We start from the raw sequence: 55,045 nt of genomic DNA, 5'->3' as shown, positions 1-55,045 counted from the left end.
AATTGGAGTTTCGGAGTATTTCTCACCGCGGGCGCGATGAATATTCTCGCTGTCACCATGAGGGCCGTTCGGATTATCGAGCGCCGTCCAGACCATCGTGTCGCGGATATACTTGCCCATGCCTGAACAGCCGCTCAGAGCGAGAGGTAGTGCCAGCAGAGCGGTCTTCCGCATTTCTTACTCCCACGAGGTCAATCCATGACCTTTAGCGGTCCTTGTAACGGAGCGCCAGATGAAGACAGTCGAAGAACGCTACAATTCTTTCGCCTTATGACCTCAGAAGCCGATTTTGGATGATTTACGGGATTGTCCCGCCATGATGCGGGCTAACCCTGCGGTCAGATATCCCCAGCCGCTGATGACGGTCGGAATGACCGAGAACCAGAGGAGGATTCCGCCAATCAGTGTTGCCGGCAGAAAGGAAAGCCCCAGCATTCCTGCGGCTCCATCGCCACCGATCAGAAAACCGATCGCCACCATCTGGATGCCGGTTTTCCATTTTGCCAACCGCGTCGATGGCAGGGTTTCCCGCTGGGACGCCATGTATTCCCGTAGGCCACTGACCAGAATTTCCCGGATCATGATGATGATCGCCGCATAGAGCGAGTAGACAGGTAGTTGCGTCAGCCCTGCCAGCGCCAGCAAAAGCGATCCGACCAGCAGTTTGTCAGCGATTGGGTCCATCATCCGGCCGAGCTCGGACAGCTGCTGCCAGCGCCGGGCGAGTGCTCCATCCAGATAGTCTGTGATGCAGGCAGCCGTATAGACCACGCAGGCGATCACATTCGCGGTCGGTGAATGCACGGAGAGCAGCACGACCAGTACGGGAATGGACGCGATACGCAGCAGTGTCAGAATGTTTGGCAGATCTGTCAGCATCACGCTCAGTCTAGAACAGTTTCCCTCATACCGGTATGCGCCAATGTGTCCGCGAAAGATGTATTTTTCGTGTAAATCGTCGAACGGGTCTCAGGGGCTGCGATGATCGGTTGAGGCTTTCTGGACCCATTCAGGATGGAAATGCCCATATATGGCAGTTGCCGTGCTCGAACTGATGCCGGGCGCGCTTTCCAGCTCCTCAAGACTCGCCTGTCTGACCGATTTCGCCGAGCCGAAATGATTGAGAAGAGCCTTTTTCCGCGCGGCGCCGATTCCTGGCACATTATCCAGTTCGGAGCTGCGTAAGCCTTTCGAGCGTCCGGCCCGGTGGGTGGTGATCGCGAATCTATGCGCCTCGTCACGCAGTCTTTGCAGATAATAGAGAACCGGGTCTCTTGGAGGGAGCTGGAAGGGCGCTTTCGTCTCAGTGAAGAACCACTCCCGTCCGGCATCCCGATCCGGCCCTTTGGCGATGGCCACGATCGGAATTCCGGTAACGCCAATATCGGCCAATACCTTCCGCACGGCATTGAACTGTCCAAGGCCGCCGTCGATGAGAAGCAGATCCGGCCAGTCCTCCGGCCGCTCTCCGTTTTCCGGTCGTTTCCCGAACCGGCGTTCCATGACTTCACGCATCATGCCGAAATCATCTCCCGGCGCGACCGGACCCTTGATCCCGTATTTGCGGTAAGCGCGTTTGTTGAAGCCTTCAGGGCCACCGACAACCATCACGCCATAAGGCGCCTGTCCCATGATGTGGGAGTTGTCATAGGTTTCGATGCGCTGTGGCGTTTCCGGAAGACCGAAGACCTCCGCTACCCCTTCGAGAAGTTTGCGCTGTCCGGTATTCTCGGCCAGCTTGCGCTCCAGCGCCTCCCGGGCGTTCAGCGCGGCATGCTCGACGACGTCCTTTTTCTCCCCGCGTTGTGGCCTGAGAATTTCGACCTTCTGTCCGCGCCGGATGCTGAGTGCTTCTTCGACCAGATTCAATTCAGGAATCTCGCAGTTCACCAGAATTGTGGGTGGGGGCGGTTTGTTGTCGTAGAACTGGATCATGAATGCCGACAGCACGTCTGCTGCGGTCTCTTCCTCTGCATGAGCCGGATAGAAGGCCCGGTTGCCGTTATTGCGGCTGCCCCGGATGAAGAACACCTGAATGCAGCTCTGACCGGCTTCCTGCCAGATCGTCATGATATCGGCATCATTGATCGATGCCGGATTGACGGTGCTGGAGCCCTGAATGCTGGCGAAGCCTCGGATCCTGTCCCGGATTGACGCGGCCCGCTCGTAATCCATATCCTGCGAGGCCTGCTCCATCTCGGCAGCCAGGCGCTGTTGCAGGTCCGTGCTGTGTCCCGAAAGGAACTGCCGGGCCTCGTCAACCAGTTTTGCGTAGTCAGGCCCGGAAATACGATCCACACAGGGCGCCGAACAGCGTTTGATCTGGTACAGCAGGCAGGGCCGCGTCCTGCTGTTCAGCACGGCATCCGAACAGGAGCGGAGCAGAAAGCTGCGCTGCACCAGATTGAGCGTCTGGTTGACGGCCCAGGCATTGGCAAACGGCCCCCAGTAGGTCGCGCCCTTTACGGGTTTGCCGCGCTGTTTGGTGATTTGTGGAAACTCGTGGCTTTCAGTCAGCATCAGCCACGGATAGCTCTTGTCGTCACGCAGCAGGATGTTGAAGCGCGGCTTCATGCGCTTGATGTAATTCGCTTCCAGAAGCAGGGCGTCTGCTTCTGTTTTCGTGATGACAATTTCCATCGAAACCGTCATCGACACCATGCGCCTCAGCCGCTCCGGAAGCTGATTGATGCGGGTATAGGATGAGACGCGTTTTTTCAGGCTCAGCGCCTTGCCGACATACAGCACCTCCCCTTTCGCACTCAGCATGCGATACACGCCAGGGCTGTATGGTATGGTCTTCAGTGCTTCGCGGATCGCCTCCACACCTTGTCTTTTTTCCGAAGAAACAGTGGGTTCGTCATGGTCATCGGGCCGGTCGGAGTTCTGGGGAGGAAGGTCGGTCATCGGGCTTCTTCAGTCATCCACTGAACCTGTGGAAAAGTCTGTGGGCTGGTCTGTGACAGAATCATGAAAGCCACGGTTTGCCAGACCTGCCTTCAGATTGCCTAATTTTTAATCATATTTTGTAAGTTGTTGAAAACAATCGCTTCTTACTTTCCTCCTTCATTCCAATAAGTATTTTTGGAAGGGAGGAAAGGATCGAACGGAGGCTTTTAGGTGCCTCAACAAATCATGGTGGACGAAGCGGCGTCTGTTTTGTTCACCATGATCATGTTCTGTTCTTTTTCGGTCTGTCGAAGCGGGTTTTCAATGCTGGTTTCAGAGTGCTGTCGCGGCGTTTTCAGCCGTTTCCAGAAGGCGCAGCATGTTGCCACCCCAGATGGCAGAAATGTCCGCATCACTGAACCCGGCCGCCTGAAGGGCATGCGTCACATTCGCGGTTTCGGTTGCATCTTTCCATCCCGGAATGCCGCCGCCGCCATCGAAGTCCGAGGAAATGCCCACGTGCTCCACACCGATCCGGTTCGCAATATACGAGACGTGGCGCACCAGATCTTCGACTGTTCCGCCGCCACCTTTCTTCAGGAAGGACCCCATGGCCGTTACCTGAATCAGGCCGCCCGTTTCTTTCAGGCGATCAAGCTGTTCATCGTCCAGATTGCGTGGGTGATCGCACAAGGCGCGGGCACAGGAATGGCTTGCGAAAACCGGTGTGGCGGAGACTTCACTGGCCTGCATCATGGTCGATTTTGCGGCATGGGAGATGTCCACCAGAACGCCGGAGCGGTTCATATGCGCGATTGCCTCACGCCCGAGATCTGACAGCCCGCCGTGAAGTGTTTCGCTGTCCGCCAGATCCTTGCGCGGAATGGCCGCATCCGCGAGCGCATTATGCCCGTTATGAGTCAGCGTCATGTAGCGCACACCATAGCGACGAGCGAGTTCCGCGATACGCTCTGGCTGACCGCCCAGCCCATGGCCGTTTTCGATCGCCGGAATGACGGCAAGGTCGCCTGCTGTATGGGCCGCACGGACATCCGCCGCCGTCCGACAGACGCGTGCGCTGTGATCGCCCTGACGTCCTTCGATCCCGGAAATGACATCCAGCATGCCCTGAACCCGCTCCCAGGCTTCGGCATGTCCCGCCTCATCACGCGAACCCTGCGGAATATAGGCTGCAAGGCATACGGCTTTCAGGCCACCTTTGCGTGTCTTGGGGACATTTACCTGCCTCGGCGTATCTTCCGCCCAGGCATCCTGCCGGTCCGGCCAGGGAATATCGATATGGGAATCAAGCGTCAGGAGCGTGTTGTGCAGATCAGTCATGGTTCGTTCTAGATCGGACGGGAAAGCTTTGTGTGCAAGAGGGTGCTTGTCAAAACGCCTGATCCGGTCGATCCAGTCGTCATGCGTCTCATCACCTGGAACATCAATTCCCTTCGACTCAGACTGCCTCTGCTGAACCAGATCGTCGAACAGGAAGCCCCGGACATCGTCTGTCTACAGGAAACGAAAGTCCCGGATCCGCTCTTTCCCGCTCAGGCTCTGGCTGAAATGGGGCTGCCCCATCAGGTCTATAAGGGCATGAAGAGCTATAATGGTGTGGCGATCCTGTCGCGACATCCGCTGCAGAGTGTGGCGGGTACGCCCGACTGGTGTACCCGCTCCGATTGCCGACATGTGGCAGCCAGCATTGCGACCCCGGCCGGTCCGATCCTACTGCATGATTTTTACGTGCCGGCAGGAGGCGATATTCCCGACCCGGTGGAAAACGAAAAATTCGCCCACAAACTCGCTTTTGTGGATGAAGCCACGAGTTGGTTCAGCAATACGCCCCCTGCCCGCAGCATTCTGGTCGGAGACCTCAATATCGCGCCGCTGGAGCATGACGTCTGGAGCCACAAACAACTCCTGAAAATTGTTAGCCACACACCGCCCGAAATCGAACGTCTGAAGGCGTGGATGGCGACAGGATTTCAGGATGCCATGCGGAAGATCACACCGGAGCCGGAAAAGCTCTACACATGGTGGTCATACCGCAACAAGGACTGGAAAAAATCCAACCGCGGACGGCGACTGGATCATGTCTGGATGACGCCCGATCTTATGCCGGGCCTGCGGGATATCAGGGTCTTACAGGACGTACGGGACTGGGAAAGCCCCTCCGATCACGTCCCGGTTGTGCTGGACTTCGATCCAGCCTGACCCCTCACCTGCTCCTGTCAGCCTTCAGGCTGACAGGCTGTCGGAGCCAATAACGCCACGTCCTTCAGGATCAAGACGATATCCGCCGCCTTCCGTAATCAGAAGTGACGTGCGTGTCGGATCGGGCTCGATTTTCTGACGCAGGCGATAGATATGCGTCTCAAGCGTATGGGTGGTGACGGCTGCGTTATAGCCCCAGACTTCGTTCAGAAGAACCTGACGCGCCACCGGACGCTGACCTGCACGGTAGAGATATTTCAGGATCGCTGCTTCCTTCTCCGTCAGACGGATCCGGCGGTTGCGAGCTGTTTCGACCAGCAGTTTTGCGGACGGGCGGAACGCATAAGGGCCGATTTCAAATACGGCGTCTTCGCTATTCTCGAAAATCCGCAACTGGGCACGCAGACGGGCCAGAAGCTCACCAATCCGGAAAGGCTTGGCAACGTAGTCGTTGGCCCCTGCATCAAGGCCGCGTACCACGTCATGTTCGTCGTCGGAGCCGGTCAGGATGATGATCGGCATGCGGACGCCCGCGCGCCGCAGTTCGGCGCAGAAATCGCGCCCATCGCCATCGGGAAGGGTAATGTCCAGCAACATGGCGTCATATCGGGCACCAGGCTTGGCGAGGAGTTCGCGTGCTGCGGCAACGGACGTCGCCTCAACCGCTTCCAGTTCGCCGCCGTGCTGAAGCTGCTCCGCCAGAAGACGACGGAGCGTATCATCATCGTCAACAACCAGGATGGGGCGTGGACCTGCCATAATAACCTGTCTCGTTCTCTCGTGACGGAAGAAACGACACATCCGCAAAAATTCGGTGTTCGTAACTTGCACATCCGGACTTACCATTCCCGGTAAACGGGAAGAAAGCAGCATGCTTTCGCATCAGACTATGGCAAGTACAGCCGGAAAAGGAAACAGCATTATGGCTAAAGCTATTTTGAAAACCGCCGGAGACCGCGCTTTTCTTCACTTTCAGGGGAAAATCATTCCGGCTTTGATCGGACAACGCGGCCTGTCTCTTGACAAAAGAGAAGGAGACCTTCGTACTCCCGTCGGGGAACTCCCATTCCGGCGCGTCTTCTACCGTGCGGACCGCCTATCGCATCCGGTCTGCGCAGCAGGACTCCCCATCGAGCCTATCGCCCCTAATGATGGCTGGTGCGACGATCCCGCTCATTCTGATTACAATCGCGCCGTAACGCTTCCTCACCCGGCCTCATGCGAAAACCTGTGGCGTGACGATCATGTTTACGATCTTTGCATCGTTCTGGGGTGGAATGATGCGCCAGCCAAGTCGGGATGCGGATCGGCGATTTTCCTGCACCTACCGCCTGCCAGTGGATACACGGAGGGCTGTATTGCCGTTGAGGAAAAGGACCTCCGTGCGCTTCTTGAAGCCGGTTTATCGCATATTACAGTCGAAGAGCCGTCTTGAGTGCACCATTGGAACTATAGTCGTTAAACCTGTTTCGCGTCATTACGGCATTTGGCTTCGTAATCCAGAACAAGGACATGCACAGCACCATGCCCCCATTTCTGGGTCTCGCAGAAGCGTTTGTAATGCTGCTGCGCGAAATATCGTATCTTTCGAAGGAGCGAGCTTCTTTTCCAGAGTCCGGAAATTTCGGGATAAGCTGCAACGAATGCCGGGTATGGAGCATAGTCACTTGCCTGCCATGGCTGAAAGATCCCGTCCCATGGCTTTGGCTGGGACATATAGTGGACAATTTTTGGCTGAACCGTGCTCTCAAGCCGGGCATTGTACAGGAAAACGGGAAAATTCCACGATAGCGACATTGGCAGCGCACGCTCAATGCCGACAATATTAAGAATGTCCTGATCCGGGAATCTGGACATCGTGTTCTGAGACCGAATGATTGTCCGCGCCTTCTCCGCAATGACAGCCCAGGCTGAGCGATTGAAGTAGAGCACTCCTGTATTGAAATATTGCCTGGATCGCTCAGGATTGAGGCCGATTTCCTGAAAATGCTTCCGGACTGACTCTCCTTCTTTTGACTGATCTTCAAGCAGGAAAACCATAGGATCGGCTGAAGCGAAAAAGCGTCCTTCAGGCGGTACGCAGGCCAGAAATTCGTTCAGCGACGATTTGATCTGCGTGTCGCCATCGATATAAAGGATATTTCTATAATTTTCAGGTAAAATTTCATCTAGATACAGTCTTCCAAGCATAGCTGGCGCGCCATCTATGTCTTTTCCGGATCTTGAGAAAAGAGTGATATTATTTTTATTGCATATTGATTGAGCAACGGAAATTGTCTCTGCATCGACGTCAAAACAGACAATAATAATGTCTGCAATGTGTGATGCCGCATGGGCGCGCGCCTGAAGTGCACTGACGAGAGTCGGAAAAAGATATGATCGATCAGTGCAGTAACAAACGCAAGTCTGTACGTCCATGCGAGTTCTCCGTTTTCTGTATGATGGCGGTGCCATGCGGGCAAGGGAAGAAGGAAAAGAGGAAATTCTATTGTAAAAAATCAGACGTCATTTTTGAGATGTATCTTCATATTTATTCGACATCCGGCGGGACCATGGAGATCATGTAATCTCCTGGTTGGGGTACGGCTTTGTCATTGTCTTCAGCTGAACGGATCAGGATGCCTCCGTCACGGCGCACGACGAGAATATCAAGTCTATTTTCGTCATTTCCGAACATTGAGGCGCTCTCTTCGGTGGCTTCCGTGGCGCTGAAACGCCAGCCTTGATCGAATAGCGTATCGAACAGCGTATAATTCCACGCCGGCTCGCCCAGAACCTTGCCGCGCGCATCGCGTGACAGACCGTGATAGAAGTCGAGCCGCGCCACACCTGGGCTGATCTGGTAGACGCGCTGCCGTCCCATGGTCGGGGCCAGATGCCCGCAGACCATACCGTTATAAATGCCGTCAGCTGTTGTTGCGATCAGATAGTCGGCAGGTCGCTCTTCAAGAGACTCCTGTCCGTGCTGTGACAGGAGTTCTGCGCGCAGTACTGGAATGTCCTGCCGGGTGGCGGGCAGAAGTGCGCTGGAGCGGTTATCGACCAGCAAAACTGGCACCCCTGCTTTGCGCAGACAGGACGCAAAGTTGATGGACCATCCGCTTGATCCCAGAATTGCGATGGCCGGATCATTGGAGAGTGTGAGTTTGAGGCGCCGCGCAATCGGGCCAAGTGAAAAGCCATGCAGGATCATCGTAACGGCAATCACGGCGAATACAGCGGGCATGATCAGATCGGCAGAATGATAGCCCGCTTCCTTCAGGCTGACACCCGCCTCACCCGCCACAGCAGCTGCGACAATACCGCGTGGCGCAATCCAGCCGACAAACAGCTTTTCCTTCCAGGGCATGCTTGTCCCCAGAGTTGAAAGGAAAATACCCAACGGACGCACGACAAATAAAACCACTACCGTCAGTGCGAAAATCGGAATCGAGAGCTGCGCCAGAACATTTCGCTGCAGATCGGCTGTCAGCATGATGAACAGCACTGATACAACCAGAACCACCAGCGACTCCTTCATACGTCGGAGCTCTGTCACGCCCGGAATATGAAGATTGGCCAGAGCCATGCCGAAGATCGTGACCGCCATCAGCCCTGCGCCGCCCATTTCCAGATTGCACAGCGAGAAGATCACCAATGCCATCGAAATCAGCATGGGTGTCTTGAGGATTTCCGGCATCAGATCGCGCGTGAACAGATACCGGATCAGATAGGCTGGCAGGATGCCCGCAGAGAGCGCGACGGCAATCGCGCCCAGCAGATCAGGCAGTGTGTGGGTGAAAAAGACACCCGCATGAACGTCCGCCCGCAGGAGCATGAGCTGAAGCACGACTGCGGCCAGAATGGCGCCCAATGGATCGTTGACGATGGCTTCCCATCGCAGGAACGCCGCCACACGCGGTTGCAGTTTGGCACTTCGCAGGAGTGGCAGCACCACCGTTGGGCCCGTCACGACGACGATCGCTCCGAACAGCATGGACGTGCCCCATTCCAGATGCGCGACATAATGCGCGGCCAGAGACCCCAGAACCCAGTTGATGGGTAGGGCGAGCATCGTCAGGCGTGCGACACCCTCCCCGGCTTCGCGCAACTGGCGGAAATCGAGCGCCATGCCGCCTTCGAACACGACAAGCGCCACCAGTAGTGACACCAGTGGTCGGAACATCCATCCCATCGTTTCGGAAGGATGAAGAATACCCAGTCCCGGTCCGAAAATCAGACCCAGCGAGAAGAGAAGGACAATGGCCGGAAGCCGAAAGCGCCAGGCGACCCACTGGGCCAGCATTCCTGCGCCAAAAGTCGAGGCAATGCCGATAAGAATGTCATACTGCATGGATGTTCGGCACGGGCTCCGCATGATGGATACGAAGCGGTATCATACCTCAAATGCCGTCGCGCACCTAAAACATGGAAGAAAGCCCTGTTATGCCATCGTCTTCAGCTCAAACCGGAAGCGGTCTCCTGATTCGTCCCGCCCAGTCTCTGGATCGGGAAGGAATCTGGCGTCTGCTGTCTCCTGTATTGCGTAAAGGCGAAACTTACGCACTGCCCCGCCACTGGGGGCGGCAGCAGGCTCTGGCATACTGGATGGCTGTCGAGCACCGTGTTTATGTCGCCCAGACCCACGATCATGAGATCGTGGGCACATTCTATCTTCAGGCCAACCAAAAAGGCGGTGGAAGTCACATCGCCAATGCGGGATTCGTTGCACGTCCCGGTTTTGGTGCTGGGCGGGCAATGGCCGAGGAAGCACTTGCTGAAGCGACGAAACTCGGCTTTCGCGCCATGCAGTTCAATTTCGTTCTCAGCACCAATCTGCGCGCCGTAGAGCTGTGGAAATCACTGGGGTTTCGGGTGATCGGAACGCTGCCAGGCGCCTTCGATCACCCTTCGGAAGGATATGTGGACGCGCTTGTTATGTGGAAGGATCTTCTGTCACCGGGAGCGTAACTGCCACGTCTTCCTCTTGCGTTTTCGCTTCCGTTACGACGCGCTCGAGAACGCAGGCGAAGAATCCGTCCGTGCCATCCCGCAACGGCGTCAGCGAGAACTGAGCCTTGCTCCGCAGCTCGGCGGGCAGAAGTTCGGACATCTGCTCCTTCGGCAGGCGTCTGAAGTCATCGCGACGCTTGAGGAAGGCGTCGATCTGCTGGCCGTTCTCACAGGCCAGAAGCGAGCACGTCGCATAGATCATACGTCCACCTGGCTTCACCAAAGATGCCGCACGATCAAGGATCTGCGCCTGTTTGATGACGAGTTCCTGAATGTCTTCTGGTGTCAGGCGCAGTCGTGCATCCGGGTTGCGCCGCCATGTCCCGGTTCCCGAACACGGCGCATCGACAAGCACACGATCAAAGCTTCCAGCCCGACGCTTCGCCCATTTGTCTCCGGACACCAACAGATGCCGTTCCACGTTGTGAACGCCTGCACGACGCAGCCGCTTCACCGCTCCGTCAAGGCGTTTCTCATGCACGTCACAGGCAACGATATGTCCACGGTTTTCCATGGTCATCGCCAATGCCAGCGTCTTGCCGCCTGCTCCGGCGCAATAATCCAGAACCCGGTGCTCACCACGCGCATCGGCGGCCGCGACCACAAGCTGGCTGCCTTCGTCCTGAATCTCAACCAGACCGTCTTTAAAAGCCTGCGTCGCGGTGACGGGCTGGCGCCCATCGAGACGCAGACCCCACGGAGACAGCTTCGTCATTTCCGCCGGAAGCGATTCGCGACGAAGTTCCCGCGCGGCCTGCTCCCGGCTTCCCTTGAGCAGGTTGACCCGAAGATCTAGCGTCGGCGTGCCCAGCATTGCTTCCATTTCGTCTGGCAGCCGGTTGCCGAACGTTTCCCGGAGCGCGCTGTCCAGCCAGTCCGGGTATTCAAGCCGCACGGCCAGCGGCTGCTTCTGGGTGGAAAGTTCTTTTCCTTCCAAACCCTTGAGTGCCACATCTTCACGAGACGTCAGAGGGTTCTGCGCGTAACGCTCCCCGGAGAAAAGCCGACGGACATTCTCCATCGTCTCTCCGCCAAGCAGGAGCGATGCCGCACAGATTAGCCGTGGAGAAATGTCGCCGGAAATATCCCTGAGATTCCATTGCAGCCGTCTCCAGCCACGCAGGACATCCCAGACGATCGTGGAAATGGCCCGACGGTCGCCGGCACCAATATAACGGCGTTCGCGGAAAAAGGCGTTGGCTGTGGCGTCGGCGGGACGGCGGGGCGCATTCTGGATCGCACAGAGCAGATCGATGGCGCCTGAAAGACGGGCTGCGGGGGTCATAGCGCCCCCGTAGCCCGTTTAGCCTCTCAATGCGAGAGGCTTTGATGCAGGGACGGTCAGTCCCGGCGGTAGTTCGGGGCTTCGCGGGTGATCGTCACGTCATGGACATGGCTCTCACGCAGGCCTGCATTCGTGATGCGACGGAACATGGTGCGGACCTGAAGATCGGCGATGGTGGCCGATCCCGTGTAACCCATACCTGCTTTCAGGCCACCGACGAGCTGGTGAATGACTGCGGACATGCCCCCCTTGTAGGGAACCTGACCTTCAATGCCTTCCGGGACCAGCTTGAGCGTATCGCGGACTTCTGCTTGAAAATACCGATCTGCAGACCCGCGGGCCATGGCACCCAGCGATCCCATGCCGCGATACGCTTTGTAGGAACGGCCTTGATACAGGAACGTTTCGCCCGGGCTTTCATCGGTGCCCGCCAGAAGAGAGCCGACCATGACCACGTCCGCGCCTGCACCCAGAGCCTTCACGATATCGCCGGACGTTCGGACGCCGCCATCCGCGATAGCGGGGATGTCCAGTTCATGACACGCTGCGGCTGTTTCCATAACGGCCGAGAACTGCGGCACACCCACACCAGCGACGACGCGTGTGGTGCAGATGGAGCCAGGTCCAATACCGATCTTCACGCAGTCGGCGCCAGCACCGATCAAGGCGCGTGCGGCCTGCGGGGTGGCGACGTTGCCGGCGATGACCTGAAGTCCACCGTGACGGCTCTTGAGGGTTTCGACGGCACTCAGAACGCCGTGTGAATGACCATGGGCCGTATCCACGACGATGACATCCACACCGGCTTCAGCGAGTGCGGCGGCGCGGCGGAAGCCGTCTTCGCCCACACCGACAGCAGCGGCGCAGCGCAAGCGTCCCTGCGAGTCCTTGATGGCCAGTGGGTGTGCGATGGCCTTGTCCATATCCTTGACGGTGATCAGACCGATGCAGCGCTGTGCTTCGTCAACCACCAGCAGTTTTTCGATGCGGTGGCGGTGCAGAAGCGTGCGGGCTTCGTCCGGTGCTGCGCCGTTGAGGACGGTTACGAGGTTCTCGTGTGTCATCAGGTCACGGACGCGGGTGTTTGGATCGGTCGTGAAGCGCATGTCGCGGTTGGTCAGGATACCGACCAGAACGCCGCTGCCCTCTTCAATGACCGGGAGGCCGGAGACGCCATGACGTGCCATGATGGCCTGAACTTCTGCCAGCGTCTGGTTCGGACCGACCGTGACGGGATTGACGACCATACCTGATTCGAAGCGCTTGACGCGACGGACCTGCTCGGCCTGCTCTTCAATTGAGAGGTTCTTGTGAATAACGCCCATGCCGCCCTGCTGCGCCATGGCGATGGCCATGCCGTCTTCAGTCACGGTGTCCATTGCGGAAGACATCAGGGGGATGTTCAGCTCGATGGAGCGTGTCAGGCGCGTGCGCGTCGAAGTCTGGGCTGGAAGGACCGACGATTCTGCCGGTTCGACGAGAACGTCGTCGAAAGCCAGCGCTTCGCGGATGCGCTCATTCAGATTTGTTATGTTGGAAGATGAAGTCATGAGCCGCGTGCCCCCGTTACGTCATGCGTCGTGAAAGACGCGATGTGTGTGAACCGGAGGCCAGAAGGCCGACCGGCCGTTGGCGGGTCCTCATAGAGCACTTTGCCCCCCGAGGGGAAGTCTCTTTTTTGCGGTATTTTCTGAGGATTTTCTTGGCTGGGAGACCTGGATTCGAACCAGGGCTGACCGGGTCAGAGCCGGTAGTTCTACCGCTAAACTATCTCCCAAGCGGTGAGAGGGTGTTTATCAACCGGCCCCGTGGGGCGCAAGAGCGATCAGGACATTTTTTTGAAAAAACACATATTTTTCTTGCGAGCAGGGTCCCCCGCGCCCCATGCTGCATTTCCAAGGTCCCAGATCACGGGCAAGCGGGAGCCGAAACACATGATGAGGTACGGAACGGATCACAACCTGTCAGGCCCGATGCCTGTTCATGCGTCTGCAAGGCGTACGGGTCCGTTCTTTGGCGCCATTGATCTTGGCACCAACAACTGTCGCCTCATGATTGCTGCGGGAACGCCGACCGGTTTTCGCGTCGTGGACAGTTTCAACCGCTCTGTCCGGCTTGGGGAAGGCCTGCGTGCCAGCGGGCGGCTTGCCGAAGATTCCATGAAGCGCGCGCTCGATGCCCTGCGGGTCTGTGCGGAGCGCATGAGACAGTGGCCTCTGGTCCATGTTCGTGCGGTTGCGACGGAGGCCTGTCGTCAGGCTGCCAATGGCCGCGAGTTTCTGGCGCGTGTGCAGCATGAGACGGGTCTGACGATCGATATCATCACGGCCCGTGAAGAAGCGGAGCTGGCTCTTGAGAGTTGTTCTCCCCTTTTCCGTCAGCCGGAACATCGACCTGTTCGCGCCGATCGGGGCGTTCTTTTCGATATCGGTGGTGGGTCTACCGAAGTCGCATGGGTGCGGATTGACCCCGAACGGGAGACGCAGACACTCATTGGCACGACGAGCGTTCCTGTGGGCGTGATCACGCTGCAGGAAATGTTTGGTGAAGGTCATGGCCCTTCTTATGAGACGATGGTCAGCCATGTTCAGGAGTATCTGAATGGCTTTGAGAACGTACATCGCATCCGGCGTGAGGTTACACACGGAAAGACACGTCTGATCGGGACGTCTGGAACCGTAACGACGCTGGCCGGAGTGGCCCTCTCCCTGCCCCGCTATAATCGTGCGGCGATTGATGGACTGACGCTTCCGGGGTCGAGCATGGTGGATGCCATTGGAAGTCTGCGGCGTCTCAATAATCAAGAACTGGCGGATCATCCCTGCGTGGGATCTGAGCGTATGAAGTTCGTCTTGCCGGGCTGCGCAATCTTCGAAGCCATCCATCGTTTATGGCCGGTCGAAGACGTCACGATTGCAGACCGGGGGTTGCGCGATGGGATGTTGCTGCGTATGGCCCGCGATCATGGTCAGCGTTCCGGCAAGGGGCGCCACACGACCAGTCGTCATGCCACGCCCCGTTCAAGGGGCCCATTCGGGACATATGCCACACTATGAAGTCGCCAAGATCCCGTTCCGGTTCCAGTAAGGATACGGGACCGAAGCGTATTCCGGGAAAGGCTCTGAAAAGTGCTTCCAATCCCGGTGAAAACGACGCAACACGTGATTCCGCAACGTCAAAAACGGCCCGCAACAAGACCGTTTCGCTCAAAACAGCGCGTGGACGCACGACGGCCCAGCAACGCTGGCTCAACCGTCAGCTCAACGATCCGTATGTCGCGGCGGCCCGCAAGCAGGGTTGGCGGTCTCGTGCGGCTTTTAAACTGATTGAGATCGACGATCGCTTTAAGCTGATTGAAGAAGGGACCCGCATCATCGATCTGGGTGCTGCTCCGGGCGGCTGGACGCAGGTTGCGGTCAAGCGGGGGGCAAAGCATGTTGTCGGGCTTGATCTGCTTCCGGTTGATCCTGTTGCCGGAGCAGAGATTATTGAGGGAGACTTTACCGATCCCGAGATGCCTGATCGGTTGAAAGAGATGCTGGGCGGTCCTGCTGATCTGGTCATGTCCGACATGGCGCCCAACACGACAGGGCACGCCGCAACCGATCATATGCGGATCATGGGTCTTGCTGAGGGCGCGCTGGATTTTGCGTTTCAGGTTCTGGCCGAGGGTGGCAGCTTTATCGCCAAGGTTTTTCAGGGCGGTTCGGAAAAAGACATGCTGGCGACGATGAAAACCGCATTTGCCAGCGTCAGGCACGTTAAACCGCCTGCATCACGCAAGGAATCAAGTGAGCTTTACGTCGTGGCAACAGGGTTTCGGCCTGAACGCCTGACTAATCCTTCCTGACGGGCTGAATATGAGAAGAAGAAAAGGGGAGGTATTTGCCTCCCTTTTCTTACAGGAACACCATTCCGGAAAAGTAATAATTTTCAATGACTGTAAGTTTGCTCGTTATTCTCCTGTATCTCTGCCTGCTACCTGTCATTTCGATTACGCTGGCCCGTCAGCCGCGTAAGGATCTTCCTCCCTGGGCAATCTGTCTATCCCTTGTCGCGACCGAAACATCCACCCTGACTATCGTCAGTGTTCCGGGGGTTGCTTACCTTAAAGGGTATGTTTTCGTTGGTCTGGCCGCGGGTTATCTCGTTGGGCGTATCGCGGTTGCGCTCTGGTTCCTGCCGTTGCACGAACGCGGTGCAACGTCGATCTATCGCTATATCGGTCAGAGATTTGGCACGAAACTTCAGAAAATTCTTTCCGGAACATTCCTTGCAACCCGTCTCGTCGCCGAAGGTGTTCGACTTTACGCCGGGATGATTCCCGTATCGATGCTGTTTGTCAGCATGGGCTACGCCGTCCCGGATCTGCTTCTGCTGGTTTTGATCGTTTTGTTGACGCTGGCTTATACCGTGGCAGGTGGGTTGAAGGCGGTTGTCTGGTCTGACAGCCTGCAACTGGGACTTTATCTGGGCGGAAGCATCGCCTGTCTGGCTGTGATCTGGTCTCGTGCAGGCGTGGCCCATTTTCACTGGGCGCCTGTTTTCAGCCATGGGATGCCGCCTTTTACGGATCCGTTTTCCATAGCTGGCGCTGTGATCGGGGGCGCTATTCTGGCTCTGGCATCGCATGGAACGGATCAGTTGATGCTGCAACGCTGTCTTGCAGCAAAAACACTCAACGGCGCGCGGGCGGCGATGATCGGCAGTGTCTTTATCGTGGGGCTGCTGTTCGCTCTGCTGTCATGCATCGGGGTTGCGCTGCGGGATCTCATGCCGGGTCAGGGTGCGAAGCCGGATGCTCTGTTTCCGCAGTTCATCCTGACGCTGCCTCCTGTTCTGAGCGGTCTGCTGGTTGCGGGTATTCTGGCTGCGACCATGGGATCTTTGTCGAGCGCGATGAATGCCATGGCGGCGGCGACCAAGGCCGACTTTTTGTCGCGCGCGAAATTTTCCCTGCGGGGTCTGACGGTTATCTGGGCCGGCCTTCTTGTACTGACCGCGCTGCTGTTTTCACGGCCCAATGGATCGGCTGTCGTTTTTGGACTTTCCATCGCATCCTACAGTTATGGTGCGACGCTTGGGGTATTCCTGCTGGCGATGATCGGCCGTTCGCGGGATGAGAAGGCGGCAATTTTCGGCTTTGTTTCGGCTGTTGGCGCGCTGGGTCTCATGTCATTCGTCAGGGTCGAAGGACATGCCATTGCTTTTCCCTGGCTTGTTCCTGCGGGAGTGACGGCCACTTTCGCTGGAGCGAAGGTCTTCTCAGGTCTGCGGTGGATTGGCCTGAAGAAATGACGCCATCGCGCGCTGCGCGAGGGCAGCTTCTTTGCCGAGGCGGATCAAACCGCCGATCTGCAACGGGTGCCGGACAAGCGAGCCGATCAGTCCGGGGATATATACCGCACCGTCCTTCACGCTGGTCTTCACAGCATGAGGCAGGTCCTGTGTGGCATCGTCGCAAACAACCCTGAGGACAGCAAACGGGACGCCACTCTGCGCCACGACGCCACTTTCCATATCCACTGCAAGACAGTGCGTTTCGGTAAAATAGCGTGCCTTTTCAGAGGCGAATTCAACTAACGCATCGCTATGCAGAATGCCGCCCCGGCGTGCGAAGGCAGAGCCAAACCTTTGACTCAGAGCGGGATCGCAGGGAATATTCCGGTTCTCATGATGCACATGATCGGCCACGATGACCGTACCGGGAGGCGCTTCTGGCGAAAGACTTCCCGCACAGCCGAAAGACAGGAGTTCTGTAACGCCCGCGCGAAACAGGCGCTCCACGCCCTGTCGTGCGCCCTCAGGCGTCGCATGACTCAGGGCAAGGGGGGCATCCGGCAGAAAGCGCCGGATCAGACGGGCTTCCTGTTTCAGCCCTGCGAGAATGCCCAGCATCAGAACCCGTACTCCACCTTGCCACTGTTGCTTGCGCCAAGGTTGCGATAGCGGGCCAGTGCGGTCAGCGGGAAGAACTGCTTATAGCCGTGGTAGCGCAGGTAAAAGACTTTCGGGAAACCAACGGCATTATAGGCGTCTTCCTGCCACTCCCCCTTGTCGTTCTGTTGAGTGACCAGATACGCAACGCCGCGCTTGACGGCGTCGCTCTCGCGGCGCCCGACGGCCATGAGGGCCAGAACAGCCCAGGCCGTCTGGGAGGGCAGACTCTTGTTGTATTCGCCCGCCGTGCCGCCTTCATAGGTCGCACAGTCTTCACCCCAGCCGCCGTCAGGACGCTGGACGCTTTCGAGCCAGTTTACAGCGCGCAGAACCATCGGATCGTCATGCGGCACACCAGCGATGTTCAGCGCGCACAGGACAGACCAGGTGCCATAGATGTAGTTGGTGCCCCAACGACCAAACCAGCAGCCTTCCGGCTCCTGCTCGGAGCGCAGATACTCCAGTGCCTTGAGAATGACAGGACGGTCGTCTGGATCGCCAAGCTGGGCCAGAAAGGAAATGCAGCGGGCCGAAACGTCGGCCGTCGGCGGGTCCAGAAGCGCGCCATGATCAGAGAACGGGATGTGGTTGAGCAGTTCGAGATCGTTGTCGATATCGAAGGCACCCCAGCCACCATTGGTGCTCTGCATGCCGATGATCCATTCCCGAGCACGCGCGATCGCCTCACGGCTGCCTTCGGGATCAACACGATGCAGCAGCATGCCGACGACGGCGGTATCATCGACGTCCGGGTAGTAGTCGTTCTCGTACTGGAACGCCCAGCCACCGGGGCGCAGGTCCGGTGTGTTAATGGCCCAGTCGCCCTTGACGTTCAGGATCTGGCGCTCCCGAAGCCATTCGGCGCTCTTTTTCAGGGAAGCGAGCGTTTCTTCATGCTTGGTGCCAGCGGGGCCGGAAGCGGCTTCGATCATCGCAAGACCGGACAGGCCAGTATCCCAAACCGGCGAGACGCAGGGCTGGCAATAGATTTCATCGCCATGATCAACCAGCAGGTCCTGAACGGCCTCCCATGCAGTCTGGGCGCGTGGGTCGCTATCGGGGACGCCCTGCGCGCGATACATCATCACGACATTCGCCATCGCGGGATAAATGGCACCCAGCCCTCCCCGGCTCAGACGCGGCTCGATGAAATCGCTGGCGGCTTTCAGGGCTTTTTTGTGCACGCTCTGTGGAATGAGCGGCAGGACGGGGCGCAGGGCGGAATCAAGATGCTTGAAAAAGCGCCCCCAGACCGAGCGGTATGGGCCGCGGATCCAGTCCGTGACTTCGGAAGGCGGCTTGACGAACAGTTCCTGCACATGGATGCCATGCGGATTGATGGCTTTGGGGCGGAGTGCATTTAGGACCAGCAAGGGTGCGATGACAGCCCGCGACCAGTAAGACATGTTCCAGACCGAGAAGAACGCCTTGCGCGGCAGGAGCATCAGCTCAACCGGCATCACGGGCGTTGCATTCCAGGGAACTTCCCCGAACAGGGCAAGCTGGATCCGCGTGAACACGTTGGTGCGTGCGGCCCCGCCGTGATCGAGAATGGCCTCCCGGGCAATACGCATGTGGGGCGCATTGATGTCATCCCCGATCGCCTTGAGGGCGAAGTAAGCCTTTACGCTCGCCGACAGATCAAAGCCGCCATCATGATAAAGCGGCCACCCCCCATGATCGCCCTGAATCCGACGCAGATAGACGCCGATCTTGGCCTGTTTCTGCGGGTCGATCCGGTCGAGATAGTGTTCGAGCAGGACATATTCTGCTGGGATGGTCGCGTCGGCTTCGAGTTCGTAAACCCAGTGACCGTCTGATTTCTGTTTCCCGCCCAGCGCGTCCTGTGCGCCTTCGATGGCATGGTTGATCTCATCGGGTTCGACCGATTGACGGGACAAGGTTTCGCTCACGCGACCCTCCTTTTCCAGAATATCAGAATAGATCAGCATTGTTCGGCTCTTCCGACGCAGGCAGTCCTCAAAGGCGGGAGCTGTGTTACAATCATGACAGGACGACTGCTCATCACGATCCTGTGTTCTCTACGGCGGACCGGAAGCCCAGAGCAGCGACGGCCTGAAGTCCGGACTGGATGGAGCCTTCGATCGTGGAGGGCAGTCCGGTCTCCGTCCAGTCTCCGGCCAGTGCCAGATTGACGAGGTCGGTTCTGGCTCCCGGACGCAGGAGGTTCTGTTCCGGCGTTGCCGCAAACGTCGCCCGTTTTTCCCAAACCAGACGTGACGGTGGGATGGCGACTGGCAGTGGCTGCGACAGAACGGGATCGAGCGCGCGTCGAATTTCTGACCAGATCGTGGCCAGAAGTTCGCTGTTGCTGCGATCCGCGTAGCGGTTGGCTGCGCTGACGGTTACGGAAAGGATATCCCCTTTCAGGAAAATCCATTCCGAAATGCCCCCGACCAGTCCTACGAAACCGGCCTGAGCCACAACGCCCCGGGCCTGAACTTTCTCAGGAAGACGGAAATGCGCGTTGGCAATGCTTTCAAAGGCGTCAGGCGCTGTCAGTCCCGGCAGCAGGGACTGCGCCACCGGTCCCGGAACGGCCAGAATGACCTGATCTTCAGGGCCGAGTTCAATCCGCCCTTCCCCGGTTTCCAGTGCCGTGGCGCGACCGTTCTGCTGTTCGATGGCGCTCACGCGGACGCCTGTGCGCACGTCGCCATGAAAGCGTTTGAGATAGGCTATTGCTGGGTCGATCAGGGTTTCGGACAGACCGACGGCCGGAAACCACGGACAGCAGGCCATGCCTCCCTTGGCAAGAGACTTGCGGATCACGTTGCCAAGGAGTTTGGCGCTCCCTGTATGGATGTCTGTATTGAGAACCGAGATGGCGAACGGGATCAGCAGTCTGCGACTCAGTTGGCCGGAACTGAGGCAGCTCTCTACGGTCGTTCTGTCTCCTGCGCGCAGGAAACGTCCGAGAGAGGCCAGTTCGGACAGTTTCATGCCCGGAACGCGCCGTCCGCCCGGAAGCGCCCAGAAAGGGAGCTTTCCCTTCGACAGGCGCAGCGTCCAGGCGAGGCTGTCTTCCAGATCGTAATAGGGGAAGATCGGTAATCCCGGTCCGGTCAGCGTGTGACGCGCGCCGATGATGTCCAGATAGCGGAACGTCAGGTCGTTCGATGACAGGATCAGATGGTTGCCGTTATCGATCCGGGCGTCGAGGGAGCGGTCGTGAAAGGAACGCGCCCGGCCGCCGCAGGCCGGGCCTGCTTCGTAAACGGTGACGCGGGCCTGTGCCGCAAGCTCGATTGCGGCGGAGAGGCCTGCCAGACCACCGCCGATGATGTGGACGTGGCTCATGGGTTACTTCACATACGCTGCAAGGGTACGAAGCTGCCTCAAAGGTTTCGAGACTTTCGGGGCAATGTCAGGTGTTTTCCAGCCGCGCTTTTGCAGGGCCGACAGGATGGGCGCGTAGGACGCGGCCATCATGCGTGCCGGGCGCATTGCGGTGCTGTCACACAGTTGCATGGCCCTCCGCGCTTCCCGGAAATGGTCTCGTGCACGCTGGGCGAGGATGCGCCCCACCTGATCCAGACCGTGAGCGTAAAGCGCTTCGTGAGGATTTTTCGGGACATCGAACCGGGTCAGGAGTTCGGATGGAAGATACAGCCGGTCGCGGCCCGAATCTTCGGCGATATCGCGCAGAATATTCGTCAGCTGAAGCGCGCGCCCCAGATGATAGGCAACGCGCCGGGCATTGTCGGAAGAATCTCCGAACACGCAGACCGACAGGCGCCCGACAGCCGACGCCACACGATCGCAGTACAGATCCAGCGTCGCCTCATCCGGTGCGACGATTGGCGCTCCGCAATCCATGGCCATGCCGTCAATGACGTCGTGGAAGTCCTGAGGCTGAAGCTGGTAACGATGGATTGCCACGATCAGAACACGGTCGAGCGCATCCGTCGCGATCCCTTCATAGAGGCCGTCGATGCGACGATGCCAGTCCTGAAGGGCGGCCATAGGGTCTGCAACGCCTGCATCGCCATCGGCGATATCGTCCACCTGACGACAGAAAGCATAGACCGCGAACATCGCCTGACGGCGGTCCGCCGGGAGGATACGCATTCCACGGGCAAAGGACGTTCCCGAGGCGGTGACGATCCTTTCGACATGATCCAGATCGGCCTGCGCGCAGGGAAGACCTGAAGAAGCGCGCATCCTGCTGAAAACCATGTCTGTCCCCTGTCTCGTTTCAGAAGATCAGGGTTCTAGACCCAAATCCCGGCGAGACAAAGATGACCTGAACCGAAAGGGCTGCCCTGTGTTAATATGATGCCAAAAGGCAACACCTGAAAAGGAGTCTTTCGTCATGCGTGTTCTCTCTTTGAAAAACGCCACCGTTCTTGCCGCAGTGCTGGTCGCTCCCCTCGCCTCTGCCCAGACAGCGCCTCCCACGACGGCCAGCGGGCATGCGGAACATCTTCTTGCCGACGATCATTCCTGGAATGGCACGCCCTACGACCACTACCCGACCACGCGACCGATGCTCAGTATGATTAAGCTGACCATTCCTGCGCATTCCGCCCTTCCCTGGCATGTTCATCCGTATCCGAATGCGGGTTATGTCCTGGAAGGAACGCTCACGATCGAGGATCGGCAGAGCGGCAAAAAGCGGACGTTTCATCAAGGCGAAGCCTTTGCGGAATCGGTCAATGATGTTCATCGTGGCGTCACGGGCGACGGCCAGACGGTTCTTTTGTTGACTTATGCCGGTTCGCCCGGAAAGCCGACGTCCATCCCCCTGCCCGGCCAGCAGAAAGAATACTGAAAATATCTTTGGGTGTGCTTTGACAGGGAAAACGTTTCGGAACTAACATGTTCTGGCCCTAGTCTGGAGTATGGCCCACAATGACCAGTCCCCTCTCTTCCGCCGCCCGTAGCGACCTTCTTGCCCGGGGATATTCCCGGCGCAGCTTCGGGCGCATTGCTACACTTCTGGCCGCAGGTGCGACCGTAAAGGCCCTGACAAACTCAGCCCGCGCGGATATTCTTCCGTCGGGGATCAATTTCGAGGGTGTTACCCGTCTTGGTAGCAATGAATGCTGGACTGGTCCCTTCCCGGAAGCTGCACAGGCTGGCGCATCCTCGGTTTTTCAGAGTAATCGCTACGATCCGACCGGTCACATGCGTGATGACCTTATCAAGACGGTTTCCAATGTCGAAGGACTTCCCCAGACCCATGTCATGACGTGGTGTGGCTCGTCCGATCCCCTCGCCCGTGCCATCGTGACGTTCTGCTCACCCACCCGCGGCCTTGTGACGGCTGACCCCAGCTATGAGGCCGGATGGGTCGCTGCAGACTGGCTGAAAATTCCTCTGGCCCGTGTGCCGCTGACAGCGAAAAACGGCTATAAGACAGATGTCCGGGCCATGCTGGCCGCTGATCCCAATGCAGGTGTTTATTATATCTGCTCCCCCAACAATCCGACGGGAACGCTGACGCCGCTGCGCGATATCGCATGGCTGGTCGAGAACAAGCCCAAGGGTTCGGTCGTGCTGGTGGATGAGGCTTACATCCATTTCTCGAATGCGCCGAGTGCTGTGGAATTGGTGGCGAAGAACAAGGACGTCGTTGTTCTCAGGACGTTCTCGAAGATGTTTGCCATGGCTGGGATGCGTCTTGGCCTTTCATTCGCCAGACCTGACCTGCACGAGAGCATGATGCGCTATGATGGGAAAAGCGCCACTTCAATGCTTCCGGTTCCGGCCATGGCCTGTGGTACGATGAGCCTCACCATGAAGTCCGCGATCGCGGCCCGTAAGGAGGAGATGATTGCGGCCCGCAACATGACGTTCCAGCATCTTCGCAAGCGGGGCATTCATTTCATTCCGTCTGATGCAAACATGTTCATCATCGACTGGAAGAAGCCGGCAAAGCCCATTCAGGATGCCTTCCTGAAGCAGAATGTTCTGATTGGTCGCTCATGGCCTATCTGGCCAAATGCCTCGCGGATTACGGTCGGCTCCATGGATGAAATGAAGACCTTCTGTACCGCACTGGACCAGATTTATACCTGATCTGGTCCAGATACCCCTGCCGTTGCAGTTCAGCCGACGGCAGGGAAATAGCGCATGGCCCGGAGCAGAGCTTTTGCCGCATCTGCTTTTGTCAGGGCCACGCGTTCCAGAAGCGGGTCCTGACGGCGTAGGCGAGTGGTGAGGATGTGGCATAGTTCCACAATGACGGCAGCTTCCAGTCGCATCCGACGATCCCGGACGAGCAGCGGCAGGGTTCTTGCGTTCCTGTTAAGAACATCCACACCATCCAGCATCCGATCGAACACGCGACGCACGCCCGGCTTGCTTCGGACCAGACGCAGGTCATCCAGACAGACGTCTTCTTCTTCCAGCCAAGGTAGCGGGACATAGCAGCGGTCCAGATCCTTCAGATCGCCCGCGACATCCTGAAGATGATTGATGACCTGAAGTGCGGAACAGAGCGCATCGGATGGAGCGAGTGTTTCTTCGGCCTCGCCGTGTAGCAGGAGCAGAAACCGCCCCACGGGGTTGGCAGAATATTTGCAGTAATGCAGCAGTTCGTCCCAGCTTTCGTAGCGGTTCTTTTCGGCATCCATGCAGAACGCTTCGAGAAGATCCGTTGCCGTTTCAAGCGGGACGCCTGTCTGGAGCAGGACGTCGCGAAGTTTGACCGCTGTTTGTGCGTCCGCGCGCTGAGGAGCTGTGATCTCACCCCGGATAACGGCTGCCATGCCCTTGAGGCGTGCAATCTTTTCGGGAGGCGTCAGCTCAGTCGTGTCCACCATATCATCCGCGACACGCGCGAAATTATAATAGGTGTGAACGTAAGGCCGCAGCCGCGGTGCGATCAGAAATGATCCAACGGGAAAATTTTCGTCGGATTTGCCTTTGGCGGAGGTGACGTCTTTCGTCCCCCAGATGGTGTCTGTCACGATGTTTCATCCGTGTAGGAACGATTTTTCCACCGCACACCAACACCACGATGGTGGTCTATGGCAGAGCCGATGGTTGCGGCCATGTAAAAAGCCGCAACAAGTGGAAGAGGAATGGCGCGCCACAGCGGCAGGCCGAAACGGCGGAGTGTGGGGACAAAGGTCAGGCACGACAGGAGATAGGTCAGAAGTCCGATCCGCCGTTCCCGTCCCTTGCCGAAGAGCGTCAGTCCGATTGGAAGCAGCCAGATCATGGCCATTCCCAGAATTGTCGCCAACAGGAGGAGTGGCGAGTAGCGGAGTTGCACATAGGCCGTGCGGGCAATCATGTGCCAGACATCTTTCATGCCGCGATACGGCCTGATCGACCATGCCAGAGCACTGTGTCCCAGATAGAGCCGCCCACCGGACCGTTTGACATGAGCCGCCAAAGTGCAGTCGTCGATCAGTGCGCCGCGCAGTGCTTTGATCCCGCCGATCCGGTCCAAGGCTCGACGACGCAGGAGAATTGTTCCCCCCGCAGCCCCGGCAATGCGGGAGTGTTCGCTAGCGATCCGCGAAAACGGGTAGAGCATGGCAAAGAAATAGACGAATGCTGGAACCAGAAAGCGCTCCGCATGACTCTCGCAGTTCAACGCCACCATTTCCGAGACAAGATCCAGATCGTCTTCCCGTGCCTTGGCGACCAAAGAGGCCAGATGCTCCGGTGCGTGCATGATATCGGCATCGGTCAGGAGGAGGTATCCATAAGGACCAATCCGCGTCAGCGCTTCCTGTTCTCCCTGATGGACGGCCCAGAGTTTGCCGCTCCATCCTGCCGGACGTTTAGCGCCTGTGATGACCGTCAGGCGCTCATGCGGATCAGGCAGGGTACGGGCAATATCGGCCGTTCCATCCGTGCTCTCGTCATCGATCAGGATAATGGACAATTTGCCATCATAATCCTGTTCCAGAAGAGACGTCAGACAGGCTCCGATGGACTCGGCTTCATCACGCGCTGGGATGACAACCGCAACATCAGGCGCCGAAGCTGGAGCGGGCTTCTGGTCCAGAATGGGGCCTTTCTGCCAGAAATTCCCATGAAACAGCGAAAGATAGATCCAGGCTCCCAAGCTGGTCAGTGCGCTTCCGAACAGCATTATTTCATCCGCCCATGCTGACGGAACCAGACGATCGCATCTGTCACGGCATCGCGGGCCGGGCGCGGGGTGTATCCGAGTTCTCTCTTGGCCTTGTCGGATGAGAAGAACATCAGTTTCTTGGACATGGCCAGTGTTTCGCGCGTCACCCGCGGTTCAATGCCGAACCCGCGTGCCAGCCATTCGGAGACAAGGGCCACGGGATAGAGCCAGGACTGCTTGAGTTTGATTCCCGGCGGCTTCACCCCGGCAATCTGACTGACCATGCGGAAAAGATCTCCCAGCATGATGTTCTCGCCGCCAAGGATGTATTTCTCGCCGATCTTGCCCCGTTCCAGAGCCAGAGCATGTCCTTCCGCGACATCATCGACATGCACGATGTTTAGACCCGTCTCGACATAGGCCGGCATGTTTCCGCTGGCACAGTCGAGAACCATCTGGCCCGTCGGTGTCGGCTTGATGTCCCGGGGGCCAACGGGGGTCGACGGATTAACGATAATCGCAGGCAGGTTCTTCTCGCGGATCAGCCGCAGGACTTCCTGTTCCGCACGATATTTCGAGAGCTTGTAGATCCCGATGACCTGATTTTCCGTCACCGGAGTGTTTTCGTCAGCTGATTCGCCATTTTTGCACAGGCCAAGCGCCGCAACCGACGAGCAGTAGATGATTTTTTCTACCCCGGCCTCCAGAGCGGCCAGCATCAGGTTGCGCGTGCCCTCCACATTGGCCTTCATCATGATTTCCGGATCCGGAACCCAGAGTCGGTAATCGGCAGCGACGTGGAAAAGGGTTTTAACGTTTTTTAGTGCCGGAGCGAGCGTGTCCGGATCGGCGAGATCTCCGACAACGATTTCCGCGTCAAGCTCCGCTATATTTGAACGGTCGGATGTCGGGCGGACGAAAAGTCTCAGGCGGTGTCCGCGTTCTTCAAGGACGCGGGCGACGGCAGAGCCGACAAACCCGGTAGCCCCCGTCACGAGTGTGACATCGTTCATGGTGGCAGTGTCTCCTTGGGTCATCAGCAGATGGTTGCAATTTATGACAGCATAATCCTCCCGGCTTTTCGGGGAAAGCGTCTGTGAGGGTGGAATATTAACGATACCTGCGATAGATCGTGTGCAAACGGCATGTGACGAAGACGTTGAAAAAAACTCTCCCTGTTCTCCTTTCCCTTCTCGGGGTGGCCCTGTTCACCTTCATTGCGGCCAGAGCCGGTATCCATCCTGTCATGGAAGCGCTCTCCAAAGTCGGGCTTGGCGGCTTCCTGCTCCTTGCGGCCTGTCAGCTTGTGGTGGATGTGGGCCTCGGGATTGCCTGGTATGCAGCCGTTCCTATTCTCAGCGTCAAACGCCTGATGGCCGCACGTCTTGTTCGGGACAGTGCGGGAGCCTGCCTGCCCTTCTCCCAGCTTGGCGGAATGGTTATTGGTGTTCGTGCAACAATGGCAGGTGTGGACCCAAGAACTGAACAGGGCGAAGAACTGCACTGGCCAGAAGCTGTCGCCGCCAATCTTGTGGACATCACCACAGAAGTTCTGGGGCAGATTGCCTTCGTGCTGATCGCCCTGCTTTGCCTTATCGGTCATCATGACGCTGCCAGATTTGTCTGGCCACTCATTGGCGGAATGGCGCTGCTCAGCCTCGGAATTGCCGGTTTCATCTGGACCCAGCAGCGCGGTGGCGCGACGGTCAGCAAGGTTGCGACATTCCTTGGACGGCATATCGCTGCGGAGTGGCGTGAGTCGCTGATCGGAAATACCGCCGCTTTCCAGTCCCGACTGGAGGAGCTCTGGAGCCGCCCGGACCGGATTTCTCTGGGGGCGCTCTGTCATCTGGTATGCTGGACGGGCAGTGCTGCCATGACGTGGCTGGGACTTCATCTTCTTGGCGCGCATGTCGGATTTTTCTCGTCCGTTGCCATTGAAGGCGTAGTCTGCGGCATTATGTCGGCAGGTTTTCTGGTTCCGGGCGCGCTTGGGGTTCAGGAAGCCTCTTATGTCGCGCTTGGGATGATCTTCGGCGTGGATGCGGAAGTGTCCCTTAGCCTTTCGCTTCTGCGTCGCGGTCGGGATATCCTGATTGGTATTCCGGTTCTGTTGATCTGGCAGTTCGTTGAGATGCGGCGTCTTCGTCATGAACGTTCTGCGGCAAAGCTGGAAAACGAACCAGCCGCTGCCTCTCTTCGCAAAAAGGTCATTGCGCCAGCTGTGACGGCCCTTACCGGGAATATCAAGAAAGAAGCAGTGTCCCGAGACGGAAAAACGCCCGAAGACAGCTCCTTCGCGACAGCAAGACGCGTGTTATGACGCCGCTTTTCAGTTCCCTTTGTGTCATCGGTCCGGGACTGATTGGCTCGTCCATTTTACGGCGTGCCAGAGAAGCGGGCACGATTGCTGGAACCCTGATCGCAGCGGACTCGAAGCCGCATGTTCTCGAACGGGTTCAGGAACTGGGGATTGCGGATGTTACGACGTCTGATTTAGCCGTCGCGGCGCAGGCGGACTGTGTCATGATCTGTGTTCCTGTTGGTGCAGTGGAAGAAGTCGCACGACAGGTGCTTCCATACATGAAGCCCGACAGCATTCTCACGGACGTGGCGTCGGTGCGGGGCCAGCTTGGGCCGACGATTCAGGCGATCCTGCCCGAAGGCATATCCTATGTTCCGGGCCATCCCATGGCGGGAACCGAGCATTCCGGGCCGGACGCCGGTTTTTCAACTCTGTTTGAAGATCGATGGGCGCTTCTCGTGCCACCTGAAGGATCTGCTCCGGAAGCGATCGCCAAAATCCAAGCACTCTGGAATCTGTGTGGCGCCCGAACGAAAATCCTGTCTGACGAACAGCACGACCAGATTTGTGCCATGGTGAGTCACCTGCCTCACCTTCTGGCCTTCACGATCTGCGATACCGCCGATAATCTGTCGGACGAAATTCGCGCAGCGGTACTGGACTACGCGGCTTCGGGATTTCGGGATTTCACCCGGATTGCAGCCTCAGATCCGGTTATGTGGCGGGATATTTTCCTAGCCAATCGTGAGGCCCTGCTGGGCACACTCGACAGGTTCGTAGCTGATACACAGGCCATGGCGGATGCGATCCGTCATGGTGACGAAGCAACTATAACCAGCAAGATCGAACGTGGACGCGCGATCCGCCGAACCCTGATCGAAAACCGTCAGGCCTGAGATTTTTTAAGATGCATGAATCTGCTGCCGGGCTATGCCCCGGCAGCAGATCGTTTCTTCAGGCCGTGACAACACGCAGGGTATTCGTGCTGCCGGAATGGCCGTAAGGCAGTCCAGCCAGAACCAGAACCCGGTCTCCGGCCTTGCAGAAGTTCATGCTGCGGGCGAGTTCTGCGGCAGGGCCAGCCAGATCCTCAATGCCATGAGCCGTCTGTTCGCGATCCACGACATGCGGGAATGTCCCCCACACGATGCAGAGGCGACGCGCAACGTCCAGTTCCGGTGTCAGGGCAATGATTGGGCAATGCGGCCGCTCACGTGCCATGCGCATTGCGCCGCCGCCACCACGGGTATGGGACGCAATCACACCGGCATGCAGCGTACGGCTGACCTGCCAAGCTGCCTGAACAATCGCACACTGAACGCTCTCGTCCGGCGTGGGGCGCAGACGGTCCATGCGGACCCGCCATTCATGGTCCTGCTCGACCCGCTCGGCGATCCGTACCATCATTGATACGGCCTCGAGCGGATATTTGCCGGCAGCACTTTCCGCAGACAGCATGACTGCATCCGCACCGTCATAAACGGCATTGGAGACGTCAGAGACTTCGGCTCGTGTCGGGGTCGGGCTTTCAATCATGCTCTCGAGCATCTGCGTCGCCACAATCACCGGACGGCACTGTCTGCGGGCTTCGGTAATTGCGCGCTTCTGGGCAACCGGGACTTCCTCGGGGGGCAATTCGACGCCGAGATCACCGCGCGCCACCATGAGCGCATCCGAAAGATGTACGATGGCTTCAAGGTTATCCATCGCCTGAGGCTTTTCGAGCTTGGTCACGATCGCTGCACGGCCGTTCGCAATATCGCGCGCTTCCTGGACGTCTTCCGGGCGCTGCACAAAGGACAGAGCCACGAAATCGACACCAAGCGACAGGGCGAAGTCGAAGTCGCGGCGGTCTTTTTCGGTCAGTGCTGGAATGGGAAGCGTCACGTCGGGAACGTTGACGCCCTTGCGCTCGGACAGCTTGCCGCCGACCACCACGACCGTCTCTAGAAAGCCTTCCCCGACTGTCACCACACGCAGCTTGAGCTTGCCGTCATCCAGCAGAAGGTGGCTTCCCGGCTTCGCAGCGGAAATAATTTCCGGATGCGGCAGACAGACCCGCGAAATTGTGCCCGGCGTACGGTCCAGATCCAGACGGAACGGTTTGCCTTCCTCCAGAATCACGGGGCCGTTTTCAAACACGCCAACGCGCAGTTTGGGGCCCTGCAGATCTGCAAGGATCGCCAGCGGATGGCCGACCTTCTCTTCGGCTGCACGGATGGCGGCATGACGCTCGCCATGATCTGCATGCGCACCGTGAGAGAAATTGAGCCGGAAGACATTCACACCGGCCTGCGCCAGAGAAAGGATCATCTCGGGGGACGATGAAGCCGGCCCCAGTGTGGCGACGATCCGCGTGCGGCGGTGATGGGAACTCGATGTCATATACGGCGTCCTCGATCGGAAAAAATCAGTTTGGTTGAATCGTCTCGCCCGGGAGCAGGCCCCAGAAAAGACGGCGTGGCAGCCAGCCGTCGTAGCCCTTCACGCTAACATGGCACCATTGGGAGTTCTGCGGGCACAGCTTGATGTTGCCCACCGTTCCCTGCTCCAGAACCGCAACCACGGTGCTATCTTCTTCCGGATGGCTCATGAGAAGCACATCATTTTTATGTGCCCTCGCCTCATCCTGCGTTGCGACGCGGGCAAGGATGCGGGCGTCGGCCTTGCCGATATGGTCGCCTTCCTGCGCGCTCGCCTCGCCCGTCTGGGCTTTCACACCTTCGGGAGGAAGGCCCGGAATTACGAATGTGCGGCTTCCATACAGCGTTGCCTGATGGACCCAGCCCTTCTGGCCATCGGAGTCCTCCACAAGACGCCAGACATCGAACTCACGCTCGATCTGCACCGGAAGCCCGCGACGATGATAGACCCAGTCGATCGGATAACGGTCTCCGGGCCCGCGACGCATATAGACTTTGTCAGCGCGGAGCGCGGCGTAACGAGGCAGGGGCAGACCGGTATTGCTGCCCTTGTCCTCATTTTCAGGGGCGGGAGGAACTGCTGGAGGCGCAGCCTGATCCGGAGTGGCTGCCGTTGAAGCCGCGGCTCCTGCTACAGCCGCCCCGGCGACTACGGGAGCTGCATGTTTCAGCGCGGCATGATGGGCTACTTTGTGATGCGGCGCCGGAGATGTCGGCTTTGCCGCGTCGGCCTTATGGTGTTTTTTCGCAGAAGCGTGTTTTTCCGCGGGTTTTGCGGCGCTTTCTGTATGCTTCTTATGATGGTGGGCCGCCTGCGCGCCGTGAGCGGCAAGCAGGATCGTGCCTGCCAGAAGCGCACGCAGAAAAGCGGATGGGCCTGTGGCGGAACGCGGAAGGAAGACTGACATTCTCATGAGCGCATCCCTGCCAAGGGCCGACGGTTTGGGCAAGTCATCAAAACGGGGAAAGACATCCTGAACCCGTAATCTTTAAGGAAAACTTACAGCGCAAGGAGCGGATTGTCTCCCGCCAGTTCGAGAAAGCTGACAATTCCTTTCACCATCACACCTTCCAGAAGGTCTTCCGGGACTAGTCCTGCCATCGTCAGACCGGTTTCGCAGGCCATGACGGTAGCGCCAAAATCGAGCACCGCCGCCCGCAATTCGCCGAACCCTGCGATCCCCCGGGCCTCAAGCACGTTATCAGCAATAGTGCCCTGAAGCCCTGACCAATCCGGCGTCAGGGCCAGAACGCTGCGTCCGCCTGCGAAAATTGAGACGTCACGCCCGAGCGAGAGCGCCCCTGCCGCGACCACCATCGCATAATGGGCGCGTTGCCACGAATCATCTGCCAGCGTCAGAAACAGGGGACGGCTCATGGTTTGACGGTGTCCTCATGATGTGCCGGACAGCGGGGATCGCGTCTGAGCGTAAAACTGGTCATCGTTCCCGACAGCGCGTCCCACATACTCACCCGCGTTTCGTCGCGCCCTTCGAGGCCGATGATTTCACGCATGACTTCGACGGCCATCAGACTTCCCATAACGCCTGTGGCGGCGCCCAGCACACCCGACATTCCGCAGTTCGGTGCCGCTGTCTGTTCGGCTTCGGGGAACAGACAGCGATAACAGGGACCGCCCTTCTGAGTCCGAAAGACGGCGAGTTGCCCCGAAAATCCTTGTACAGCGCCAGAAACCAGAGAGCGACCGTGCCGGACGCAGGCATCGGAAACTGCAAGCCGGGCCGGAAAATTATCGGTGCCGTCACAGACGAGATCGTATTGCGGTACAAGATCGTCCAGCGTCGTCTCCGTTGCGCGAACCGCGTAGGGACTGATTTTGACCAGTGGGTTAAGCGCTTTCAGGCGTCGGGCTGCGGCTTCGACCTTGAGCAGCCCAAGATCGTCTATCCCATAAAGAACCTGCCGCTGAAGGTTGCTGAGTTCCAGATGGTCATGATCCATAATCCCGATATGCCCAATGCCCGAAGCCGCAAGCTGCTGGAGCAGCGGCGCTCCGAGACCGCCTGCGCCGACGACGAGCACGGAAGCCTGTCGAAGCTGCGCCTGTCCAGTCGCGCCCACCTGAGGCAGCAGGATGTGGCGGGAATACCGTTCCAGTTCCTGGTCGGAAAAATTCATGTCCATGGAACGATGATAATTGCTGACTTTCGCTCTTGAAAGACGTTAGCGTGATAATCGTCAGTCACCGTGGGGTTGCATTAGCGGGACCCGAGGCAGGGAAATGTCATGAGAAAAGGATTTCGCAGAGCCATGCCTCGTGCATGGCAGGGTCTGGGCGTTACGGCCGGTGCCGTTCTGGCCGCCTATGCCGTCTCCCCTTACCTTGCCCTGTGGGATATCGACCGGGCCTTGCATGGCAATAATGCGTCGCGTCTGGCACCGCATGTGGATTGGTCGTCGCTGAGCCATTGCCTGAAGGAACAGTTCACGCCTGCCGTTCCGGCCGATGATGATCTACCGGGCTTTGGCAGTTCTTTCGCCGGACAGGTCGTGTCCAACGCGATCGACACCCATCTGACGCCTGCGACGCTGATGAGCACAGCCCATCAGGTCATGCCGCATGGTGTATCAACACCCGGCTGGCTCGGGGTATGGCATGGCGTGCATGCCCATTTCGTAAGCGCTGGAAAGTTCGAGGCCAGTCTGGATCAGCCGGGACAGACACCGTTCGTCCTGCATATGAAATTCGAGCACTGGGGCTGGAAGATCACGCGATTCGAGATGCCTGCTCCGGCGCACGCAGCCTGAAAACTCAGGCTGCGGGAAGGTCTTCTTCCAGAACGGTGATGTGAATGGCGTAGGAAACTTCACCTTCGTCTTCGTCACGGTGAACCGTTCCGATCACTTCTCCCGACACGGCCAGTTCAACGCTCATGCCCTTGCGGCTGGGCTTGTTGACGGTCAGTTTCGGAGAGCCCAGCAGGCGCTGGAGCGTGGTCTGGAGGCGTGTCACCTCGGATAGGGTCATATCGGCCATTGGTGGCATTCCTGTGCTGCAAGGGAACTGCCCTGTAACCCATCGACACGTACAAAGGAACCCGCCTCCTCTATCCCCGTCAGGGATGCTGTTGTAGAAACCGGGCACTTCACATGTGATTGTGTCCTGTTCGCCATGAATCGTTCAGGGTCCGCAGTCTGCTTCCCCTTCCGCGCAAAGGAGACATGATGCGCCCGGTTTTCCTTAGAATGATCGTTGCCCTGACCTCCACCGCCGCCCTCTCGGGATGTGGATATTTTGATTCCCGGAATGCGCATAAGGCGCAGTACGAAATGATCGGGATGACCAGCTACGATCTTCAGTCCTGCGCAGGTATTCCGGCCAGCACGAAGAAGCTGAACGATACGACCGAGCTCTGGCAGTATGACGGAAGCATGGCGCTGCCGACCATGCCGGCTGATTCAGGCTTCATTCCTGTCCAGTCCGCAATCAGCATTTACCAGTCCGCTCTGGGTGGCGGTGGCACGACCTGCCGGATGCTGGTCCGCGTGGATCATGACCGGGTTTCGGAAGTCCATTATACCGGCAATGACGATGAATATATCGGAACGGATGGTATCTGCTCCATCATCACGCGAGGCTGTGCCCGTCAGCGTGAATCGACGATGCGCCGCGTAAATGCAGGTCCGTTCGGTCCTGTATCGGCTTTCCATCCGCCGCGTACACCGCCCCAGAGCGCTACGGCCACCTATTCCGATCAGTCCGGCAAATACGTTCCCAAATTCAGCAAGGACGACACCCAGCCGGTTATCCAGCCGGTCAAGTGAGTTTGAAAAAAGGGCCGGGACAGAGTTTGTCCCGGTCTTTTTTTTGTTCAGGAGTTTATGAGACGCTTCATTTTCTGAACAGTTGGTCCCAGGCCGTCGAAAATGGCGTGTCCGATCAGGAAATGGCCGATATTGAGTTCGGCAAGACCTTTCAGGGCGGCAATAGCTTCGACGTTGTCGTAGGTCAGCCCGTGCCCCGCATGGAGCTCCAGCCCACAGGTTAAAGCCGTGTGTGCGGCTTTTTGCAGACGCTCCAGCTCATGCTCACTCCCCAGCGCATAGGCGCCCGTATGAAGCTCCACGACGGGTGCCCCCAAAGCTGCAGCCGTCTCGATCTGTCGCGTATCGGGATCGATGAACAAGGAAACCCGTATTCCTGCGGCTTTCAGGCGGTTGATTTTGGAACTCAGGGCTTCACGCTGCCCGACGACATCAAGGCCGCCTTCGGTTGTGACTTCCTGCCGTTTTTCCGGGACCAGACAACAGGCATGCGGACGAAGCTCACAGGCGAGCCGGACCATTTCGTCCGTCGCGGCCATTTCGAAGTTCAGTGGCGCGGACAGTGCTTTCAGACGCGGCATGTCAGCGTCGCGGATATGGCGACGGTCTTCCCGCAGATGCGCCGTTATTCCGTCCGCTCCTGAGGCAATCGCCAGTTCCGCTGCGGCGACCGGATCGGGAAACGTGCCGCCTCTGGCATTCCGCAACGTGGCGACGTGATCAATGTTTACACCAAGACGGATCATGATCTTTTTCCTTCCCGATAAGCGCTCATCCCGTCTGCCAGACGGATGGCGGCCAGAAGACTTGAGACGTCGGCGCGGCATGTCTCCGTCACAGGGCCTGCGATATCGAAGGCGGTGCCGTGATCGGGTGATGTGCGGATAATGGGCAGCCCCAGCGTCACATTCACGCCCTCAGCCATATCGAGCGTCTTGAGCGGGATGAGAGCCTGATCGTGGTACATGCAGATGGCAGCATCATAATTTGGTCGGGCCGTGGCGCTGAACATCGTATCCGGGGGGAACGGCCCCTGACAGTCGATCCCTCGTGCGCGCAGGCGCTCGATCGCAGGGCGGATGATCGTGATTTCCTCCTCGCCCATCAATCCCTGTTCACCGGCATGAGGGTTGAGCCCCGCAATCGCAAGACGCGGAGTTTCAATTCCGAAATCGCGTTTCAGGGCTGCATTTGCCGTTTCCGCCACGCTCACGATGAGATCAGTCGTCAGCGTTTCCAGAGCCTTTCGCAACGAAACATGCACCGTTACCGGCACGACCCTGAGTTGGGGTGAGACGAGCATCATGATCTCCTCCCCTGCCATTCCACAGAGTGCTGCCAGAAACTCCGTATGCCCCGGATACGGAAAGCCTGCCGCCGCCAGAACATGTTTGGCGATCGGGTTGGTCACGACGCCGCCAGCCCGGTCTGCAAGTGCGTATTCAACGGCCAGACGGATGCTGCTGATCGTGGCTGCGGCATTACGCGGATCGGGCTGACCCGGAATCACGGCTGCTTCACAGAGAACTGGCAGGATGGGCAGGCTGTCGGCGAATACCGCACCTGCTTCTTCCGGTGTTTTGATCAGAGTGATGGGCACTGCGGCCTCGACCAGACGCGGATCGCCCAGCCAGAAGAACGCGCCCTCCTCCGAATGCCGCAGCTTGTGCCATGCTTCCGCCGTAAGCTGCGGGCCGATACCCGCAGGATCTCCCAGCGTCAGTGCCAATGGTCTGGAGGGGGGCACCATCAGCCTGCTTCAGCGAGAGCTGCGAGCACCCGAACCCAGGAGCGAATTCCCTTGTGGAAGGAGTCCAGCCCGTATTGTTCGTTCGGAGAATGGATCCGGTCGTCGTTCTGGGCAAAGCCGATCATGAGCGCATCCAGCCCCAAGGCATCCCGGACTTCTCCGGCCACGGGGATGGAGCCACCCGATCCGACCATGGCGGCCGGAACACCCCACTCGTCCGTCAGAGCCTGAAGCGCCGGCGTCAGGAAGCGGCTATCACGGGAAACTTCAAAACCCGGAGAGCCGCCATGCGCCGTAAAGGTTACGCGGGCGTCTGCTGGCAGGGCCGCGCGGATATGCGCGCGAAAGGCCTCGCGGATGCGGTCTGGGTTCTGTCCCGGAACCAGACGGAACGAGACTTTTGCCATGGCTTTGGCGGGCAGGACGGTCTTGAAGCCCTCGCCTTCATAGCCCCCCGAAATTCCGTTGATCTCGCAGCTCGGACGGCACCATGTTTGTTCGATCGCGCTATAGTTCTTCTCACCAGCGGCAACCGACAGACCTGCTTCGTCGAGCAGGGAGCTATCGTCGGGAAAGAGCTTGCTCCACTGCGCGCGGGTTGCGGGCGCCGGATCCTGAATGCCGTCATAGAACCCTGCAAGCGTCACACCGCCATCCGCGTTCCGCAATGTGGCCAGAGCCTGACACAGAACGGCAATCGGGTTGGCCGCAGCGTTGCCGTACAGACCGGAATGCAGATCATGGCTGGCGCACTGGATGACCACTTCATCCGCCATCATGCCGCGCAGGGACGTGGTGATCCCCGGTGTTTGCCGGTCGGCCATGGACGTATCACAGACGAGCGCGACATCTGCTTTCAGTTCTGTAGCGTTTTCCTTGAGGAACGGGAATAGGTTGGCACCCCCACACTCCTCTTCGCCTTCCAGCAGAACGCTGACCCGGACTGGCAGTGATCCCGTAACCTGCTTCCATGCCCGGCACGCTTCAAGGAAGGTCATGACCTGTCCTTTGTCGTCGCTGGCGCCACGGGCAACGATCACCTTGCGGCCCGATGGTTCTTCGATCAGGCGTGGCTCGAAGGGAGGTGCCGTCCAGAGCGATTCCGGATCTGTCGGCTGAACATCATAGTGTCCATAGAACAGAACATGCGGGCGACTGTCGCCTTCGGCTGAGCCTTGATCATGCCCGACAACCATCGGATGACCGGGGGCTGCCCAATGAACGTCGCGAACATCCGCCGTCATGCCCAGCTTTTCGAGTTCGTTCTGCATCCAGTTGGCGGCCTTGCGGCAATCGGTGGCATGTGTGGGCTGGGTTGAAATGCTCGGAATCCGCAGGATCTCGAAAAGACGTGATACCGACGCCTCCAGATGGGTGTCGACATTCTGGAGAACGGCATCAAGTTTCTCGGAATAGGCAGTCATTGTATTGTCCATAATTCAGGCTGGTTAAGATCCACAAAGTCAGGCGGGAGCGTCGTTCGTTTAGGCGTCATCCGTCGTCAATCGACGCGGTTGCAGCCGGATCGGAGCCGGAGCGAAAGCGATCTGGGTTTCGGGATTTTTCTGTGGACGCAAGGTGACGGTCGACGGTGTGAGAGGTGTAATACCCCCCGCGACGGCAAGAACGTCCTTCAGGTCCTTGTAGAAACTCGAATGGGTGGCGTCTTCGTCCATTCTGGCCTGCGCCTGTCGGCTTATCGCGTTCCACAGATCGGCGTCAGTATACAGGCGTATGACAGCTTTGGCGAACCTCTCCGGGTCACAGAAGCCGCCCGACAGGCAGTTTTGGCCATCCTCCCAGCCTAATGTGTGACAGACGGTCTCCGAGAGCACTGCGGGCAATCCGGCTGCTGCGGCATCCAGAACTTCGCGTGGAGCGACGGCCAGGACACGTGCAGGTTCTACGAGAATACGACGGGATCTGTAGAGCGTATCCAGATCGACGTCTTCCGGAAAAGCTTCCAGTCGGCGGTATCTTGTGAAGGCCGACAGGTCAATCTGCTCCGAGCGGTAGCCTGCCAGAAGGACGGTGGCGTCAGGCGGAAGGTCGCGGTCCAGTTTTGAAAGGACATCATGAATGAAGAAATGCAGACCATCATGCACGGCATCGCCGCTGGTATGGACCGGAAGAGCCAGAAGGATGCCTGAACGTTTTTCAAAGGATGGAGAAGGCGTTGACGGAATTGGAGGATGTCCGATGACGCGCACATTGGTCAGGCCGAGCGCTTCCAGATCCGCTTTTTCGTCCTCGTTTCCGACAGCGACAGCCTGGGCCAGCCAGACCTGATCGGTATCAAGTTCCAGATCGTCCAGAAACAGCTCCCGGTCATTAACAGCACCGACACGCCTGCGCAGATGGGTTTCTCTGGCCGGGCTTGCATGAATATCCGCGACTATTCCAAGCTTGGGCAAAAAGCCGGAATGCTGTTGCAGGATCGGGCCGGCCTGCTGGAGTGTCTGTAATCCGCCAATCCAGACGCCATCGAAACAGTCCGCGCGGTCCCGCAGAAAGCCCGGAAGCTCGGACAGATCACAGTCATCCATCAGCTCAATGTCAGGTGGGAAATCCAGAGCTGTTGCCACGCAATCGTGCAACGTGCCCTCCAGCGGGAAGACCGTCACCCGATATCCAAGCTGGCTCAGTCCGACAATCATGTCCCGATGACGCAGACAGGTCGTTCCCAGCACAGGATGAGGCAATCGCTGGCACAGGAACAATATCGCTGACGTCCCAAACGTGGCGCGTGCCCGCATGAGGCTGGTTCCGGGCAATGGCTGTCTGGAGAGCAGTCCTGCAAAACGGCGTTTCAGCCAGGATTCATTGCGCGCTCGCAGATCCGCCGCGATTGCAGGTTCGGAGGGTGATCTGTCGATCACATCCGGATCGTAAAGGATTTTCCCGCCCGCCTGACGCAGGGAGAGGCAGATCGCCAGCAACTCAGCTTCGAGGCCAATGCACCCCAGAGTGACGCGATTATGCTCCCGCAGCGGGGAGCGGCGACAGAACAGAAGCCCCCCGGTAAAAGCGTCCACCCAACGTCGGAAAGCAATTTCGGGTTCGTTGGCCCGCATTCCGAACCCGAAAGGCGTAAAACTCGCATTCCTCCAGACGACGCTACCAGCTTCCCGAACTTTACTGTCCAGCCCCAGAGACTGGCCGCCCACTGCCCAGACCTGTGGATCTGCGAAGGCTTCAAGCCCGATCTTCAGAGCACCGGGGAACGGTTGGACACCGGCGGAAAGCAGCAGGATGATCTCCGCCCGTGCAAGTTCAAGCCCGAGCCCCATCTGTTCGGCATGGGTCGTGCGATAAGGAGGACGGACGATGTGTACCCCGCGGACGAACCTTTCGATCTGGGCAGTCTCATCGGTGGAGCCCGCATCGACCATAATAACCTGAAGGTTGCGATCATTATTTGCGTGGAGTGCCGCAAGGGTGGAGAGCGTTTCCTGAAACTGGTTTGAAACAGGCAGGATAACCGTCATGTCCGGCGCTGTGAGCGGTTGAAAATCCAGCGGTGCACGAACCAGAGAAGGAATGAGAGTCTGCGCTCGCTGAAGATCAAGCAACTGGTATTGCTCTTCCGAGGCCTCCAGAGCTTCGTCCTGCGTAGGGCTGCCCTGAGACTGAACCCACAGAGCAAAAACGTCGGGGATATGAGGCTGGCGCAGCAGGCGCTGTATTCCGCTCTGCCTTAGAAAGCCTGCGAGATCGACATCTGCCTGAGGCTGACGTTTTTCTGAAATCCCAAACCGGATAAAGTGTTCATAACCATTGCGGAAGCTTCCCTGAGCCACGACTTCGCGGACATCAGGATACTGCTCGGCATAAAAAGCTTCACTGAACCATGGATTGGGGTCGTAGGCTGTCGGGTTTCCATTGGTCAGATAATGATGGAGCGGGCTCTGGTAACGGTTGTTCTTCAGATCTTCGATCACGTCAGGATAACGGTCCAGATACCATTGCGGATCGAAATACCACGAACTGCGTCGACGTCCGGCAGATGAAAATCTGATGAACTGGAAGAAGTCTCCCATGCCGAAATCATAATGCTGCCGTTCGGTCATGCTGGCAGCACGGAAAACTTCGGGATCAAAAAACGCGTGGGATTTGCGGTGTTCCTGATCGCCTATCGCAAGATAATGATCGTAACCATTACAGAAACCCTGGGACTTGAGAACATGCGGGCTCAGGTCGGGATTGCAGCTGAAATAGTTCTCTTCGGAAAACAGCCAGTGCGGAGAGCGGCTCCGAAAGCCACTTTCGCAATAATGCAGAAAGCCACTGTCAAAAATTCCAAGCCGGATCCCTTCCCTGACGTCAGGGTTCTGGCGAAGATACCATTCTTCATCGAAGAACCGATTGGGAGAAAACCCGGCTCTGGCTCCATGCTGTTTCCAGTGACGCTCCAGCCCGTCGTCGCTCAGATCGAGTTCGGAAGCCTCGGCTCCGTCTTTGGCGTCCTGCCGAAGCCGCTGCCCGTAACGCGTCCGATACCATTCGGCGTCAAATGCCGCCCAGAGAGGCGGTCGGTCTCCAGCAAAAGCCGGGGATTCAAGGATATGATCTTTCATTGACGCTGAACCCTCTGGAGCCTTTTGCTGAACGGCCGAGCCGTTATTCCGTCTTTACCGCTGCTGAGCGCGTCGGCTCTGCCAGAGCGCATGAAAATCGATGGGCTGGATGTTTGGGGACGGAAATCCAGCCTCGCGGATTGTATTCAGCAAAGCACTTCGTGCGGGTGGGAACAGAAAACGCGGTGCTTCGACCAGAAGCAGAGGCTCTACTGCCTCCTGCGGAATGCGTCCCGTCAGACCGAATAGACCCGCATAAGCGAGACTGATTTCGTATAGCACCCGGGGTGTGGGCGCATCCTGTGTCGGTGCGCTCTCGAAGCCCTGTGCCCGGATGACCAGATTGACTTCGAATGTCGGCTGATCTCCAAGCTGACGCCCTGTGACATCCACCGTCATGCCAATATGAGGCTGCGAGGGAAGGTCGCGATAGACATCCGGAGTATTCTGGACGTCAATGTTCAAGGCACGGAGATACTGCGACCCTACAATCAGGGATGAGGAGGAAGGCAGGGAATCCGATACATCAAGGCTGGCCGAACTGCCTGTCACGGTATCGGTGTATGTCTGATCCATTGGCTAGCATCCTCATGCGGTCATGACCTTTTTCATTCCGTATTGCACTGAAATGCAATGAAATGTGGTGCCATGCACTCTGTCACGATGTCGCAGTTTTGACCAGCGGGGCGATTTCAATGCATCTTTCGTCCAACAGACCTGTTTCTGGAAAAGCTCCTCAGTTTTCAGGGAAAAGTGGAGTGCTTTATTCCCTCACTCGTGCAGTCATGGATCTTCTGAGATATGCTGGCAACGATATCGCCCTCCTGCAAACGGTCAGCACGGGCGCATGATGTGTCCCTCTGCGAACATCATGACTGCTGACAGGGAAACATTCTTCCTGCCCGCACGCCTTGTTGCGCTGCAGACAGCACGATAGGACCTTATTCATGCTCAGATTGCTCATTCTTGTTATTCTTCTTGCGGTCCTGATCGTTTTTGCCCTGAGCAATACGGATCTGGAACCTATCTGGCTGGTCTCATTCGGCTGGCATCTTTCGATTGGCACGCTTGTTCTGGGTGTCGGCGTGATTGCGCTCTTGCTCGGGTTCCTGATCGGCCTGATCGGTGACATGCAACAGCGTTCACGCGCGCGCCGGGCCGAGCAGCATGTCCGCACGCTGGAGAGCCAGCTTGTGGAACTTCACCAGCGTCTCGACCGCCTGCAAAACCCGACATCTCCCCTCTCCTCTTACGTTGCTTCTCCAGAAACAAAGGTCTGACTTCCAGCATGTCGCGCCGCACACGACTGATCGTAGCTCTTGATACTGCTTCGCGTACTCAGGCCCAGCATTGGGCAGACAGTCTGAAAAACGACGTCGACGCCATCAAACTCGGGCTTGAATTTACTTATGCCTGCGGGTTGGAGGCCGTGAAAACGGTCTCTGAGGGGCATCGGCTGTTTCTGGATCTGAAACTGCACGACATCCCCCATACGGTCGCATCGGGTCTTGCCGCCCTTGCCCCGCTGAAGCCGACGCTGACGACCATCCATGCCAGCGGCGGCACGGAAATGATTTCGCGCTCCAGAGAAGCTCTCGAAGCGGCCTTTCCCGAACAGACACAGCGCCCGAAACTGCTGGCGGTTACCGTTCTGACCAGTATGAATGCGGAAGGTCTGCTTGAGACCGGTGTGAATGCAACGCCTCAGGAACAGGTGCTCAGGCTTGGGAAACTGGCTGTTCAGGCCGGCGCAGATGGTCTGATCTGCTCTGCACATGAAATAGCCCCTCTGCGCGATGCTCTGGGTGACGATCCCATTCTGGTCGTTCCCGGTATTCGTCCTGCGGGGAGTGCGGCTGACGATCAGAAACGGATCATGACCCCTGTTCAGGCTGCCGAGGCAGGAGCGGACTGGATCGTTGTCGGCAGACCCATCACGAAAGCCGGCGACCCTGTTCTGGCTGCCAGAGCCATCATGGAAGACCTCGCCAGCGTATGACGAGAGTCAAGATCTGCGGCGTTCGGGACGTTCAGACGATGGCGCTCTGTGCCCGCCTGAAAGTGGACTGGGTCGGGTTCGTGTTCTGTGAAACCTCTCCCAGAGTTGTGACGGCCGATCAGGCATCACGGCTGCACGATAGCACACCATCCGCGAAGGAAAACGGCCCCCTTCGGGTCGGCCTCTTTGTCAGAGCAGATGACAGATCGATAGAACAGGTTCTGAAGGCAGTTCCGCTGGATATCCTGCAGATTTACGATACCGCTGACCGTGCGCTCGAAATCCAGTCCCGCTTTGGACGTCCTGTCTGGCGGGCCTGTGGCATCGCCTCAAGGGCGGATCTGCCGTCAGATCCACAAATGTCAGGATATGTTATCGAAGCCCCAAAACAGGCACAAGATAACCGTCCGGGAGGGCTCGGCCGAACATTTGACTGGTCTCTGACGCAAAACTGGACCTCTCCCTCATTCTGGATGCTTGCAGGCGGTCTGACCCTCCAGAATGTCCAGAACGCAATTCGAGAAAGTCAGGCCCCGGCAGTGGACGTTTCTTCGGGGGTTGAAGCCTCCCCGGGCTATAAATCTGCTGATCTGATTGAGAAATTTGTCGCAAATGCCCGAAAGGGGCTTGATCTGACGTCAAACCTTTCGTAAACACCGCCTCGCTCGACAGGAGAGATGGCCGAGCGGCTTAAGGCGCACGCTTGGAAAGCGTGTGTACGTTAATAGCGTACCGTGGGTTCGAATCCCACTCTCTCCGCCAGTCTTCAAAATATCCAATGAAAACAAGCAGTTATGACCACATGTCGGTAGTAGTCCACTACCATGTTGGTAGCATCTCGTCGGTAGTCCTTCCATGACCAAGAAGGCGCTAGAAGATGATGATATGCACGGCTTGAGACGGACAGGTGGCCAAGCATACTCTGTCCGTCTGTCTATCCCGCGTGATCGCTGGGCCGATGCCGGAAAGGCGTTTGGAACCAAGACAGGCATTAAGCAGGAAGTGGTCCGCTCTCTCGGAACCCGTGAAAAACAGGAAGCCATCAGAAGGCGCGACAAGGCCCTTGCAGCGATGCGAGAGGACTTGGATGCCAAACTGGTAGCGGCTGGTTTCTTGCCCATCCACGGCCATTGGAAACCCGACTGGATGGCTGAAGACCGGATGCTGTCTGAGGCGTTAGAAGCCCGGAGGCAGATTGGCTCTGTTTCCGATAGTGTTGACTCCTACGACAAGGAAACCGGCGTTTCTGAGAGCCCTAGAGACCGAGTTATCGAAGGCATGGACAGCTTTCTTGAAGACCGGGCTCAGGAGCTCGAACGTGCTGGGAAGGACGGAGACCAATACCGCGTTCGCTTCAAGGAGATTGCTCTCGGAAACCAGACCCCTTTTTCTTTGCTTCTGGATCGTTGGATGAAGGATAGAGAAAGCTATGCGTCTCACTCTGTCATTTCGTTAGACCGTGCCACTCTAAACCACTTCTCCCGCTACCTAGCTGATTCTCAGGGCCTTGGAGAGCCGGAGGATCTCATGGGTTTTCTGCGTGCCCAGACAGTCGAGGAAGTGCCTGAAATGGTCTTGGGTGGTTTCTCTGAATGGCTCATGGATGACAGAGGGTTGAGTGCCAAGACCGCAGGGAACCGGATCACGCCCCTGAAGGTCATGTGGGACTTCGCCATCCAGAAGCATATCCTCAAAGGTCCGAACCCGTGGGTAGGTGCTACCGCCGGGCTGAAGAGGAAGGCCGGGAAGCAGAAGCCTGACGTTCGCCCCTTCACTGAAGAAGAGCTGCTGAAGCTCCTGCAAGCCGATCCTTCCAAGTGCAAGAGATGGGCATGGGGTCCAGCTATTAGCGATATGATGCGCCTCGCTCTCTTCACAGGCGCAAGACAGAACGAACTCGCCACTCTCACTGTGGAACGCATCCTAAACCGCGATGGGGCTGAAGGGCCTCTGTGGGGCATCCAAGTGACCGCTGAGGAAGCCAAGACAATGAACTCTGTCAGACGCATCCCGCTCCATCCCCTTGTGCAGCCCATTATTGCAAGACGCCTCATAGAGGCCGGAGAGGAGAACCTAGATGCTCCGCTCTTCCCAGATTGTATGCCCGGCGGCCCGGGGATGAGGCGTGGCTACTATTTCGCCAAACGGTTTCCTGACTTTCGCCGCTGGGTGCTCGGAAGAGAATCTGACAAGATTGTGGACTTCCACAGCTTCAGACGGAGCTTCATCACCTTCTTTGAGCAGGCCAATGCCAATGGCGCATCAGCTTGCACGGAGATGGTGCGGGATCGCCTGATCGGGCATGAGTCCAAATCACTTGCAGGGAACACCTATGCTGCAAAGGATCTCGGATGGGAGCTTTATAGCCGGGCCATCATAGGTATGGCGGAGAAGGGCATACCTGAGGCGGTGAGGAGAGCTTTGAGCGCTTGAGAGGCTCTATCATTCAGTCCCACGGCATCACATCCCCAGAGTCGCCTTCTGCTGTCACGATCACACGGCTCTTGGAATACGCTTCACCCAGCGGTCTGGAAGGCGATTGAGGCCCCTCAGGTGGGTTAGTGAAGACAGGCAGAGAAAAGCTCTCCACAGACTCTGAGGGGACTCCTATGGAGGCGTTCGGGGCGCTTCCAGCGCTTGGGAGACTTGAAGGAGGATCTTCAAACAGGAGCTTCGTATCCGCCATCAGCTTGCCCTGACAGGTCAGAGAGCCAGTGTCATAGACGCACACTATCCGGCCATCATGGGTCCTGATGATTGAACCATAGCCGCTGGGCATCTTCTCAATGGTGGAGACTTCTATCCCCACTTCCCAGAGGCGGCTCTCGGCATCTTCAAGTCTCCATTTCACTTTAGGGGTGCTTCCACCACTTGGCTTTGTCATACCTAACCAGTTCCTTTCTCATGCAGGGCGATGCAATCGCTCAATGTGCCTTGAAAGAAGGAGGAGCAGTGCGAGAGCACCTCCTGCTCAGGGCTGCCTTTCAGGGTCTTGAAAGACTTCCTTTCTATCGGTGCTTCCGCACGCTCCCTCTTCTTCAGCTACCCTAAAGGATGTGAAGGTATCCGCTCTGGAACCCTCTGGGGTCTATATAACTGCTAACCATCATTTTCCCGTCTCCGTCTCTCGACTGTGGCAATTCCCATTCCTGAGAGCTCAGCCAGCGTTTTGTTCGGGAGGTAGGAGTGATGAGTGAGCAGCCACGCTAGACGGGCCTTCTTGTCCTTCAAGGCACTGACAGTCTTCAGGATAATGTCCCAGCCCAGCGTCCAGATCACATCTCGCATCCTGTCCTCATAGAACACAGGGAACGGGAAGGATTTCTTGCCACCGCTGAGCTTTAGGCTGTGCAGGTTGGAAGGATCAACCGTCTGACCATATCCGCCTTCTATCGCCTTGTCCGTGACAAACCATCGGCACTGCTCACGCCCGAAAGGAGCCCGTTCAAGCCAGCAGTTTTCTTCCAGCAGCCGGTAGAGGGCCGCCTTGTCGGGTGATGGCCCCTCGCCCCATAGGTCGCCTCTGCCTGCAATCTCCTGAATGGTTAGGCCCCGCTTGCGCCGGGCTTGGGGCCGAGTGGGTGGTTGGGCGTCATGATGACAAGGACGCCTGCTTCTGAGGCCCTGAGGTTCGCTCAGGAGTGGCAGTTCGTTGAGTGAGCCATAGTCGCCCATAGAGAGTCTTGAGTGGCCCCAGTGACTCTCTATGACGGCTTTGTGGAGCCTTGAGACCAGCTCAGGATCATCCCGGTAAAGGGCGTCCTGAGCATCTGTGAGTGAAGCCTTTCCGTCCCTGATGGAGAAACGGATGCGAACTTCATCTGGTGAGAAGGTCACGCTGGAAAGCCGAACAGATCGGGCTGGCCGAGATTAGCCGCTTGTCGGACGGCTTTGCGTATCGTGTTGAGGCCTCTGCCCATCTGTTGGGCAATCTGCGCGACAGGGGTTCCTATGGCCTTTAGCGCTTTGATATGGCCGATCTCTGACAAAGACATTCTCTTCCCAGTGCGGGCTCTGCCTTTCTTCATCATGTCGCGGATATTATCGGCCTGAGTGCCTAGCTCTAGGTGATCGGGATTGCAGCACGCTCGGTTATCACAGGTGTGCATCACCACCATGTCAGAGGGGATTGGACCGTTGAGGTGTGCCCACATGACTCGGTGTGTGTATTGCCGCGCCTTGGTTCCATCGGCTTTCGGTCCCCATATCTGAGGATAGCCGTTTCCCACTTTTCGATAGGAACTGACCCAGCAATGCCCTTTATCGGGCTGGGTAGAATGTACAGGACCGCTCTTGTCGAGGCTGGCCATCAGCCGCTCGATTAGAGAAGTGGGTTTCTTGGTGGACGCTGTGCTAGCGCCGGGCCCTTGAATGGGCGTGTTTGAGGAATGAGTGCCTGAGTGCATCGGGTCTTTCTAAGTTTTGGGATTGTGGGATGGTGCTGTCCGACTGCCTGAACCTCAAAAGACACGACCACCCCAGCGCCCTGTCTATGGACGGAGGAAAAGAGACCTAGATCGAAGATCAGGTCTTCTCAGGCAGTCATTCATTTTGAGGGAGGGGCATGAGCCATGGGCGACAGAACGCACCAAGAAGCCGAGGAGAGTGCTCGGGGCGCTTTTAGCGCTTGGGATGAGCCGTCCTCAGCTTCTTGCTAGGTTCCGGTGGTGAAGATCATTTAGGACCGTTTCGGCCCAATAGACGGCTATTGTGTTTGGATCTGCGAGTGTTGAAACAAAGAAATTGAGCAAGCTCTAAACGGAGCGCCTAGATGCGGAGCCATACACCAAAGGATTGAGAGAGGAGTCATTAGGGAACTCTAAAGGTGTCCTAAGGCTTCCCTTAGCAGGAGGTGCTCTCGCACTGCTCCTCCTCTCATAGGGCTATCTCTAAAGGGACCTTTAAGGAGGCTCTCAGGGCGCACTCTCCTTAAGGGGCGGGTATAGGTGCCTTTTCGTCTAGTTCGGGGCAGTTTTCCGCCATTCCTGAGCCAAACCCAACCTATACCATATGGGACCCGTGAGGCGCTCTGTCAGACACCGCAATGGGACCCTTGAAGTTCGGAAAGGTATCCTGAAGGACGGTCTTAATGTTGCGGATGTGAGCTGCGCCCTCGAAGCGTGGATCAGTGATCAGAGGGATCTTCGGGTTAAGATCCGTAATGGTGGTTGGGTTGAGCTCGACGGTCACTAGAACTCCTATGAGCAGGAGGTGCTGGCGGAGCCACACACACCAAAGGATTGAGAAGGGAGCCTCTAAGGGTGTCCTAAGGCTTCCCTTGGCAGGAGGTGCTCTCGCACTGCTCCTCCTCTCATAGGGCTGTCTTTAAGGGACCTTTAAGGAGGCTCTTGGGCACACTCTCCTTTAGCTTCGGGTATAGAGCCAAGTTCTGCTAGTTTATGTCAGTTTCCCGCCATTCTTGGGCAGAAAGCAAACTATCCTATATGGGACCCTTAAACCCCGTGAAACATTCCCGTGAAACATCCTGAGGGTTCCTTGACGGGTCCGCTCCGTTTTGAAATCGACCACCACACGAGGCTCCATCGAACATCAAAAACAGCTTGGGCTTTAGGCCCTCTTTTGAAGGCCGATCAGGACCGGAAAGGGTTCACGGTGGCCCGTTGGGAGTCCCATGGACCGCACAAGCGCCTATCGTCTCAAAGATCGCCCTCCTCCCCTCAGGCGCTTTGCAAGAAGCGTGGATCGGAAGACAAAGCCTTTGACTGTTTTGAGTTTTTCGCTACCGTGTTGAGAGATTTCGGGCTTCAGTTGTCGGTACTACCAACACGGAAGAGGCTCTATCGGTAGTGGTTTTTAACTGGTTTTTGTTGATATTCTGCGGTTTTTGATCTTCTTGGCGGAAAGTCCCACTCTCTCCGCCAGATCCCCTTCTCAATCAGTCCAAAGTTGTCTCAAAGCCTTGGTGTATCCAGCGTTTTGCGCCATTCTCTAGCCTTATTCGTTCTCGTTTTATCTCATCCTGTCTCGCTCTGGACCAGGTAGACGGCGGGTATAATTTGGGAAGAGACCGGGTAGAGCCAAATGCTGACAGACTCGCAGGTCCGTGCGGCCAAGCCAAAAGACAAAGCCTTCAAGCTCACAGATGGTGGGGGGCTGTATCTCCAAGTGACACCCTCGGGAGGCAAACACTGGCGTTGGCGCTATGAGATTGAGGGCAAGGAAAAGACTTACACGATCGGATCATACCCGAATGTGCGTCTGCCTGATGCCCGGTCGGAGCGGGATGAGGCGCGCAAGGTTCTGCAGGCCGGTCGAGACCCAGCAAAAGAGAAGAAGTTGCTCAGGGCGATCGGTAGCGTCGATCCCGCCCAGACCTTTATTGCGACCGCACGGAACTGGTTCGCTCAGAGGAAGGATCTCTGGACTGAGCGTCATGCTGCGGATGTTTGGCGCAGCCTTGAGCGCGACGTGTTGCCTTCTGTGGGCCATATGCCAATTAATGACCTCACGCCTCCGATCGCGCTTACTGTCCTGAGAGAGATCGAAGCGCGCGGCGCGGTAGAATCTGCTCATCGCACCCGCCAGCGCATGTCAGACATTTTCGTCCATGCCATTGCCTGCGGCTACGGAACAGCAGACCCGGCCGCCATTGTCGCCCCTGCCCTGCGCCCTGTGGTTCGGGGACGCCAGCCGGCCATAACAGATCTGGATGAGGCTTGCGCCATGATCCGCAAGACCGAAAATGAAGACGCGCACCCGGTTACACTTCTTGCGCTGCGGCTACTATATCTGACCGCCGTCAGGCCGGGTGAACTGCGCTATGCTATGTGGGACGAGTTCGAGGATCTGAACGGCCCCGAGCCGCTGTGGCGTATCCCGGCAATTCGAATGAAGAAGAAACGGGAGCATCTAGTTCCGCTCTCACGCCAGGCTGTCGAGTTGCTCGAAGTATTGCGCCCTCTGTCCGGGCGCTGGCCTCACCTGTTTCCAAATGCACGTCGCCCAAAGCAGGTTATGAGCGAGAATGCGATCGGCTACCTGCTAAACCGGGCGGGATACCATCAGCGGCATGTCCCGCACGGCTTCCGGGCCACCTTCTCAAGTTCGATGAACGAACGGTTCCCGGAGGACCGGCAGGCCATCGATCTGATGCTTGCCCATGTCATGAAGGACAAAGTGGAGGGTGCCTATAACCGCGCCCTGTTTCTTTCGCGCCGCCGTGAGTTGGCGCAGATCTGGGCCGGCCTGATCTTGAAGAAACAGGCCAGCCTCAAAGAATTGGTGAGCACGAACCGCAAGGCCCGCTCCTTATAGGGCACCTTCGTGTTGTTTGCGCCAGGCATCCGTTCCGATGCGGATCAGTTCCTCAATATCGTAGTGATCCCACCGGACCGAGCCGGATGACAAACGACGCGGCTTCGGAAACTGGCCTGCACTCATGTGCCGGTAAATCGTCGCCCGGCTCCAGCCAAGGCGCGACTGCACCTCTTTGACGGTCAGTAGCTGTGACGCCTCACTCATCGCGCCCTCTTATCGCAGGGGTCGCCGGCAGGGACTGCCATCCAACAAACCAGTCGTCAGGCAGGCCTCCGTTGCCGACCGGAGCAGCGACATACCAGCCCATGTCAAAGCCGTCCTCATGAACTCCACTGTGAGCAACCACTAGCCAACATCCGTTCCAGCGCCTTAAATCCTCCCGATTGGGTTTGAGGCGCTGGAACAGATCATCGTGGATCTTGGCCAAGACTGGCGTTCTGTCCTTCGGCGCGCTCTCGATTGGCTGCCAGGCTGCGGCGTCTGCGGCTTTGATGGCAGCTTGCGCCAGATCATGCGCGTCAGGAGACTTTCCTTGACGCAGCATCGCATCTTTAACCGCCCGTGCTGCGGCTTCCACTCGTAGATCTGTGACGTCGCTCATACCCGTTCCTCCGCGTCCATGGTTTCAAGACATTCACTGGCCCAAGCGTCCGTTTCTTCACAGAAGACTATGCCCTTACAATCCGGGCATCCCCGACACGCCGGACCCATTTCTCGGCAATCGTAGTCTTTATCCGTCCGCCCACTCATGCTCGATACTCCGGGTATTCTGGATAGAGCGGCATCAGGGACATGGCAGCCGTTCGGCCGGAGTCCGTGAGGACAAAGTATGCCTCGCCATTTCTGACCAGTCTCGCCAGGGCGAGACTGCACATCGTCGTGTCATCGGTCGAGGTATAAAACCTGCCATTTTCCAATGTGTGGGTCAGTGCTGATTTCTGCTCGCTATCCAGCGCAGCAACAGCTTGGTCCGCCACCGGAAGGACAATATCTTTGTGCTTTGCTCTTTGGGCGCTGAGGTCGGCGAAAGTGGCGCGGTCACTGTCAATATTCAGCAGGCGCTGATATCGCGCCTTTCCTGCCGTAGGGGCATACACGATCTGTCCGAATTCATATCCGCGTATGAGGACCAGCCATGCCTTGCGCACTCGGACTGTTTCCGCCCGCCCGCTCATGTCGGGTCTCCTGCGGGTTCAGCGGTCTGGCTCATCGGTAGTGCCCCATATCATCGCGGTCGGGATTGAAGTCGTCATGATCGTTCGTAAGCCAGCGCCACAGGTCACGAATTGAGCGGGCCGCGAACTGGATCGGGCGGAAGAGTTTGGTCATCACCATGTGTTCCTGTGGGCTACGTCTTCGGGGGTTTCGTCGCGGGTGGCGTATGGCTCGGTAAAGAAGCACTAGAGCTTCTTGAGGCAGTTCTTCATTCCTCGGACATCCTCTTACGGATGATTCCTTGGAAGTTCTTTGCGGCAGTTAAAGCCATGGTGTCATTGACAGCCTCTGGAATGCCTGGAACTAGCAGCTGACCGGCATCATAAGAATGGCGAGCCACTGCGCTTACTGCCGCCCGAAGTTTTCTGCCGGGGCCTTTCGCGATCGGAAGTGCGCCTCTTGGCGTCGATCTGCCGAACTCAATTAGTCCGGTCCTCCAGCAATAAGACTGCATTACGATAGGTCCTCCGTGAATGAGCTGAAGGACGTGGGGTGCCACTCGGCGTTCGCCTCCACGATCCTGGCGCGCAGATCTTCAAGTTTTGCGCGTCTGACATGCTTCTCTGGCCCAACATCTGGGGGCATGAGTTCCAGAAGTGTGTGCTTGGGCACGTGTGCCAGGACGTCCTCAGTCGCCATCTTCGGCAGATAGGTGTCAGCATTGACGATCGCGCCGATCAGCTCGCCGACCTGATAGGATTCAGCCAGTCGGCCAGCGCTTGTACGCTTATAGGGAGGAATGATCTGCGTGAGGCGCTGGATCGTCTCGATCGCGATGTCCTCGACGTCGACCTGCTCCATGCGACGAAATCCGCCGTCACCATCCCGGCCCGTGATGCGATCCAGTATGACTTTATAGTCATATTTTCCGCCGATCAGCAGTACCACCAGAGAGATCATAATCTCTTCAGTCGTCCGAGGCCCCTCCAGCAATGCTGTATCAAGGGCGTGCTTCATCTTCCGGGCCAGAACATCCTGGCCGGCCTTTGTGATCAGGATCTTGCTCATGATGCGCTCTTTCGGGCTGCGTTCTGCCTGACGCGCTCCAGAAGAGCGCTGCCGAACACGGTCATGTCGACCAGGATTTCGCCTGCCATGTTCGGGCTGCCGACAGATGCGACCAGCCGACCGGAAAAGAAGATGTCCTGCGGACAGAGCGTGTCCCGCGATCGTGTCCTGGCGACCTTTTCAGCATCTGAATAGGCCGTGCAATCCACGCGGTCTTTGCTGCTCGGATGCGTCCCGGTGACACAGACGGTGAAGAAAGGATAAGGCCTTCCGCCGCGATTAGGTGCGAGTTTTCTGGTGTTATTCATTATGCGCGCCCCTGAGCGGGAGGGACAACAGCTCGCAGAAAGTTCCAGGGTGATGGGAATTTCGTTCTCTACTCCGGGACGACGCCGGTGCTCAGTGTCAGTAGCAGCTCCATCAGCTGGAACGGCCACAACTTCGCGTTCATCGACAACCTGCCGACGGATCCGGGGGAGAAAATCGTCATGGACGTTGCGACAGGCATCGCATCTGGTGGTCGCGTGACCTTCGCGGTGCCGTTCTCAGATACGCCGAAGGTCATGGCCCAGAATTTCGGGAATGGTGACGTGAACTGCCACGCCTATGCGCCGGACAAGACCGGCTTCTCGCTGCACATCAACAACGGCGGGACGACGGACATCACCTACATCGCCAAGGGTCCGAAATAAGCGGCCCCCTGCCCTTCTGCATTCTTCTGTCCGCCGCCTTCAGGGTGGCTTTTTTCATGGAAAAACGATGCCTGATTCTCAGACGGCCACCATGGTCGCAAGCCTGCCTGCTGCTCTGTCTGCCGAAGAGCGGATCCGCGTTCTCGAAGATCGATGCCTGACGTTAGAGACCCAGCTTTCCAGCGTTGGCAACAGCCAGTCCGATCTGCGGGCCGAAATGCGTCAGGAAATCGCGTCGCTGCGCAGTGAGATTGAGGCTCTGGCGAAATCAATGGAGAGCAGCAACCGCCAGATCAACGGCAAGCTCGACCGTCTGTTCGGGGCGCGGGCCGTGGTCACGGCCGCCATTACACTGCTGACCTCAATCCTCGGATCGGGGGTCGTTCATCTGGTCGTGTCCATCGGGAGGTAAGGTCAATAGTGGGGGGCTAAGCAGAAGGTTTTCTGTCTGGCGGGGATGAAAGAATAGCAGTCATCCATGTCGTCAAGGCCTCCAACAATCACGCAATACAGTAATTATAGAAAATTTTAATAGGGTAATATTACAAATAAACTATACACCCTAATTATAGATAATAGGTAGTCATTTAAGTAAGATAATTAAATAGTATCTTAATATAGAATTGTCAAAGCTACGCTTAGGCTTCCTGTTACGCAGAACATTCCAGAGCGTAACGTTACAAGCTTGCTCTTGAGCAAGAAAGTTTCTGGAACACCACTGGTCTTGCTATCCCACTCTACATGACGGCATATTTTCAAGGAATCATATTGCAATCAATGGAAAATCCACTAATTTTACACCGGACACTGATAATTTATTAATATATTAGGATAGTAAAAACTATGCAGTTTGATTTTTCAAATTTGAGAAATATTTATAATCAAGCTATTCAAAATCACCATCCAACGATTGCATTTCGCCTAGTGAATGGACAGGGCATCTTCGTATTTATGATGTTTTTTTCTGAGGAAGATGAATCAAAAGACACTCTTTTTATCCTTTTAGGACGAACGCAGGTTCTCCTTCGCCTGAAAATGTATGGCAATCATCAAGCGGGAACATTTACTATTTATACAAAATCCTATGATGATAGCAAAATATTAGAAGAATTGAATATTCGGGAAGGAAACATACCATATGATCAAAGAGTATTATTTGAAAATTTGAATCAAAATATTCCGCAAAATCTTCCTTTCGCGGACTCTATTGGTGAAGTACGGAATAATGCCAATGTAGTATCGAAAATCGACGGCATAATAGATGATAACGACAGAATATATTTAATCGGCACTAGAAGGCTACCGCCGACACATACCCCGAAGGAAAAAACTCTTCGTAAGCTATATTTGTACGTCAACGCGCCGCCAAACATTATTGAAATATTTACAGATCATTTGCGTCATAATAATATGACTCTAGCATGGTCAAACGATCCCACGCGCGCAAATAACAATATCAATGCAATGATGTGAAATATTTATGGGGTTTCTATATTTATAATATGCTTCGATAATCAAATGCTTCCGTGGGTAAGGTCCGCTCTCGGAATGTTTCACAAAATATGAACTGTCTGGAATGAAGCGTGAGCCGCCCTTCGGTCTCAAACTCCCCTACCAAAGCCGCCCCAACCGGGCGGCTTTTTTTATGGAAAATCCCCCATGCATGACACTGCCATCACTCTGGCCACGGCGCTGCTGCTGCGGCCGGGGTTCGAGGGCTTTTGCGCGGCACCCTATGTCTGTCCGGCCGGATACTGGACGATCGGGTATGGCAGCCGCTGGCTGGCCAACGGACAACCCGTCACGGCCCGGACTGCACCCATCACTCTGACAGATGCCAGCAGCCTCCTGCTCCAGACCGTGACGACGCTCGATGCCGCACTGTCCCGCCTGGTCCAGGTGCCGCTGTCGGACGTCCAGCGCGCGGCCTTGCTGTCCTGGCAATACAATGTCGGCACGGCAGCCGTCGAAAGCTCGACTCTGCTGCGCAAGCTGAATGCCGGAGATTATGCCGGCGCGGCCGACGAACTGCTGCGCTGGGACAAGGCGACCGTGCGGGGTCATCTGGTCGAACTGGATGGACTGAAAACCCGGCGCGGCCTGGAGCGCGCTGTCTTCCTTGGCCTGAGAACACCCATGAAACTGAAAGGCGCGGACGTCTGATGACCTTGAATTTTACATCAGCCTTACGGATCGGGATGACCGTGGCCGCGAAAACACGACTGTTTCCGCTGCTTCTGGCCGGGGCGATGCTGGCCCCTTGCTCAGCCTTTGCCCAGAGCATGCCGTTATGGAAATCCTACACCCAGACAGGAAATATCAGGGATATCGTGCTTTCCGCTGGGAATGATAACTCGGTTGCGTTCTGGTTGGGTGAGAAAGCAGACACCCAGAATGGCCGACTGCAAAACCCGGTCATCAATCAGCGCGTCCTGACGACCGGACCACTGCAGATGTCCGATATCGACACGAATTATGTGTTGGGGACCAGGCTTTGCAGCCCGTCACCTGTGGCTGGGCTGATGACCACCACGACCAATATTCAGGGCCTTCTCAAAACCTCGAATTTCCCCAAACTCGCCGATACACGCAGTGTGGCCTACTGGCTCAATTCAGGGGCCGCGACC

The 55,045-nt window shown here is 57.3% G+C and carries 56 protein-coding genes, 2 tRNA genes and 2 pseudogenes (1 of these 60 cut by a window edge); 24 read left to right on the top strand and 36 right to left on the bottom strand.

Features of this window, described 5'->3' with window-relative positions; all coding sequences use genetic code 11:
* The 4 genes from HKD28_RS11960 to HKD28_RS11945 form a co-directional block, all read right to left on the bottom strand.
* Positions 1 to 174, bottom strand: partial view of a hypothetical protein gene (locus HKD28_RS11960; protein ID WP_194268445.1) — the 5' end (the start) only. Its footprint begins 432 nt before the window's first position; only the first 174 of its 606 coding nucleotides appear in the window; the start codon lies at positions 172 to 174; its stop codon lies beyond the left edge, outside the window.
* Between the two features lie 102 nt (positions 175 to 276).
* Positions 277 to 879: a CDP-diacylglycerol--glycerol-3-phosphate 3-phosphatidyltransferase gene (gene pgsA, locus HKD28_RS11955; protein WP_194268639.1), complete on the bottom strand. Its 603-nt coding sequence runs from the start codon at positions 877 to 879 to the stop codon at positions 277 to 279.
* Positions 880 to 969: 90 nt separating this feature from the next.
* The gene (gene uvrC / locus HKD28_RS11950) at positions 970 to 2,907 is read right to left on the bottom strand and encodes an excinuclease ABC subunit UvrC (RefSeq protein WP_194268443.1); all 1,938 of its coding nucleotides are present in this window, start codon (positions 2,905 to 2,907) and stop codon (positions 970 to 972) included.
* A 315-nt stretch (positions 2,908 to 3,222) separates the two neighbouring features.
* Complete coding sequence (locus tag HKD28_RS11945) at positions 3,223 to 4,230, bottom strand: dipeptidase (protein WP_194268441.1); 1,008 nt, start codon at positions 4,228 to 4,230, stop codon at positions 3,223 to 3,225.
* 81 nt (positions 4,231 to 4,311) lie between these two features.
* Here HKD28_RS11945 and xth point away from each other — a divergent pair, with 81 nt between their 5' ends.
* The gene (xth, locus tag HKD28_RS11940) at positions 4,312 to 5,109 is read left to right on the top strand and encodes an exodeoxyribonuclease III (protein ID WP_194268638.1); all 798 of its coding nucleotides are present in this window, start codon (positions 4,312 to 4,314) and stop codon (positions 5,107 to 5,109) included.
* Between the two features lie 24 nt (positions 5,110 to 5,133).
* Here the strand turns inward: xth and HKD28_RS11935 are convergent, their stop codons facing one another.
* A complete protein-coding gene (locus HKD28_RS11935) occupies positions 5,134 to 5,868 on the bottom strand; it encodes a response regulator transcription factor (protein WP_194255901.1) in 735 nt (244 codons plus the stop codon).
* 163 nt (positions 5,869 to 6,031) lie between these two features.
* Between HKD28_RS11935 and HKD28_RS11930 the strand changes: the two genes are divergently transcribed.
* Positions 6,032 to 6,544 carry a L,D-transpeptidase family protein gene (locus tag HKD28_RS11930; RefSeq protein ID WP_194268438.1) on the top strand — a complete coding sequence of 171 codons (513 nt, stop codon included), beginning with the start codon at positions 6,032 to 6,034 and terminating at the stop codon, positions 6,542 to 6,544.
* A 23-nt stretch (positions 6,545 to 6,567) separates the two neighbouring features.
* Here the strand turns inward: HKD28_RS11930 and HKD28_RS11925 are convergent, their stop codons facing one another.
* Positions 6,568 to 7,527: a glycosyltransferase family 8 protein gene (locus HKD28_RS11925; RefSeq protein ID WP_194268435.1), complete on the bottom strand. Its 960-nt coding sequence runs from the start codon at positions 7,525 to 7,527 to the stop codon at positions 6,568 to 6,570.
* A 112-nt stretch (positions 7,528 to 7,639) separates the two neighbouring features.
* Positions 7,640 to 9,442, bottom strand: coding sequence for a cation:proton antiporter (locus HKD28_RS11920; protein ID WP_194268432.1), 1,803 nt, complete (start codon positions 9,440 to 9,442; stop codon positions 7,640 to 7,642).
* Between the two features lie 92 nt (positions 9,443 to 9,534).
* On the opposite strand from HKD28_RS11920, the gene HKD28_RS11915 reads away from it, so the two are divergent.
* Positions 9,535 to 10,059 (top strand): GNAT family N-acetyltransferase, encoded by a 525-nt coding sequence (locus HKD28_RS11915; RefSeq protein WP_194268430.1) that lies wholly within the window; start codon positions 9,535 to 9,537, stop codon positions 10,057 to 10,059.
* On the opposite strand, the gene HKD28_RS11910 is transcribed toward HKD28_RS11915, so the two are convergent.
* The 3 genes from HKD28_RS11910 to HKD28_RS11900 all read right to left on the bottom strand — a co-directional run bounded on the left by HKD28_RS11910 (position 10,025) and on the right by HKD28_RS11900 (position 13,163).
* Complete coding sequence (locus tag HKD28_RS11910) at positions 10,025 to 11,386, bottom strand: RsmB/NOP family class I SAM-dependent RNA methyltransferase (protein ID WP_194268428.1); 1,362 nt, start codon at positions 11,384 to 11,386, stop codon at positions 10,025 to 10,027. The two genes, HKD28_RS11915 and HKD28_RS11910, sit on opposite strands and share 35 nt — an antisense overlap.
* A gap of 56 nt (positions 11,387 to 11,442) precedes the next feature.
* Positions 11,443 to 12,936: an IMP dehydrogenase gene (gene guaB / locus HKD28_RS11905; protein WP_194268425.1), complete on the bottom strand. Its 1,494-nt coding sequence runs from the start codon at positions 12,934 to 12,936 to the stop codon at positions 11,443 to 11,445.
* 153 nt (positions 12,937 to 13,089) lie between these two features.
* A tRNA-Gln gene (locus HKD28_RS11900) sits at positions 13,090 to 13,163 on the bottom strand.
* A gap of 157 nt (positions 13,164 to 13,320) precedes the next feature.
* Here HKD28_RS11900 and HKD28_RS11895 point away from each other — a divergent pair.
* From HKD28_RS11895 to HKD28_RS11885, 3 genes are all read left to right on the top strand, one after another.
* Positions 13,321 to 14,442, top strand: a complete 1,122-nt coding sequence (locus HKD28_RS11895) for a Ppx/GppA phosphatase family protein (protein WP_194268423.1) — start codon at positions 13,321 to 13,323, stop codon at positions 14,440 to 14,442.
* Positions 14,439 to 15,236, top strand: coding sequence for an RlmE family RNA methyltransferase (locus tag HKD28_RS11890; protein WP_194263053.1), 798 nt, complete (start codon positions 14,439 to 14,441; stop codon positions 15,234 to 15,236). The genes HKD28_RS11895 and HKD28_RS11890 overlap by 4 nt, the downstream gene beginning before the upstream one ends.
* Before the next feature lie 86 nt (positions 15,237 to 15,322).
* Complete coding sequence (locus HKD28_RS11885; protein WP_194268420.1) at positions 15,323 to 16,684, top strand: sodium:solute symporter family transporter; 1,362 nt, start codon at positions 15,323 to 15,325, stop codon at positions 16,682 to 16,684.
* Here the strand turns inward: HKD28_RS11885 and HKD28_RS11880 are convergent.
* The 4 genes from HKD28_RS11880 to hpnD form a co-directional block, all read right to left on the bottom strand.
* A complete protein-coding gene (locus HKD28_RS11880; protein WP_194268418.1) occupies positions 16,652 to 17,284 on the bottom strand; it encodes a phosphorylase family protein in 633 nt (210 codons plus the stop codon). The two genes, HKD28_RS11885 and HKD28_RS11880, sit on opposite strands and share 33 nt — an antisense overlap.
* On the bottom strand, positions 17,284 to 19,278 hold the full coding sequence (gene shc / locus HKD28_RS11875; RefSeq protein ID WP_194268415.1) for a squalene--hopene cyclase: 1,995 nt from the start codon (positions 19,276 to 19,278) through the stop codon (positions 17,284 to 17,286). Before shc ends, HKD28_RS11880 begins: the two co-directional genes overlap by 1 nt.
* A gap of 73 nt (positions 19,279 to 19,351) precedes the next feature.
* Positions 19,352 to 20,647 (bottom strand): hydroxysqualene dehydroxylase HpnE, encoded by a 1,296-nt coding sequence (gene hpnE / locus HKD28_RS11870; protein WP_194268413.1) that lies wholly within the window; start codon positions 20,645 to 20,647, stop codon positions 19,352 to 19,354.
* Between the two features lie 3 nt (positions 20,648 to 20,650).
* Positions 20,651 to 21,526 (bottom strand): presqualene diphosphate synthase HpnD, encoded by an 876-nt coding sequence (gene hpnD, locus HKD28_RS11865; protein WP_194268410.1) that lies wholly within the window; start codon positions 21,524 to 21,526, stop codon positions 20,651 to 20,653.
* 136 nt (positions 21,527 to 21,662) lie between these two features.
* Between hpnD and HKD28_RS11860 the strand changes: the two genes are divergently transcribed.
* Both HKD28_RS11860 and HKD28_RS11855 read left to right on the top strand, forming a co-directional pair.
* Complete coding sequence (locus HKD28_RS11860; RefSeq protein WP_194268407.1) at positions 21,663 to 22,121, top strand: cupin domain-containing protein; 459 nt, start codon at positions 21,663 to 21,665, stop codon at positions 22,119 to 22,121.
* Between the two features lie 80 nt (positions 22,122 to 22,201).
* On the top strand, positions 22,202 to 23,371 hold the full coding sequence (locus HKD28_RS11855; protein WP_194268405.1) for a pyridoxal phosphate-dependent aminotransferase: 1,170 nt from the start codon (positions 22,202 to 22,204) through the stop codon (positions 23,369 to 23,371).
* A 29-nt stretch (positions 23,372 to 23,400) separates the two neighbouring features.
* On the opposite strand, the gene hpnC is transcribed toward HKD28_RS11855, so the two are convergent.
* From hpnC to hpnA, 3 genes are read right to left on the bottom strand one after another with little or no spacing between them, the layout of a single operon-like run.
* Positions 23,401 to 24,264, bottom strand: a complete 864-nt coding sequence (hpnC, locus tag HKD28_RS11850; RefSeq protein WP_194268403.1) for a squalene synthase HpnC — start codon at positions 24,262 to 24,264, stop codon at positions 23,401 to 23,403.
* The gene (locus HKD28_RS11845) at positions 24,261 to 25,403 is read right to left on the bottom strand and encodes a glycosyltransferase (protein ID WP_194268401.1); all 1,143 of its coding nucleotides are present in this window, start codon (positions 25,401 to 25,403) and stop codon (positions 24,261 to 24,263) included. Before HKD28_RS11845 ends, hpnC begins: the two co-directional genes overlap by 4 nt.
* On the bottom strand, positions 25,403 to 26,398 hold the full coding sequence (hpnA, locus tag HKD28_RS11840; protein WP_194268398.1) for a hopanoid-associated sugar epimerase: 996 nt from the start codon (positions 26,396 to 26,398) through the stop codon (positions 25,403 to 25,405). The genes HKD28_RS11845 and hpnA overlap by 1 nt, the downstream gene beginning before the upstream one ends.
* Positions 26,399 to 26,532: 134 nt before the next feature.
* Between hpnA and HKD28_RS11835 the strand changes: the two genes are divergently transcribed.
* Complete coding sequence (locus HKD28_RS11835) at positions 26,533 to 27,708, top strand: HpnL family protein (protein ID WP_194268395.1); 1,176 nt, start codon at positions 26,533 to 26,535, stop codon at positions 27,706 to 27,708.
* Positions 27,705 to 28,586 carry a prephenate dehydrogenase/arogenate dehydrogenase family protein gene (locus HKD28_RS11830; protein WP_194268392.1) on the top strand — a complete coding sequence of 294 codons (882 nt, stop codon included), beginning with the start codon at positions 27,705 to 27,707 and terminating at the stop codon, positions 28,584 to 28,586. Before HKD28_RS11835 ends, HKD28_RS11830 begins: the two co-directional genes overlap by 4 nt.
* 58 nt (positions 28,587 to 28,644) lie before the next feature.
* On the opposite strand, the gene pyk is transcribed toward HKD28_RS11830, so the two are convergent.
* The 4 genes from pyk to HKD28_RS11810 form a co-directional block, all read right to left on the bottom strand.
* Positions 28,645 to 30,075, bottom strand: a complete 1,431-nt coding sequence (gene pyk, locus HKD28_RS11825) for a pyruvate kinase (RefSeq protein ID WP_194263066.1) — start codon at positions 30,073 to 30,075, stop codon at positions 28,645 to 28,647.
* A 25-nt stretch (positions 30,076 to 30,100) separates the two neighbouring features.
* Positions 30,101 to 31,027, bottom strand: coding sequence for an SH3 domain-containing protein (locus tag HKD28_RS11820; RefSeq protein ID WP_194268390.1), 927 nt, complete (start codon positions 31,025 to 31,027; stop codon positions 30,101 to 30,103).
* Between the two features lie 86 nt (positions 31,028 to 31,113).
* Complete coding sequence (locus HKD28_RS11815; protein WP_194268387.1) at positions 31,114 to 31,491, bottom strand: DsrE family protein; 378 nt, start codon at positions 31,489 to 31,491, stop codon at positions 31,114 to 31,116.
* A complete protein-coding gene (locus tag HKD28_RS11810; RefSeq protein WP_194268384.1) occupies positions 31,488 to 32,258 on the bottom strand; it encodes a HesA/MoeB/ThiF family protein in 771 nt (256 codons plus the stop codon). Before HKD28_RS11810 ends, HKD28_RS11815 begins: the two co-directional genes overlap by 4 nt.
* A gap of 102 nt (positions 32,259 to 32,360) precedes the next feature.
* Here HKD28_RS11810 and HKD28_RS11805 point away from each other — a divergent pair, with 102 nt between their 5' ends.
* Positions 32,361 to 32,882, top strand: a complete 522-nt coding sequence (locus tag HKD28_RS11805) for a DUF2939 domain-containing protein (RefSeq protein ID WP_194268382.1) — start codon at positions 32,361 to 32,363, stop codon at positions 32,880 to 32,882.
* 4 nt (positions 32,883 to 32,886) lie between these two features.
* On the opposite strand, the gene HKD28_RS11800 is transcribed toward HKD28_RS11805, so the two are convergent.
* A complete protein-coding gene (locus tag HKD28_RS11800; RefSeq protein ID WP_062107861.1) occupies positions 32,887 to 33,111 on the bottom strand; it encodes a DUF3126 family protein in 225 nt (74 codons plus the stop codon).
* Positions 33,112 to 33,299: 188 nt separating this feature from the next.
* On the opposite strand from HKD28_RS11800, the gene HKD28_RS11795 reads away from it, so the two are divergent.
* Positions 33,300 to 33,899, top strand: coding sequence for a hypothetical protein (locus tag HKD28_RS11795; RefSeq protein WP_194263084.1), 600 nt, complete (start codon positions 33,300 to 33,302; stop codon positions 33,897 to 33,899).
* Between the two features lie 47 nt (positions 33,900 to 33,946).
* On the opposite strand, the gene HKD28_RS11790 is transcribed toward HKD28_RS11795, so the two are convergent.
* The 5 genes from HKD28_RS11790 to HKD28_RS11770 are packed head-to-tail and all read right to left on the bottom strand — an operon-like array spanning position 33,947 to position 40,802.
* Positions 33,947 to 34,645 carry a pyridoxine 5'-phosphate synthase gene (locus tag HKD28_RS11790; RefSeq protein WP_194268379.1) on the bottom strand — a complete coding sequence of 233 codons (699 nt, stop codon included), beginning with the start codon at positions 34,643 to 34,645 and terminating at the stop codon, positions 33,947 to 33,949.
* Positions 34,642 to 35,649 (bottom strand): 4-hydroxythreonine-4-phosphate dehydrogenase PdxA, encoded by a 1,008-nt coding sequence (pdxA, locus tag HKD28_RS11785; protein WP_194268377.1) that lies wholly within the window; start codon positions 35,647 to 35,649, stop codon positions 34,642 to 34,644. Before pdxA ends, HKD28_RS11790 begins: the two co-directional genes overlap by 4 nt.
* Complete coding sequence (locus tag HKD28_RS11780) at positions 35,649 to 37,073, bottom strand: M20/M25/M40 family metallo-hydrolase (RefSeq protein WP_235993452.1); 1,425 nt, start codon at positions 37,071 to 37,073, stop codon at positions 35,649 to 35,651. The genes pdxA and HKD28_RS11780 overlap by 1 nt, the downstream gene beginning before the upstream one ends.
* A gap of 60 nt (positions 37,074 to 37,133) precedes the next feature.
* A complete protein-coding gene (locus HKD28_RS11775; protein ID WP_194268371.1) occupies positions 37,134 to 40,226 on the bottom strand; it encodes a glycosyltransferase in 3,093 nt (1,030 codons plus the stop codon).
* Positions 40,227 to 40,280: 54 nt separating this feature from the next.
* Positions 40,281 to 40,802: a protein-export chaperone SecB gene (locus tag HKD28_RS11770; protein WP_194263075.1), complete on the bottom strand. Its 522-nt coding sequence runs from the start codon at positions 40,800 to 40,802 to the stop codon at positions 40,281 to 40,283.
* A gap of 371 nt (positions 40,803 to 41,173) precedes the next feature.
* Between HKD28_RS11770 and HKD28_RS11765 the strand changes: the two genes are divergently transcribed.
* From HKD28_RS11765 to HKD28_RS11745, 5 genes are all read left to right on the top strand, one after another.
* A complete protein-coding gene (locus tag HKD28_RS11765; protein ID WP_194268369.1) occupies positions 41,174 to 41,506 on the top strand; it encodes a lipopolysaccharide assembly protein LapA domain-containing protein in 333 nt (110 codons plus the stop codon).
* Between the two features lie 8 nt (positions 41,507 to 41,514).
* On the top strand, positions 41,515 to 42,225 hold the full coding sequence (gene pyrF, locus HKD28_RS11760) for an orotidine-5'-phosphate decarboxylase (RefSeq protein ID WP_194268366.1): 711 nt from the start codon (positions 41,515 to 41,517) through the stop codon (positions 42,223 to 42,225).
* Positions 42,222 to 42,878 (top strand): phosphoribosylanthranilate isomerase, encoded by a 657-nt coding sequence (locus HKD28_RS11755; RefSeq protein WP_194268363.1) that lies wholly within the window; start codon positions 42,222 to 42,224, stop codon positions 42,876 to 42,878. The genes pyrF and HKD28_RS11755 overlap by 4 nt, the downstream gene beginning before the upstream one ends.
* 18 nt (positions 42,879 to 42,896) lie before the next feature.
* Positions 42,897 to 42,987 (top strand) — tRNA-Ser (locus tag HKD28_RS11750).
* Between the two features lie 93 nt (positions 42,988 to 43,080).
* Positions 43,081 to 44,658, top strand: a complete 1,578-nt coding sequence (locus tag HKD28_RS11745) for a phage integrase SAM-like domain-containing protein (RefSeq protein ID WP_194268360.1) — start codon at positions 43,081 to 43,083, stop codon at positions 44,656 to 44,658.
* A gap of 13 nt (positions 44,659 to 44,671) precedes the next feature.
* Here the strand turns inward: HKD28_RS11745 and HKD28_RS11740 are convergent, their stop codons facing one another.
* On the bottom strand, positions 44,672 to 45,109 hold the full coding sequence (locus tag HKD28_RS11740; protein WP_194268357.1) for a hypothetical protein: 438 nt from the start codon (positions 45,107 to 45,109) through the stop codon (positions 44,672 to 44,674).
* 215 nt (positions 45,110 to 45,324) lie between these two features.
* Complete coding sequence (locus tag HKD28_RS11735) at positions 45,325 to 45,900, bottom strand: hypothetical protein (RefSeq protein ID WP_235993451.1); 576 nt, start codon at positions 45,898 to 45,900, stop codon at positions 45,325 to 45,327.
* 149 nt (positions 45,901 to 46,049) lie between these two features.
* Between HKD28_RS11735 and HKD28_RS15775 the strand changes: the two genes are divergently transcribed.
* Positions 46,050 to 46,187 (top strand): hypothetical protein, encoded by a 138-nt coding sequence (locus tag HKD28_RS15775; RefSeq protein ID WP_235993450.1) that lies wholly within the window; start codon positions 46,050 to 46,052, stop codon positions 46,185 to 46,187.
* Positions 46,188 to 46,277: 90 nt separating this feature from the next.
* Here HKD28_RS15775 and HKD28_RS16065 read toward each other — a convergent pair.
* A pseudogene (locus HKD28_RS16065) lies at positions 46,278 to 46,535 on the bottom strand (HNH endonuclease signature motif containing protein); the annotation flags it as partial.
* A gap of 1,732 nt (positions 46,536 to 48,267) precedes the next feature.
* On the opposite strand from HKD28_RS16065, the gene HKD28_RS11725 reads away from it, so the two are divergent.
* Positions 48,268 to 49,500 carry a tyrosine-type recombinase/integrase gene (locus HKD28_RS11725; protein WP_194268352.1) on the top strand — a complete coding sequence of 411 codons (1,233 nt, stop codon included), beginning with the start codon at positions 48,268 to 48,270 and terminating at the stop codon, positions 49,498 to 49,500.
* Here HKD28_RS11725 and HKD28_RS11720 read toward each other — a convergent pair.
* The 6 genes from HKD28_RS11720 to HKD28_RS11700 all read right to left on the bottom strand — a co-directional run bounded on the left by HKD28_RS11720 (position 49,495) and on the right by HKD28_RS11700 (position 52,034).
* Positions 49,495 to 49,707 carry a helix-turn-helix transcriptional regulator gene (locus HKD28_RS11720; RefSeq protein WP_194268350.1) on the bottom strand — a complete coding sequence of 71 codons (213 nt, stop codon included), beginning with the start codon at positions 49,705 to 49,707 and terminating at the stop codon, positions 49,495 to 49,497. The genes HKD28_RS11725 and HKD28_RS11720 overlap by 6 nt on opposite strands.
* Positions 49,700 to 50,104 carry a hypothetical protein gene (locus HKD28_RS11715; RefSeq protein ID WP_194268347.1) on the bottom strand — a complete coding sequence of 135 codons (405 nt, stop codon included), beginning with the start codon at positions 50,102 to 50,104 and terminating at the stop codon, positions 49,700 to 49,702. The genes HKD28_RS11720 and HKD28_RS11715 overlap by 8 nt, the downstream gene beginning before the upstream one ends.
* A 145-nt stretch (positions 50,105 to 50,249) precedes the next feature.
* A complete protein-coding gene (locus tag HKD28_RS11710; protein WP_194268345.1) occupies positions 50,250 to 50,678 on the bottom strand; it encodes a hypothetical protein in 429 nt (142 codons plus the stop codon).
* Between the two features lie 31 nt (positions 50,679 to 50,709).
* Positions 50,710 to 50,832: a hypothetical protein gene (locus HKD28_RS15935; protein ID WP_268898561.1), complete on the bottom strand. Its 123-nt coding sequence runs from the start codon at positions 50,830 to 50,832 to the stop codon at positions 50,710 to 50,712.
* A gap of 339 nt (positions 50,833 to 51,171) precedes the next feature.
* On the bottom strand, positions 51,172 to 51,726 hold the full coding sequence (locus HKD28_RS11705; protein WP_194268342.1) for a hypothetical protein: 555 nt from the start codon (positions 51,724 to 51,726) through the stop codon (positions 51,172 to 51,174).
* Positions 51,723 to 52,034: a hypothetical protein gene (locus tag HKD28_RS11700; RefSeq protein WP_207728981.1), complete on the bottom strand. Its 312-nt coding sequence runs from the start codon at positions 52,032 to 52,034 to the stop codon at positions 51,723 to 51,725. The genes HKD28_RS11705 and HKD28_RS11700 overlap by 4 nt, the downstream gene beginning before the upstream one ends.
* An 87-nt stretch (positions 52,035 to 52,121) precedes the next feature.
* On the opposite strand from HKD28_RS11700, the gene HKD28_RS11695 reads away from it, so the two are divergent.
* The 5 genes and pseudogenes from HKD28_RS11695 to HKD28_RS11675 form a co-directional block, all read left to right on the top strand.
* On the top strand, positions 52,122 to 52,418 hold the full coding sequence (locus tag HKD28_RS11695) for an H-type lectin domain-containing protein (protein ID WP_194268338.1): 297 nt from the start codon (positions 52,122 to 52,124) through the stop codon (positions 52,416 to 52,418).
* Positions 52,419 to 52,485: 67 nt separating this feature from the next.
* Positions 52,486 to 52,830, top strand: a complete 345-nt coding sequence (locus tag HKD28_RS11690) for a hypothetical protein (RefSeq protein ID WP_235993449.1) — start codon at positions 52,486 to 52,488, stop codon at positions 52,828 to 52,830.
* A gap of 431 nt (positions 52,831 to 53,261) precedes the next feature.
* Complete coding sequence (locus HKD28_RS11685) at positions 53,262 to 53,891, top strand: hypothetical protein (RefSeq protein WP_194268336.1); 630 nt, start codon at positions 53,262 to 53,264, stop codon at positions 53,889 to 53,891.
* Between the two features lie 186 nt (positions 53,892 to 54,077).
* Entirely contained in the window at positions 54,078 to 54,581 is a 504-nt protein-coding gene (locus HKD28_RS11680; protein ID WP_194268334.1) for a lysozyme, read from the top strand.
* Positions 54,581 to 55,045 (top strand): annotated as a pseudogene (locus HKD28_RS11675) (hypothetical protein); the annotation flags it as partial. The gene HKD28_RS11680 and the pseudogene HKD28_RS11675, both read left to right, overlap by 1 nt.

The sequence above is a fragment of the Gluconobacter cadivus genome (assembly GCF_015244745.1).
GTDB lineage: Bacteria > Pseudomonadota > Alphaproteobacteria > Acetobacterales > Acetobacteraceae > Gluconobacter > Gluconobacter cadivus.
Note: the sequence above shows the minus strand (reverse complement) of the source record. Positions and strands in the feature narration are given on the sequence as shown.

Excerpts from the sequence above, each read along its gene's own strand:
- HKD28_RS15935 (WP_268898561.1), bottom strand. The coding sequence starts at position 50,832 with ATGACCAAACTCTTCCGCCCGATCCAGTTCGCGGCCCGCTCAATTCGT.
- HKD28_RS11780 (WP_235993452.1), bottom strand. The coding sequence starts at position 37,073 with ATGACTGCCTATTCCGAGAAACTTGATGCCGTTCTCCAGAATGTCGAC.
- HKD28_RS11935 (WP_194255901.1), bottom strand. The coding sequence starts at position 5,868 with ATGGCAGGTCCACGCCCCATCCTGGTTGTTGACGATGATGATACGCTC.
- HKD28_RS11800 (WP_062107861.1), bottom strand. The coding sequence starts at position 33,111 with ATGGCCGATATGACCCTATCCGAGGTGACACGCCTCCAGACCACGCTC.
- HKD28_RS11925 (WP_194268435.1), bottom strand. The coding sequence starts at position 7,527 with ATGGACGTACAGACTTGCGTTTGTTACTGCACTGATCGATCATATCTT.
- HKD28_RS11895 (WP_194268423.1), top strand. The coding sequence starts at position 13,321 with ATGATGAGGTACGGAACGGATCACAACCTGTCAGGCCCGATGCCTGTT.
- HKD28_RS11930 (WP_194268438.1), top strand. The coding sequence starts at position 6,032 with ATGGCTAAAGCTATTTTGAAAACCGCCGGAGACCGCGCTTTTCTTCAC.
- HKD28_RS11755 (WP_194268363.1), top strand. The coding sequence starts at position 42,222 with ATGACGAGAGTCAAGATCTGCGGCGTTCGGGACGTTCAGACGATGGCG.
- HKD28_RS11720 (WP_194268350.1), bottom strand. The coding sequence starts at position 49,707 with ATGAGTGAGGCGTCACAGCTACTGACCGTCAAAGAGGTGCAGTCGCGC.
- HKD28_RS11735 (WP_235993451.1), bottom strand. The coding sequence starts at position 45,900 with ATGGGCGACTATGGCTCACTCAACGAACTGCCACTCCTGAGCGAACCT.
- HKD28_RS11685 (WP_194268336.1), top strand. The coding sequence starts at position 53,262 with ATGCAGTTTGATTTTTCAAATTTGAGAAATATTTATAATCAAGCTATT.
- HKD28_RS11805 (WP_194268382.1), top strand. The coding sequence starts at position 32,361 with ATGAGAAAAGGATTTCGCAGAGCCATGCCTCGTGCATGGCAGGGTCTG.
- shc (WP_194268415.1), bottom strand. The coding sequence starts at position 19,278 with ATGCTGATCTATTCTGATATTCTGGAAAAGGAGGGTCGCGTGAGCGAA.
- uvrC (WP_194268443.1), bottom strand. The coding sequence starts at position 2,907 with ATGACCGACCTTCCTCCCCAGAACTCCGACCGGCCCGATGACCATGAC.
- HKD28_RS11765 (WP_194268369.1), top strand. The coding sequence starts at position 41,174 with ATGCTCAGATTGCTCATTCTTGTTATTCTTCTTGCGGTCCTGATCGTT.
- HKD28_RS11910 (WP_194268428.1), bottom strand. The coding sequence starts at position 11,386 with ATGACCCCCGCAGCCCGTCTTTCAGGCGCCATCGATCTGCTCTGTGCG.
- HKD28_RS11700 (WP_207728981.1), bottom strand. The coding sequence starts at position 52,034 with ATGAATAACACCAGAAAACTCGCACCTAATCGCGGCGGAAGGCCTTAT.
- HKD28_RS11710 (WP_194268345.1), bottom strand. The coding sequence starts at position 50,678 with ATGAGCGGGCGGGCGGAAACAGTCCGAGTGCGCAAGGCATGGCTGGTC.
- HKD28_RS11885 (WP_194268420.1), top strand. The coding sequence starts at position 15,323 with ATGACTGTAAGTTTGCTCGTTATTCTCCTGTATCTCTGCCTGCTACCT.
- HKD28_RS11705 (WP_194268342.1), bottom strand. The coding sequence starts at position 51,726 with ATGAGCAAGATCCTGATCACAAAGGCCGGCCAGGATGTTCTGGCCCGG.
- HKD28_RS11740 (WP_194268357.1), bottom strand. The coding sequence starts at position 45,109 with ATGACAAAGCCAAGTGGTGGAAGCACCCCTAAAGTGAAATGGAGACTT.
- HKD28_RS11680 (WP_194268334.1), top strand. The coding sequence starts at position 54,078 with ATGCATGACACTGCCATCACTCTGGCCACGGCGCTGCTGCTGCGGCCG.
- HKD28_RS11690 (WP_235993449.1), top strand. The coding sequence starts at position 52,486 with ATGCCTGATTCTCAGACGGCCACCATGGTCGCAAGCCTGCCTGCTGCT.
- pyrF (WP_194268366.1), top strand. The coding sequence starts at position 41,515 with ATGTCGCGCCGCACACGACTGATCGTAGCTCTTGATACTGCTTCGCGT.
- HKD28_RS11915 (WP_194268430.1), top strand. The coding sequence starts at position 9,535 with ATGCCATCGTCTTCAGCTCAAACCGGAAGCGGTCTCCTGATTCGTCCC.
- HKD28_RS11815 (WP_194268387.1), bottom strand. The coding sequence starts at position 31,491 with ATGAGCCGTCCCCTGTTTCTGACGCTGGCAGATGATTCGTGGCAACGC.
- HKD28_RS11830 (WP_194268392.1), top strand. The coding sequence starts at position 27,705 with ATGACGCCGCTTTTCAGTTCCCTTTGTGTCATCGGTCCGGGACTGATT.
- HKD28_RS11860 (WP_194268407.1), top strand. The coding sequence starts at position 21,663 with ATGCGTGTTCTCTCTTTGAAAAACGCCACCGTTCTTGCCGCAGTGCTG.
- HKD28_RS11725 (WP_194268352.1), top strand. The coding sequence starts at position 48,268 with ATGCTGACAGACTCGCAGGTCCGTGCGGCCAAGCCAAAAGACAAAGCC.
- hpnE (WP_194268413.1), bottom strand. The coding sequence starts at position 20,647 with ATGAGCCACGTCCACATCATCGGCGGTGGTCTGGCAGGCCTCTCCGCC.
- HKD28_RS11715 (WP_194268347.1), bottom strand. The coding sequence starts at position 50,104 with ATGAGCGACGTCACAGATCTACGAGTGGAAGCCGCAGCACGGGCGGTT.
- pgsA (WP_194268639.1), bottom strand. The coding sequence starts at position 879 with ATGCTGACAGATCTGCCAAACATTCTGACACTGCTGCGTATCGCGTCC.
- hpnA (WP_194268398.1), bottom strand. The coding sequence starts at position 26,398 with ATGAACGATGTCACACTCGTGACGGGGGCTACCGGGTTTGTCGGCTCT.
- HKD28_RS11795 (WP_194263084.1), top strand. The coding sequence starts at position 33,300 with ATGCGCCCGGTTTTCCTTAGAATGATCGTTGCCCTGACCTCCACCGCC.
- HKD28_RS11945 (WP_194268441.1), bottom strand. The coding sequence starts at position 4,230 with ATGACTGATCTGCACAACACGCTCCTGACGCTTGATTCCCATATCGAT.
- guaB (WP_194268425.1), bottom strand. The coding sequence starts at position 12,936 with ATGACTTCATCTTCCAACATAACAAATCTGAATGAGCGCATCCGCGAA.
- HKD28_RS11845 (WP_194268401.1), bottom strand. The coding sequence starts at position 25,403 with ATGCTGTTCGGAAGCGCACTGACCAGCTTGGGAGCCTGGATCTATCTT.
- HKD28_RS11810 (WP_194268384.1), bottom strand. The coding sequence starts at position 32,258 with ATGGACATGAATTTTTCCGACCAGGAACTGGAACGGTATTCCCGCCAC.
- HKD28_RS11855 (WP_194268405.1), top strand. The coding sequence starts at position 22,202 with ATGACCAGTCCCCTCTCTTCCGCCGCCCGTAGCGACCTTCTTGCCCGG.
- HKD28_RS11770 (WP_194263075.1), bottom strand. The coding sequence starts at position 40,802 with ATGGATCAGACATACACCGATACCGTGACAGGCAGTTCGGCCAGCCTT.
- HKD28_RS11880 (WP_194268418.1), bottom strand. The coding sequence starts at position 17,284 with ATGCTGGGCATTCTCGCAGGGCTGAAACAGGAAGCCCGTCTGATCCGG.
- xth (WP_194268638.1), top strand. The coding sequence starts at position 4,312 with ATGCGTCTCATCACCTGGAACATCAATTCCCTTCGACTCAGACTGCCT.
- pyk (WP_194263066.1), bottom strand. The coding sequence starts at position 30,075 with ATGACATCGAGTTCCCATCACCGCCGCACGCGGATCGTCGCCACACTG.
- HKD28_RS11775 (WP_194268371.1), bottom strand. The coding sequence starts at position 40,226 with ATGAAAGATCATATCCTTGAATCCCCGGCTTTTGCTGGAGACCGACCG.
- HKD28_RS11820 (WP_194268390.1), bottom strand. The coding sequence starts at position 31,027 with ATGAGAATGTCAGTCTTCCTTCCGCGTTCCGCCACAGGCCCATCCGCT.
- HKD28_RS11920 (WP_194268432.1), bottom strand. The coding sequence starts at position 9,442 with ATGCAGTATGACATTCTTATCGGCATTGCCTCGACTTTTGGCGCAGGA.
- pdxA (WP_194268377.1), bottom strand. The coding sequence starts at position 35,649 with ATGGTGCCCCCCTCCAGACCATTGGCACTGACGCTGGGAGATCCTGCG.
- HKD28_RS11890 (WP_194263053.1), top strand. The coding sequence starts at position 14,439 with ATGAAGTCGCCAAGATCCCGTTCCGGTTCCAGTAAGGATACGGGACCG.
- HKD28_RS11745 (WP_194268360.1), top strand. The coding sequence starts at position 43,081 with ATGACCAAGAAGGCGCTAGAAGATGATGATATGCACGGCTTGAGACGG.
- HKD28_RS11790 (WP_194268379.1), bottom strand. The coding sequence starts at position 34,645 with ATGATCCGTCTTGGTGTAAACATTGATCACGTCGCCACGTTGCGGAAT.
- hpnD (WP_194268410.1), bottom strand. The coding sequence starts at position 21,526 with ATGGTTTTCAGCAGGATGCGCGCTTCTTCAGGTCTTCCCTGCGCGCAG.